Source organism: Ruegeria sp. B11 (genome assembly GCF_056539785.1).
Window position 1 is genome coordinate 1 of record NZ_JBQFVO010000007.1, and the last position, 57671, is coordinate 57671.

The 57671-nt window shown below is 57.1% G+C and carries 43 protein-coding genes (1 of these 43 running past the window's edge); 20 read left to right on the forward strand and 23 right to left on the reverse strand.

The genetic code is table 11. The features are described 5' to 3' along the window. Nucleotides 1-99: 99 nt before the first annotated feature. Genes ACR0I1_RS18365 through ACR0I1_RS18375 form a run of 3 tightly spaced genes read right to left on the reverse strand, consistent with a single transcriptional unit; the run spans nt 100 to nt 3354 of the window. Entirely contained in the window at nt 100-849 is a 750-nt protein-coding gene (locus ACR0I1_RS18365) for an N-formylglutamate amidohydrolase (protein WP_480707492.1), read from the reverse strand. Then, nucleotides 846-2546, reverse strand: a complete 1701-nt coding sequence (locus ACR0I1_RS18370; RefSeq protein ID WP_170664247.1) for a Na/Pi cotransporter family protein — start codon at nt 2544-2546, stop codon at nt 846-848. Before ACR0I1_RS18370 ends, ACR0I1_RS18365 begins: the two co-directional genes overlap by 4 nt. A 4-nt stretch (nt 2547-2550) precedes the next feature. Next, nucleotides 2551-3354 carry an inositol monophosphatase family protein gene (locus ACR0I1_RS18375; RefSeq protein ID WP_170408817.1) on the reverse strand — a complete coding sequence of 268 codons (804 nt, stop codon included), beginning with the start codon at nt 3352-3354 and terminating at the stop codon, nt 2551-2553. A 375-nt stretch (nt 3355-3729) separates the two neighbouring features. Between ACR0I1_RS18375 and ACR0I1_RS18380 the strand changes: the two genes are divergently transcribed. Next, entirely contained in the window at nt 3730-5259 is a 1530-nt protein-coding gene (locus ACR0I1_RS18380) for a sulfatase-like hydrolase/transferase (protein ID WP_480562828.1), read from the forward strand. Nucleotides 5260-5282: 23 nt separating this feature from the next. Here ACR0I1_RS18380 and ACR0I1_RS18385 read toward each other — a convergent pair whose 3' ends face one another. The 6 genes from ACR0I1_RS18385 to ACR0I1_RS18410 form a co-directional block, all read right to left on the reverse strand. Further along, nucleotides 5283-8642, reverse strand: a complete 3360-nt coding sequence (locus ACR0I1_RS18385; RefSeq protein ID WP_480707493.1) for a Tc toxin subunit A-related protein — start codon at nt 8640-8642, stop codon at nt 5283-5285. 19 nt (nt 8643-8661) lie between these two features. Next, nucleotides 8662-15609 carry a neuraminidase-like domain-containing protein gene (locus ACR0I1_RS18390; RefSeq protein ID WP_480707494.1) on the reverse strand — a complete coding sequence of 2316 codons (6948 nt, stop codon included), beginning with the start codon at nt 15607-15609 and terminating at the stop codon, nt 8662-8664. 28 nt (nt 15610-15637) lie between these two features. After that, complete coding sequence (locus tag ACR0I1_RS18395; protein WP_480707495.1) at nt 15638-23605, reverse strand: SpvB/TcaC N-terminal domain-containing protein; 7968 nt, start codon at nt 23603-23605, stop codon at nt 15638-15640. A 299-nt stretch (nt 23606-23904) separates the two neighbouring features. Beyond that, nucleotides 23905-24492, reverse strand: a complete 588-nt coding sequence (locus ACR0I1_RS18400) for a Smr/MutS family protein (RefSeq protein ID WP_170399466.1) — start codon at nt 24490-24492, stop codon at nt 23905-23907. Further along, nucleotides 24492-25532 carry a murein transglycosylase A gene (gene mltA / locus ACR0I1_RS18405; RefSeq protein WP_170408811.1) on the reverse strand — a complete coding sequence of 347 codons (1041 nt, stop codon included), beginning with the start codon at nt 25530-25532 and terminating at the stop codon, nt 24492-24494. The genes ACR0I1_RS18400 and mltA overlap by 1 nt, the downstream gene beginning before the upstream one ends. Next, complete coding sequence (locus ACR0I1_RS18410; protein WP_170399461.1) at nt 25529-26188, reverse strand: Tim44/TimA family putative adaptor protein; 660 nt, start codon at nt 26186-26188, stop codon at nt 25529-25531. The genes mltA and ACR0I1_RS18410 overlap by 4 nt, the downstream gene beginning before the upstream one ends. Before the next feature lie 108 nt (nt 26189-26296). On the opposite strand from ACR0I1_RS18410, the gene ACR0I1_RS18415 reads away from it, so the two are divergent. Next, the gene (locus ACR0I1_RS18415; protein WP_170399458.1) at nt 26297-26797 is read left to right on the forward strand and encodes an FxsA family protein; all 501 of its coding nucleotides are present in this window, start codon (nt 26297-26299) and stop codon (nt 26795-26797) included. A gap of 54 nt (nt 26798-26851) precedes the next feature. Continuing rightward, nucleotides 26852-27355: a protein-export chaperone SecB gene (gene secB / locus ACR0I1_RS18420; protein WP_170399455.1), complete on the forward strand. Its 504-nt coding sequence runs from the start codon at nt 26852-26854 to the stop codon at nt 27353-27355. A 25-nt stretch (nt 27356-27380) separates the two neighbouring features. Here secB and dnaQ read toward each other — a convergent pair whose 3' ends face one another. From dnaQ to ACR0I1_RS18440, 4 genes are read right to left on the reverse strand one after another with little or no spacing between them, the layout of a single operon-like run. Then, entirely contained in the window at nt 27381-28103 is a 723-nt protein-coding gene (gene dnaQ, locus ACR0I1_RS18425; RefSeq protein ID WP_170515530.1) for a DNA polymerase III subunit epsilon, read from the reverse strand. Beyond that, the gene (coaE, locus tag ACR0I1_RS18430) at nt 28096-28689 is read right to left on the reverse strand and encodes a dephospho-CoA kinase (protein WP_480707496.1); all 594 of its coding nucleotides are present in this window, start codon (nt 28687-28689) and stop codon (nt 28096-28098) included. The genes dnaQ and coaE overlap by 8 nt, the downstream gene beginning before the upstream one ends. Then, nucleotides 28686-29519: a shikimate dehydrogenase gene (locus ACR0I1_RS18435; RefSeq protein WP_170515525.1), complete on the reverse strand. Its 834-nt coding sequence runs from the start codon at nt 29517-29519 to the stop codon at nt 28686-28688. The genes coaE and ACR0I1_RS18435 overlap by 4 nt, the downstream gene beginning before the upstream one ends. Beyond that, entirely contained in the window at nt 29516-30115 is a 600-nt protein-coding gene (locus tag ACR0I1_RS18440; protein WP_480707497.1) for a Maf family protein, read from the reverse strand. Before ACR0I1_RS18440 ends, ACR0I1_RS18435 begins: the two co-directional genes overlap by 4 nt. A gap of 403 nt (nt 30116-30518) precedes the next feature. Here ACR0I1_RS18440 and hemJ point away from each other — a divergent pair, with 403 nt between their 5' ends. The 7 genes from hemJ (at nt 30519) to ACR0I1_RS18475 (ending at nt 37895) form a co-directional block, all read left to right on the forward strand. Continuing rightward, nucleotides 30519-30968, forward strand: a complete 450-nt coding sequence (gene hemJ / locus ACR0I1_RS18445) for a protoporphyrinogen oxidase HemJ (RefSeq protein WP_480707498.1) — start codon at nt 30519-30521, stop codon at nt 30966-30968. Nucleotides 30969-31094: 126 nt separating this feature from the next. Continuing rightward, nucleotides 31095-32366, forward strand: a complete 1272-nt coding sequence (gene rho, locus ACR0I1_RS18450) for a transcription termination factor Rho (protein ID WP_170399438.1) — start codon at nt 31095-31097, stop codon at nt 32364-32366. Between the two features lie 31 nt (nt 32367-32397). After that, the gene (mnmE, locus tag ACR0I1_RS18455) at nt 32398-33684 is read left to right on the forward strand and encodes a tRNA uridine-5-carboxymethylaminomethyl(34) synthesis GTPase MnmE (RefSeq protein ID WP_480707499.1); all 1287 of its coding nucleotides are present in this window, start codon (nt 32398-32400) and stop codon (nt 33682-33684) included. Nucleotides 33685-33696: 12 nt separating this feature from the next. Further along, complete coding sequence (gene mnmG / locus ACR0I1_RS18460) at nt 33697-35565, forward strand: tRNA uridine-5-carboxymethylaminomethyl(34) synthesis enzyme MnmG (protein WP_480707501.1); 1869 nt, start codon at nt 33697-33699, stop codon at nt 35563-35565. Next, a complete protein-coding gene (gene rsmG, locus ACR0I1_RS18465) occupies nt 35562-36185 on the forward strand; it encodes a 16S rRNA (guanine(527)-N(7))-methyltransferase RsmG (protein ID WP_480707502.1) in 624 nt (207 codons plus the stop codon). The genes mnmG and rsmG overlap by 4 nt, the downstream gene beginning before the upstream one ends. Then, the gene (locus tag ACR0I1_RS18470; RefSeq protein WP_170466742.1) at nt 36178-36981 is read left to right on the forward strand and encodes an AAA family ATPase; all 804 of its coding nucleotides are present in this window, start codon (nt 36178-36180) and stop codon (nt 36979-36981) included. The genes rsmG and ACR0I1_RS18470 overlap by 8 nt, the downstream gene beginning before the upstream one ends. Nucleotides 36982-37001: 20 nt before the next feature. After that, nucleotides 37002-37895, forward strand: a complete 894-nt coding sequence (locus ACR0I1_RS18475; protein WP_170399423.1) for a ParB/RepB/Spo0J family partition protein — start codon at nt 37002-37004, stop codon at nt 37893-37895. Here ACR0I1_RS18475 and ACR0I1_RS18480 read toward each other — a convergent pair. Genes ACR0I1_RS18480 through rph form a run of 4 tightly spaced genes read right to left on the reverse strand, consistent with a single transcriptional unit; the run spans nt 37885 to nt 40710 of the window. Then, nucleotides 37885-38238, reverse strand: a complete 354-nt coding sequence (locus ACR0I1_RS18480) for a YbaN family protein (RefSeq protein WP_480707503.1) — start codon at nt 38236-38238, stop codon at nt 37885-37887. The genes ACR0I1_RS18475 and ACR0I1_RS18480 overlap by 11 nt on opposite strands. 3 nt (nt 38239-38241) lie before the next feature. Next, entirely contained in the window at nt 38242-39396 is a 1155-nt protein-coding gene (hemW, locus tag ACR0I1_RS18485; RefSeq protein WP_480571637.1) for a radical SAM family heme chaperone HemW, read from the reverse strand. Next, nucleotides 39386-40000: an RdgB/HAM1 family non-canonical purine NTP pyrophosphatase gene (gene rdgB, locus ACR0I1_RS18490; RefSeq protein WP_480707504.1), complete on the reverse strand. Its 615-nt coding sequence runs from the start codon at nt 39998-40000 to the stop codon at nt 39386-39388. Before rdgB ends, hemW begins: the two co-directional genes overlap by 11 nt. Continuing rightward, a complete protein-coding gene (rph, locus tag ACR0I1_RS18495; protein WP_170399411.1) occupies nt 39997-40710 on the reverse strand; it encodes a ribonuclease PH in 714 nt (237 codons plus the stop codon). Before rph ends, rdgB begins: the two co-directional genes overlap by 4 nt. Nucleotides 40711-40822: 112 nt before the next feature. On the opposite strand from rph, the gene hrcA reads away from it, so the two are divergent. Further along, a complete protein-coding gene (hrcA, locus tag ACR0I1_RS18500) occupies nt 40823-41887 on the forward strand; it encodes a heat-inducible transcriptional repressor HrcA (protein WP_170399408.1) in 1065 nt (354 codons plus the stop codon). A gap of 10 nt (nt 41888-41897) precedes the next feature. Continuing rightward, nucleotides 41898-42461: a nucleotide exchange factor GrpE gene (locus ACR0I1_RS18505; protein ID WP_170399405.1), complete on the forward strand. Its 564-nt coding sequence runs from the start codon at nt 41898-41900 to the stop codon at nt 42459-42461. 31 nt (nt 42462-42492) lie between these two features. Here ACR0I1_RS18505 and mutS read toward each other — a convergent pair whose 3' ends face one another. Continuing rightward, nucleotides 42493-45105: a DNA mismatch repair protein MutS gene (gene mutS / locus ACR0I1_RS18510; RefSeq protein WP_480707538.1), complete on the reverse strand. Its 2613-nt coding sequence runs from the start codon at nt 45103-45105 to the stop codon at nt 42493-42495. A gap of 161 nt (nt 45106-45266) precedes the next feature. Here mutS and ACR0I1_RS18515 point away from each other — a divergent pair, with 161 nt between their 5' ends. Then, nucleotides 45267-47522, forward strand: a complete 2256-nt coding sequence (locus tag ACR0I1_RS18515; protein WP_170664236.1) for an NADP-dependent malic enzyme — start codon at nt 45267-45269, stop codon at nt 47520-47522. Nucleotides 47523-47525: 3 nt separating this feature from the next. After that, nucleotides 47526-48398 carry a ribokinase gene (locus ACR0I1_RS18520; RefSeq protein ID WP_480707506.1) on the forward strand — a complete coding sequence of 291 codons (873 nt, stop codon included), beginning with the start codon at nt 47526-47528 and terminating at the stop codon, nt 48396-48398. Here the strand turns inward: ACR0I1_RS18520 and msrA are convergent. The 3 genes from msrA to ACR0I1_RS18535 form a co-directional block, all read right to left on the reverse strand. Continuing rightward, nucleotides 48395-49066 (reverse strand): peptide-methionine (S)-S-oxide reductase MsrA, encoded by a 672-nt coding sequence (gene msrA, locus ACR0I1_RS18525; RefSeq protein WP_480707507.1) that lies wholly within the window; start codon nt 49064-49066, stop codon nt 48395-48397. The genes ACR0I1_RS18520 and msrA overlap by 4 nt on opposite strands. 91 nt (nt 49067-49157) lie before the next feature. Continuing rightward, nucleotides 49158-49439, reverse strand: coding sequence for an SCP2 sterol-binding domain-containing protein (locus ACR0I1_RS18530; protein ID WP_170408793.1), 282 nt, complete (start codon nt 49437-49439; stop codon nt 49158-49160). Between the two features lie 135 nt (nt 49440-49574). Then, nucleotides 49575-50801 (reverse strand): argininosuccinate synthase, encoded by a 1227-nt coding sequence (locus ACR0I1_RS18535; RefSeq protein WP_170802774.1) that lies wholly within the window; start codon nt 50799-50801, stop codon nt 49575-49577. Between the two features lie 138 nt (nt 50802-50939). Here ACR0I1_RS18535 and ACR0I1_RS18540 point away from each other — a divergent pair, with 138 nt between their 5' ends. Together ACR0I1_RS18540 and ilvA are read left to right on the forward strand one after the other, a co-directional pair. Then, nucleotides 50940-51707 carry a hypothetical protein gene (locus tag ACR0I1_RS18540; protein ID WP_170613548.1) on the forward strand — a complete coding sequence of 256 codons (768 nt, stop codon included), beginning with the start codon at nt 50940-50942 and terminating at the stop codon, nt 51705-51707. A gap of 57 nt (nt 51708-51764) precedes the next feature. Beyond that, nucleotides 51765-52991, forward strand: a complete 1227-nt coding sequence (ilvA, locus tag ACR0I1_RS18545) for a threonine ammonia-lyase IlvA (RefSeq protein ID WP_170399362.1) — start codon at nt 51765-51767, stop codon at nt 52989-52991. Here ilvA and ACR0I1_RS18550 read toward each other — a convergent pair. After that, nucleotides 52988-53317, reverse strand: coding sequence for an Hpt domain-containing protein (locus tag ACR0I1_RS18550; RefSeq protein ID WP_480707508.1), 330 nt, complete (start codon nt 53315-53317; stop codon nt 52988-52990). The two genes, ilvA and ACR0I1_RS18550, sit on opposite strands and share 4 nt — an antisense overlap. 142 nt (nt 53318-53459) lie before the next feature. Here ACR0I1_RS18550 and ACR0I1_RS18555 point away from each other — a divergent pair, with 142 nt between their 5' ends. Further along, nucleotides 53460-54734, forward strand: coding sequence for a SpoIIE family protein phosphatase (locus tag ACR0I1_RS18555; RefSeq protein WP_170399510.1), 1275 nt, complete (start codon nt 53460-53462; stop codon nt 54732-54734). Here ACR0I1_RS18555 and ACR0I1_RS18560 read toward each other — a convergent pair. Next, nucleotides 54731-55174: an NUDIX hydrolase gene (locus tag ACR0I1_RS18560; RefSeq protein ID WP_480707510.1), complete on the reverse strand. Its 444-nt coding sequence runs from the start codon at nt 55172-55174 to the stop codon at nt 54731-54733. The two genes, ACR0I1_RS18555 and ACR0I1_RS18560, sit on opposite strands and share 4 nt — an antisense overlap. Nucleotides 55175-55250: 76 nt before the next feature. Here ACR0I1_RS18560 and hslO point away from each other — a divergent pair, with 76 nt between their 5' ends. The 3 genes in view from hslO to ACR0I1_RS18575 are tightly spaced (each overlapping or abutting the next) and all read left to right on the forward strand, a layout consistent with a single transcriptional unit that may run on beyond the window. Continuing rightward, a complete protein-coding gene (hslO, locus tag ACR0I1_RS18565) occupies nt 55251-56237 on the forward strand; it encodes an Hsp33 family molecular chaperone HslO (RefSeq protein WP_170399357.1) in 987 nt (328 codons plus the stop codon). Beyond that, on the forward strand, nt 56227-56826 hold the full coding sequence (locus ACR0I1_RS18570) for a CoA pyrophosphatase (protein ID WP_170399354.1): 600 nt from the start codon (nt 56227-56229) through the stop codon (nt 56824-56826). The genes hslO and ACR0I1_RS18570 overlap by 11 nt, the downstream gene beginning before the upstream one ends. Continuing rightward, a protein-coding gene (locus ACR0I1_RS18575) for a CCA tRNA nucleotidyltransferase (RefSeq protein ID WP_170408787.1) crosses the window boundary here: on the forward strand, nt 56823-57671 show its 5' portion. 306 nt of this gene lie beyond the right edge of the window; the window shows 849 of its 1155 coding nt (coding positions 1-849); it begins with the start codon at nt 56823-56825; the stop codon falls past the right edge of the window. The genes ACR0I1_RS18570 and ACR0I1_RS18575 overlap by 4 nt, the downstream gene beginning before the upstream one ends.

The window sequence follows — 57671 nt, forward strand, 5'->3', positions numbered from 1 at the left end:
CCATCAAACGGCCCTGCATGTCAACCAGACAAACCAATACCGTATCAATCTCGCCAGACGAAACCTCAGCCTTCAAATGCTCAAATGTCAGTGTCGCGCTCACGATGCGCCCTCCCTGATCGTGATATCGTTCAGCGCCGGTTCAAGCAGCGCCAGTATGTCCCGGGACATGTTGGCAACCTGTATTTCATTGCCCAAAAGATCATTGCGTACCTCGATCATCACATTGGCCAGCCCCCGGCTCAGCGCATGGAGACGGAGCGAATGCGTTACACCGTCAGCGGGGCCATAGGGCTGATTGCGTTCCGTGCGGCGATGCGGGATCTGATCCATGTGATCCAGCATTGCATCGACCAGACGGCTGTCCTCGTCATGGAGAAGTCCAAGTTCAACCGCGCGCGGCTGCCCAAAATAGACTGGCGTGAAGGAGTGAATAGTCACAACGACTGTATCCGGACCGCGCGCATCCAGAACCTGTGCAACTGCCTGACAGTACGGGGCATACACTGCCTGGATGCGTGCATCGCGTTGCGATTGATCGAGGCCCACATTGCCCGGCACTTCGATCAGTTCTGATTTCTCGGGCATTGCGCTTGCCGCCTCGGGCGGACGGTTGCAATCATAGACCAATCGCGAGACGGTCGAGGCCACGACCGGAGCATCAAGCGCTGTCGACAGCGCCCGTGTCAGCGCCATTGCGCCCGGATCCCAAGCAGCATGGCTGACGCGCGCGGATGCGGACAATCCCAAGTCATCAAACTCTGACGGAATGCGGTTGCTTGCATGTTCACACAGCAGAACGACGCGCCCAACGCCCGCCTGGTTCAGGATTTCGACCGATCCGGTCATCCTTTGACCTCGGTATCCGCATCCTGTTCCATCTGCGGCATTTCTTCGATCAGACGCGTTTCAAGCAACTGCCCATTGCGATACAAGATCGGATAGGCAACCGCCGCGATATGGCTGTTGAATTCGCGAAAGGCGCGCAGGGTTTCGAGGTGGATGTCACTGGTTTCAAAGCTTTCTGCGCTGCCATGTTGCAAGCGTTTAAGGTGGCGTTTGCGACTGTCACGCTCGGCCCGCTTGATTTCGGTTTTTTCCAGGCTCAGCAGACGCGCGCTTTCCAGATCGTCCGAGATCAGCACGTTCGAGGCCAGTTTCAGGTTGGCCACAATCCCCTCGTGCATTTCGACCAGCTCTGACCAACCTTCTTTCGAGAACGCGGCCCCCTTTTTGCGCATGTCATCCGCCAATGCCGTCAGGCGTTTGGCCACCACGTCGCCCGCGGTTTCCAGGCGAATGGCATATTCCATTAGGTCCCGCGCAATCTTGGCATTTTCCTTGCCGAACGCATCAGCGGGGATAGCCGCCACATATTGCCGGATACCAGAAAGGCAATCGTTCACATCAGTATCCATGTCCCGAATGGCCCGGATCTGCTCCTTGTCACCACTGCGATAGAGCTCCAGCGCAGGCCGGAACATCGAGCCAACCATATCGCTCATCCGCAGAAGCTCGCGTTTGAGGTTAGACAGGGCCTGATTGGGTCTGCTGAGGGAGTCGAGATCAAGTGCGCTGATCGGTTGCCCGGGCTGCGCGCTGCTTTCAGGACTTTTCGGATCGGGCAGCAGTTTTTCGAATGGCGCGCACAGCATGCCGCAGAACGGCAGTGCCAGAACCAGAAGCGAGGCGTTGAAAATCAGATGTGCATTCACCAGCATCTGCCCGCCTTGCAGATCGCCCAATACTCCGGTTCGCAGCGCCAGGTTGGCAGCAAACAGCGAGACAATTGACCAACTGCCCCGCAGCGCCAGATTAGCGAAGGGAATGCGCCTTGCAGACAGGGCCATGCCGCGTGTCAGCCAAACCGGGATGAAGGCGGACCCGAAATTAGCACCCAACACCAGCGAGAGCCCGGCGGCAAACGGGATCGCCCCGATTTGCACCAGGGTCACACACATCAAGATCGCAGCGACCGAAGAATGCATGACAAAGGCCAGCGCTCCACCGACCAGGAACGCTGTGATGTAATCACGCGCAAGATACTCGGCGATGGCGGGTAGAAAGGCGCTGTCACGGATCGGGTCCATCGCCTCGCGTAGAAAACGCAGTGAGATCAGGATGAATGCGACACCCATCAGAATACGGCCCAACTGGCGCGGTTTCTTGGCCTCTGTCTTGACGAACAGATAGCCGCCGACCGCAAGCAGTAGCGGCACCAACCAATCCAGTTTGAAGGACAGAACCTGAATGATCAGCGCCGAGCCGAGATCGCCACCCAGAACCATCGCGAGCCCGGTCGGAAAGGCCAACATCCCGCCCGCCGCAAATCCGGAGGTCAGCAATGCAACCGCGGCCGAGCTTTGCAAGACGACGGCCATTGTAAGCCCTACCATCGAGGCCTGCACATAGCTGCGCTGCCCCGTCATCACCCGCTGAAACGATGCACCATAGCTACGCTCGATGCCCGTGCGCACCATGCGCACAGCGTAGAGCAGCAGCATCGTTGCACCAGCCAGACTTATGAGGAAACTGACAATCGCCATTCCGTTATCCGTTCACCAGATCAAGCAGCTCGGAATGCAGTTGCGGCGTGGCCGCCGATATGACTCGGCCGTCGGAGTTCAGACCTAGCGGCTTACCCTCCCAATCGCTCATGATCCCGCCCGCAGCTTCAACTACGGCGGAAACCGGCAGATAGTCATAAGGCTGCAGATCATAATCGATGACCGCATCAACATGGCCCATCGCAAGCAGTGCATGCGGGTAGCAGTCATAGGCAAAGCGTCGGGTCTGTCCCGAATTCATCAACCGATCAAACAGGGCCGGATGATCCCGGTAAATCTTGTCGCCTTCGTTGACGAAAAAAACTGCGTCGCTCAATTGGCGTGTAACGCTGACCGAGACAGGCTTGCCATTCAGTGTGGCCCCTTGACCTTTCATGCCGATCAGAAATTCGTTCAGGGCAGGCATGCCGATGACCCCCAATCGGGGAACACCATTCGTGAGATATCCCAACAGGAACCCAAACAACGGATGCCCCGACAGGAATGACCGGGTGCCGTCAATGGGATCTACAATCCAGACATTCTGCCGATCCTGACCTTCGAACCCCTGCTCTTCGCCAAAGATACCGTCATCTGGAAAGTTCTCAGCCAAATATTGTCGCACAACGGCCTCGACACCCTTGTCCGCCTGTGTGACCGGGCTTTCGTCCGCCTTGAACTCAACCCCCAAACGTCCCCGAAAGTACCCGCGCGCAGCCTGCGCGGCGATATTGGCGATTTCGGCGGCGTGAATCGCGATATCTGACGTACCTTCGGGCGTTGCAACGGTATTTGGTGGGGTTAGCATCTGTTTTTGTCCCTCATTGCAATGCCTTAAGCAGTATTCAGAGACGCCGTCATGGTACAGGTAAACTGGATGACTAACGGATCGCCATTGCACATGGGTGTTCCGGTTGTATCGTCACTCTGCGATGCTGCATTACGCAACATCTTTTAAGCATCAACGTCACAAAACCCCACACAGCACAGCAACATTAACCCACAAAAAACAACTTATTCAACCAAATTATTCCGTTTTTGGTTGATTAGCGGTTTCGTTTGTGGATTTTTGAGCGGTGGGTATCGCCATTCCGAGGCAAAGCAGGCAATACCGCCGCGTAGTTTTGGCAGGAATACACGCGCAGGGCCAAAGATTCGGTTCAGCGATCAGGAGCACCGGGATATGACAGACAAACACAACGTCCTGTTTATCATTACCGACCAGATGCGGGCGGATTGTTTGTTTGGGGCATTGGAGGCCCATGTTGACCTGCCTCACATGCGCGCATTGATGGAGGACAGTGTTTCTTTCACGCGGCACTTTTCCGTTACCAACCCCTGCGGGCCATCGCGCGCCTCATTGCTGACCGGGCAATACGCGATGAACCACCGGTCGGTACGAAACGGCACGCCCCTGCGCCACGATGCACCGACCATCGCCAGCGAGATGCGCAAGGCAGGGTATCTGCCGATGCTGTTTGGATATACCGACACATCACAGGACCCGCGCGTGTTTGATGCAAAAGACCCGGCGCTCAGGTCATATGAATTCCACATGGCCGGTTTTCAGGAAATGCTGGAAATGCGTTTGGAGATGTCATTCCCATGGCGTTCTCATCTGAAAAACCGTGGATATGAGTTCGAAAACTATATTGACGTGTTCAAACCGGTCGCACCCAATGGCGGCCAGCCTGCACTGAATGACCCGGCCTTCTACGCAGCCGAGGATAGCGATACCGCCTTTCTAACCGATCGGTTTCTGGAAACCATGCCGGCGTATGCGGATGATGACAGGGGATGGTTTGCACATCTGACCTACATTCGCCCGCATCCACCGCTGGTAGCCCCGGCACCATATAACCGAATGTATGACCCTGCCTCGCTACCATTGCCATCGCGACTGCTAACCGCCGAGGCCGAAGAGGCGTTGCATCCGTTTTTCGCTCCGGCACGGGCCAACAGCACGGTTGCCGGGTTTGTTGAAGGTTTCCCGGACCTTGAACCGACGGACGAGGTAGTGCAGACGCTGCGTTCGATCTATCTGGGTCTTGCCACGGAGGTAGATCATCATATCGGCCGCGTGGTTTCGTTTTTGAAAGAGACAGGGCAGTACGACAACACTATGCTGGTGGTCACCGCAGATCATGGCGAGATGCTGGGGGATCGGCACAGTTGGGGTAAGATGTCGGTTTATGATGCGGCCTATCATACACCCTTGATCGTGCGCATGCCCGATGGAGCCCGTGGTAAACGGGTCGAGGCACCCACGGAATCGATTGATATCGTTCCGACGATTCTCGAATGGATCGGGCAGACAATACCGGATTCCATGAATGGGCATTCGCTGTTGCCCTTCCTTCAGAGTGAATCCTCAACCCCGGCTGACTGGCGCCGCTATTCATTCTCGGAGCTGGACTTCGCTGATCCGCTGAACCCAACCCGCTGGCAACGCGATCTGGAAACGGGGTTAGAGGACAGCTGCCTGAGCATCCTGCGCGACGACCGGTTTACATTGGTTGAGTTTGCGGCTGATCTTCCGCCCATGCTGTTTGACGGTGAAGGGCAGGGTGAGATGGAGAACGTGGCAGAACATCCTGAACACGCCGCCACATTGGCGCGCATGACACGCGACATGTTGCGTCACCGGATGCGGAAAATGGACAAGACCCTGTCAAACTGGATGATCACCCCGGATGGTCCGCGCCAACCGTGACGTTCCTATATGGCTGAGGATCGTCAACCACCCCAGGTTACAGTCATCAGCATATCCTCGAACTCTGCGGTGTCGAAAAACAGCACGATCTCACCCGTTGGGCCTGCGGGCAACGGAACCGTCGCCAACTGACCAACCGCCAGATCGCCCAGTTCCGGACGGCGGGTCAATGTGTCCTGAACCACACCTCCGTCGCTGGTATCAGAACGATCAGACACCGTGATTGTTGCCGGAGCAGCATCCAGACTGCTTTCAGCAAAAAGATCGCACCGTTTGAGCGTCGTGAGGCGACCAGCCGACCAATAGGGATAGTGCTCGGGTCGGAGTGTCAGCCGCAGCTCGTGACGCCCACCCGCAGCGGGTGTTTCGCGGCGGAAGCGCGCCCATTCCGTCGGGAACTCGTGCCGCAGTGAGAATAGCCGCACATTGCCCACAGTCCCGTCTGCCGCGATATCGGCTTTCAGATGATCAACCGCCGCATTACGCACGGGTCCACCGCCATCCCGCGCAGTGTAGCGCAGGTGCAAGACGACGTCCGAGATCGTGTCATAGTCGAACTGCTGCGGATCGCCCTGCGTTGGGTCCGCCGGCAGCTCTAGCCGCCACTCGCTGACTGCGCCCACATTTTCGAATGGTAAATAGCGATCATCAGGCATGCCCTCGAACTGACCGGTTTCCATTTGCGCCGCACTGAACACATTGCTTTCGGCGCTGTGAATATCGGCGAAACGGTCGTCTTCGGGGCCCGTGCGAACATAGCCATCCCCGATATCCGGTCGTTGCCGGATGCTGCTCTTGAGATGCACAAGTTTCGCATGGGTTCCTATATAGGGCCCGGAAACACAGGGCAGGCTGAGCGCAACACTCTTGATCCGGCGGAAGTAATGGCCCGGCCCATCCAGATCGAACTGGGCCTCGGGGATTTTAAAGGTACACCGACCTGTTCTTCGCAGATTGACCAGGGCCAGCGGATCGATTTGTAGCAGGCTGACATGTTTGGTCAGCTCGTATTCGTTGCGATTGTGCTCGTGATACGCAAGCTCCATCCGCTTGACGTCCAGCAGCAGCGCCTCGCCTGAAAGAAGCCCCTTGCGACCGCCATCCCAATAGTTGAACTGCACCAGAGTTTTCTGATCCAGCTCGGGCCGCATCAGTTCGGCTTTCATGGTCTGCTCGGCGCGTCGCGCGGTATCGAAGGCAAAGCGGTAGTACTCGTAATACAGCTTTGACAACTCGCCTTGCAGCCAGCCATAGAGCTCTTCGTTGGTGTACTTGTCCTGCAAGAAATCGCGGGTTTGCTCTGATAGACGGATTGCCTTCTTCAAGTTCAGGTATTCGCGATGCTGCGCCTGTTCCGCGATCAACGATGTCAGAATCTGACGCCCGATCTGCATCACATCATGGGCCGCCAGATTGTGCTGCAATATCCATTCATCGGCGCGACGTTCATAGGCGGCAGTGCGGGCCGCCATCCCGGCCTGATCACGGTTCCAGTCCGCGATCATCCCGGAAACATCCCCCGCGATCCGCATGACCGAGGACAGCACGGTTCCCACCTTAAAATCGATGGTGCCGCCGAGACCCCAATAGTGCAGATCAAGTTTCGGGTCGGGGATCGGGGTAAGGGTTGCTGAAATCGAGTGGAATACCGATTTGGCCAGCGTTGTGTCACGGGCTATTGGCAGCAGGATGTTAAGTTCTTCATTCTCTTTTTTCGACAGGTGAAGGTCTCCGTCCCCGGTTTGGCCTGACGTCTGCGCGCCATCGCCATCGCCCGGACGCTCAAGATCGGGAAACTCCAGCCGCTGAACCGGCACGTCATATTGCGCAACAAGTGCTTCGTAGGCTTCGTCGAAATTGGCCTTTGTCAGGGTCTGACGGGTCAACTCAAGGGTCTCGGGCGCATTTGGATCAGCTTCCTGACCCAGCAGGCGCTTGTAATAGTTCAATCGCTCAAGCGCCGCGCCACGACTGCCTATCAGCGCTTGCGTCGCTGCCTCGGTGTTTTTCCATTGAAGGTAACGAAGATCGACCTGCAGTTTCTGCAAGCTGACTTCGTGACCTTGCCGCAACAGGGCCAGTGCCTCGGCGTCGCGTTTTTCCAAGGCGGTCAGCAAGGCCGACCCGATATTGCGGACCTCTCCGGCCAATTCCGCCGCCTTCTCGATCAACACGCGCGAGCGGACGGGGCTGACCGGTTGATTCAAACCCGAAACAACAGATCCGATATCCAGCCCAGCCGCCGCCGCCTTGACCAGCATTCCGGGATCGATCGGCGGGTCGAACAGGGCAAGCGGACGAACCTGCCCTTCGATATCCATACAGTTGCGGATTTTGAACAGCCGGTCGGCAACCGTATCCCAATAACCCAGCAGCTTTTCATTATGCGGGATGCAGAAATACAACGTGCGGGCCATACCGAATAACGGCGCAGCGCTGTCGCTGGTGCCCGCACCTGTTGGCGTTGTGAAATTGAAGGGGAACGCGCCTTCAAGCTCGACCAATGCATTGCCCATCGGATCAAGCCCTTGCGCCCGAAGCTGCGCAAAGGTGCGTGGCGTGGTTGTTCCACCCGCAGGTGACCGCTGCGGCTTGTCGCCCAACAAGTTCGAGGCGAGCACATAGATCTGCAGCGCTTCCATGATGGCTTCGCGCGTGAATTGCTGGAACAGGTTGTCACCCCAGGCAATCAGATTGTCGAGGTACTTCATCACCACGTGCATCATGAATGAAATCGTCCGTGTGCGCGCGACTGCAAAGGGCTGAAATGGGGTGTTTCGCACCGCTTCATACCCATTTAGGATCGCTTCTTTCTCGGCCAGCTCCGCGTCGGTGCATTCGTCGTTTGGTTTGCTGAGCAGGGTCAACAACGTATCGATGGATTGGGCTTCGCCCTCGCGAAAGGCAAGGAAACGCCAATAGCGTGTGGGCACCGGTACATCGGGGTCATTCTCGGTCGGATCGAAAATCAGATGGAACCAGCGTTGCGCTTCGGCGAAACGTTGGGTCTTGGACAAGTGCACCGCAATGGTCAGCGGCACATGGAACATCAGTTCCCAATTGTAGTTGGCATAAGGCCCACCCATCCGCGTGTCGATTTCCTTCGGGAACGAATGGATGTCGATCTTGTCGGTTTCCTGCGGGGAATAGAGGGAATTGAAGAATGACTTGCGCAAGCTTTTGTGAAACTCCGGGGACAACATCCCGGGCACACCCTGTATGTTCAGACGCTCGATCAACTCCGATACAAAGGGGTGGAAGAAGTTTTCAAACGTGTAGTCCCAGTGTTTTTCATAGCTGATAAGCTTGATCTTCTGGGGGCCGAAAATGTCCTGATCAAGCAGGTGATGATAGCCGTAAGTGCTGATCTTGCTGGTATCCATGATCAAAGTCCTTTCCGGATCAAGTGCGACGCATGCGGACGGTGCTGCCCATCGGGCCGATGTCGCGGTCGCCAAAGCGGACCGTGCCACCGGTGCCCAGCGCTGTATGGACAAAGGCGTCTTCGGTCACGAATGCACGAAGAGTGCTCAGGTCGGCGCTGCCAAAGCCGGGGATTGCAGTCACCCGTTCAATCCGGTCGGGCTGCTCGGCAAGCGGCTCGAATGCCAGCACCATGGTATCGATTGTCGGGTCAACCTCGGCCACGCGGCCAAAATCAAGCCAAGTCACAACTTCAACGATCCGCTGTTTCGTGGACACGTAGAACACATGTCGCGGGTCGGCATAGAAGAACGGCGACTCCCAGGCTTCTCCATTGGTCGGGTGATGCGGCTGTGTGGCCTGATCGGGCGCCTTATTGGACAGCAACCGATGCGTGATCCCGTCATTGGAATAGATCGCTGTAAGGCGGTTTGACCCGGTCGACGTAATACGTTTCGGCAAGAAATGCGGCGCCTTCTTGGGTGAGCGCGTATCGGGTGTGCTAAACGTGTTGTACATAAAGAACGAAACGCCCAGCCAATCCTTGTACGAGATCGATATCCGCATCCCGTTGGTCCATGGGAATGAAGACAGGCGGATGCCCTTACGGAAATTGCGCATCTCTCGGGCTGGCACGTTTTCGCGCAGCAACAGGGGCTCATCAGGATCCGAACTGCGCGGCGGTTGCCACACGCCATCCACCCGTTCGGTCCAGTTCAGCATGACCTTGACGTCAAAGGTGGGTTCATCAACATCCATCAACGATGACGCCTCAACCTCGGCCAGCGGGCCTGATCCCGCGTTGGGTGTTCCTTGTGCCGTGTTTTCCGGCATCATCTTGATCCAGAACAGGAACAGACGATTGTTCCAGACCAGCGGCATGACCGGATTATCCTCGATATCCAGCGGGATTTTCTCCCACGCGCTCCACGAGCCGTAGGCACGGGTTCGGTGGTAATAACTGCGCTTGGCCCCGGCGGTCCGCCCGATGACGTGCAGCACATCGTCTGCTGCACCCGGATCGCCCTCGATCTGGTAGAGGCCGCATACTTCCAGCTTGGCGACCTCTTCCAGTTTCTGCAGATACCCGATCAGCGAGGTGGCTGCGCGTTCCTCGGTGATGTCACCCTGCAACAATTCACTCATCGCCTCACGGAAGAAGGGTGACTGGTCGTCGCGCAATTCCGGCTCCATCCAGTTTTCAGGGTACAGGAAGATTTTCCTGTTTGCCTCCCACACGCGATAGCGTTTCATCCATTCCCAGTGTTTCGACCTGAGGCTGGATGCAGCCACACGGGGTTCAAGGTTCATCAGGCAGCGCTCGGTAAAGATCTGTACCGAGGACAATGCGTGGCGAACCCGCGAAGTGAGCATGCACGGCTCCATCTGCACGTCCATCAGGAAGTATTCGAACAACTTTTCGGGCGTGTTGATATGCGCCGCATCCGGACGCCCGCGCAGATCGTGCAGGATATGCGCCACCAATGCATCACGCTGGCGCTTGCGCAGGCGGTCATTGATCGGTTGCAGGATTTTGAGCCAGTCATCCGGGCTGTAACGCGCACGAAGGGCGGCGCGGAAATTCCGCACAATGGGTCCGGTTGGGGCGGGTGTTGCGGCAGCGATAAGCGCTGTCGCCGGAATCCCAAGTGCCGTCAGCCATTCGGCGATGTCATGAAGCCGCTCCAGAACGGCCAGATCGCCAATATCGGCTGGGGTGAGTCCGAAATGTACCAACAGGGCGGCGATATCCACGGGATCCCAGCGCGTGACTTGGAACAACTCAGCCTCGGCGTCGGCTATGGCGAATGCTGGATTCTCGGCTATCGAGACCAGCCGGGCATTTTCAGGGGCATAAGCCGCCTTTAATCGCGCCATGCGCAGGTGTGCCGTTAGCACCCCCATCAGCGCGGCAGAGGTCGGATCATCAGGTGTGCCGGTGACGGGCAGGCTGTTTGGCCAGGCCGCACCCGCAATCTGCAAATCGCCATGTGTCGTCAGGTGCAAGACCTCAGCGACGTCAAGTTTCAGCGTTTCGGACAACCTGGCAATGCGGCGCGTGCGCAGGAAGGCCGCGCCCAGATGCGATACCGGATCAGCCGGGTAGAGATGCGAAGCGCCGATGACCTCAGTTCCTCGGCCCGGTGCACTCCAACGCAACGCCAGTCGGTCGGTCACATTGGCCACGCCCAGCGCGATTTCGACCAAAGTGCCTGCGCGAAGCTCGATCGCGTTGGTGTTTGACCATATGCCGCCCGCCTCGGTCAGAGGAACAGGTTCGCCTGCGATGCTGAGTGTCACGGTCGCGCCCGCATCAGCTTCGACAGCAATGTTGAAGAATCCGTTTTCAGGCGCTTCCAGATATCCCCGTAACCGGATCGAAATCGAAGAACCTGGTGTGGTTTGATTGTCTGGCAGCACTGTTCCAGTGGAGGCAAAATCAATCGCGCCAGATATGGTTTCGACCCGCGCAGGCGGTGCAGTGTGGGCCGGACCATCGCTGATTTCAGCACTCAGACCCCCGGATTCGAGCATCAGGGCATCCTCAAGCGCGGAGCTGGCTGGATCAGTCGCCGCATGCAGAACCTCGGTCTTTTCGAACAGGACGGCTGCCAGATCAGCCTCAACTTCGATCGCGGTACCCAGAAGCTGCAGCGCCACCTGGCGTTTCCGTCTTGAGATCAGCTGCGGCAGGATTCCTTCAAGCAGGGCACGATAGGCCTCGGCCTTTGACGTGGTTGAGCTGCGGTATGCGTCGTGAAGCGGGAGCAGCTCGGGGAAGCGGGTTAAGAATGGCTGTGATTGTGCCTCGCTGGCGCTGAACAAAGCGTCAATTGCTGGCGTGAAGGCAGCAGGTGTCCCGGCGACGGCCTGCAGGGCATCTCTGACCGTGGTCGACATGATCCCGTTGAAAACCAGTACCTTGCGGAAATCGTCATAAGCGATTTGATCGGGCGCCTCGGCCAGGATCGCCGGCTCTAGCGCAGGGGCAAAATGGTCATAGGTAACCTCGGCCGAGGATGTGGCCTCCAGATATCCGAAGAACTGCTCGGTCGCTTCGGCCCCATAGACCAGAGCCATGTGGGACCGGGCAATACCGCCATCGGGATCGTCCACCAGAACAAAGTCATTGGTGATCGCCGCAAACCCTGCACGCAGATCGCGTGCCAGGGTCGTGATGTTTTCTGCGGGCGGTGTCGTCTGGCCACTTGGGTCATGGTTCAACAGCAGCGCCAGCGCTGTTTCCAGCGACAGGCCTAGCTCGGACAGGCGATGCACCAGATCGATAACCGTCAGCAGAGCGGGTGCAGTGGCGTCTTGCGGGCCATAGGGGTCAAGACCGGTGGCTTGCAGCAAACGCTCCAATCCCGGCACGCTTTGCTCAAGCGCGCGCGCCAACCAGCCGCGACGGTAGATTGCGCTGACCGTCTCGATGGTCAGGGGTGTCGTGTCATCGAACCCCAAAACAGCAACGATCCGGTTAAATTCCGGACCCGTCAATGAAAAGGCCGCGCGCAATGTTTCAACCTCGGGCAGCAACAGGGCCGCAGGGTCTGTAAGCACGCCGCCAAAACCATCTTCGGCAAAGGCGGGGTTTTCGCGAGCAGGCCGCTGGAACATTTCACGGAATAGCGCGGCGGTTCCATTGGTGCTGATTGGTCCAAAGAGGGCCAGGATCGGGCGCAGCGCGTCCTCGGGCCTTAGCTCCAGCGCATCAAGGGCCGACATGGCGATGCCCAACTGTGGCAGGAGCTCGGCAAAGCCGGCGTCCATGCGAGCCAGGTCTACCTGCGCGTCGGCGCCGTCCGGCATCTGGTTCGTCGGATAAAGCGCCGAGATGATAGCATCCGTGTCGGCAATGCTAAGTTCCAGAACACGCCACAGACGGATGAACCGGTTAATCCGGATAAAGTCATTCCATTCAAGGCGGTTGGACAACGGATCAGGGTCTGGGTGACGCAGTTCAAGCGCGCTTAGGTCGCACATATCCGACGGGTCTTGCGGATTTGTAAGCACGATCAGACCCATGATCCGGTCGAAAGTAGTGTCATCAAGCAACCATGCCTCGACATCACCGCCAAAGCGTTCAGGCTCGACCCCTGCCGCCATCCGGCTTTGTAGTTCTGCGGAGTTGATCGCGCCGTCCCGGAAGGCCCGGATATCGTCGAAGCCCAGGCCAAGATGCTCAAGCTTCGGGATCAGCGCGGCTCCGGGGTTCACGAACTCAGTCTTTAGGATGTTCACGAGATCAACCGGCGTGATCTCGGTACGGCGGCATAGGTCGCGCACGCTTTCCAAACCATCACGCACTTCGGCTGCGCTGGCACCCGCATCAAAACCATAAAGCGAACGCACTGTCAGATCGGGTCGCGCTGACCCGGCAACCGCCACGCTTTCGGTCAGGACGGCGTTGAGACCGCGCGAGATGTTCAAGCGCTGCAGCCAGATGTCGCGCCATCCGTACGGTGCATCGTCCAGCGCGTCTGACGAACGCAAGTCGGCCATAACCCGATGTAAAGGCGCGTCGAAACGATTGAACAGGGCCTTCAGTGCCTCCAACGAACGGTCAAACGGCAGGGGGGCAGGGAATTGGGCGGTGGCCAGCGTGGCATAGGCGGCATCGCGCACAAATTGTGGACTGGCCAGCAACTCTTCAGGCGGTGTTTGACCATCGGTCGAATGACCCTGATATCCACCCAAAGACATGCCATTGACAACGAAATGCTCAAGCACCTCGCTCACCAAGTCGATGTATGGCACAGGCGTCAGAGTGTTTTCGCAAGTCAGAGGCAGGTGTTGAATATCAGGCCGCCGATCAAGCAACACATCAAGTGGATTGGTGAAGCCGTTCGGAATCTCGGTCGCGGGGCGATCGAGAAACAGCAGAAGATCGACAAGATAGGCTGCGGGGCTGAGGACTGACCGGCAATGCTCGCATCCGCAATAATCCATCGAACCGAAAAGCTCTTCTAATGTGGAGTATGCGAGCACATCACCAAAATTGTCCGACCCGCCCGGGGTAGGGTTCAAAAATCCGTCAGCAGCGCCCACGCTGGGGCCGATCGCTGGCATCATCCGATGAGTCATATAGGCGGTGGCCAGATTCAGAACCGCTCCGTGGACCTGTTCAGCCTTGCGGTAGATCTGCATCGCGACGGCCTCGTTGAGAACGGCCTTGTGGGCGCGCAGGAAATCATCTTGTGGCAGCGCCACGACCGTATAGGCCGAATCCAACCCTGCAGCCAGCATGGCATTCATACTGCTGTCGTCGGGCGAGATCTGATAGACCCGCTGAATGCGTGAGATTTCGCGCACCACTTCTGGCGGTTCGTCCAGCGCATTTTTTGCAATAAAGCGCGCAACGGGCTGCTGACCTATCTGGAAGGTATCGGCATGTTTTGCGAGGAATTCATGAACGTTGTTCGACAACCCGGTATCGACCAATGGCGTCTCCTGCGCCCGGACCATTTCCGCAACAACCGCAGTCGGGAAAGACAGCCGCACCTGAGCGGCCATGAATTCTGCATAGTTGGCGCGTCTTTCGGCGGCATCCCGGCCCTGAACTGCCTCTGGCACGGGGTCGGTATCATCCATGATCGCGGCCCAGGCGTCGGCTTTATGAAAACCCGCCTTCACTAGGCCTCCCAACGTACCGTCCGCATCGCCATCGGTGTCACGGTGCAAGCGTTCGACCAGCTTGGAGTTGTTGAGCGTCAGATAGGCAAGCTTGCCATCGGTCTGCAAACGGGCGGCTTTGTCCTGACCCAACTTACCCTCTACCTCGGTCCAGAATGTATCGAGATCATCACCATGCGCCGCATGGAGCGCGGCAAAAGTTTCACGCTCGTCATCCCGCGTCAGCGAAAGTGCAAGCAAAGGCTGCATTCCGGCCAAAGCCCCGGGAGGGGGCGTATCCAGCCGCACGCGCGCGGAGACTTCGGTAAATCGGGCAAGGGAGGCATTTATCTGATCCGCCAGTTTGGCGTCGATCAATCCTTCATCCAGCGCGGATTTCCAGATTTGCGCCACTTTAGCAGGGGGCGTGCGGAAAACCGCGGTGTCATCGGCGGGAACACCTGCACGTAAAAGCGCATAGAACAGGCCAGAGTCGATGCGTTGACCACGCCGTCCAGCGGTCTTGTCAGACAACTGCTGGGATAGCGACGCCAGTGCCACGGCGCGCGCGTCCCAACCTGTTTTATTGGCCAGATATGTGATGTCCTGACGGGTGTCGCTTTCTTCAAGTTTCGACAAGGCACCGTTGAACTGACCAGAGAGCGCCTTGGTCAGTGTGGCGTGTTCTGACGACATTTTTGCGGCACTTTCAGCAGGCAGAACCACGGAAAGCTCGGACTCCGGTCCGGCGTCATATTCCACCGCCGAAGCGGCAACCACATCGTCATTCAAACGCACCTGCACCTGAAGGTCTGGCGCATCCTTGCCGCGCTTGGTGATCTGATCTCCGGTAAACACAATCTCGAAGGCACCGCGTTTACCGGTTGTAGCCTTCCCCAGTTCAACTTCGCCGCCGACACCTTTGTCGACAACAACAACAGCAAGGCCATCAACAGCCGCACTTTGCGCACTTATAACGCGACCGCTGACACGGTAGGTGCCAAAATCCGTCGGCGTGTCCAGTCGAGCGACCAGATCGTTAATCACAGCTGCCGTTCTTTTATCGACACTGCCGGTCGGGGACAGATCGGCCTCTTTCTGAACCAGGCGAACGGCTTCAGTGGTGCCCTTTCCGTAGGTCGGTGTGCGGCCATCCTTTTCGCGCGACACGATATCGGCCAGCGCTCGGCGCGCGCTGATATCATTGGCCAGCAGCAAGCCTTCACGCAGCAGTGCCAGCAAAGCGGATTGCAGATCGCCCACCGTAGCGCGGCGCATTCTGGGCTTTAGCGGATGCGTAACTTTGGTCATGAGGAGGTACCCTTTCTGACAACTGCGTTCACCATTTCAAATGGCCTTTGATGCCCTGGCCTTGCAGGATCGACATCGTGCCTGCCGCGCCCAGGCCAAGGTATCCAGCGGACCGTCGGAAGAAGCCGCCAACGCCGCCCTGACGATGGCCTGCGTCGATTTCGTCCACCCAAAAATCGGCCGCTTCGCGCGCGGCGGTTTTTTCGCCTTTGATTGCGGAGCGAGCTTCGGTTCCGGCCAGTGCAATTGAGCCGAAAGCTGCGAGCCCGGCGGCAAGGACCGATCCGGCACCACCACCCGTGACGAGCTTGCCCGACACCGAGACCACGTTGAGCGTGCCCGAGGCCGTGCCCTCGACCACATTTGCAGTGCCAACGCCGGTCTCGCCTTCGGCGATTTGAGTGATCCCTGTGCCAACCTGAATGCCGCTGGCCGCCATACCGATCACCATGAGCCCACGGCCCATGACCCCCAGGATGGCGCGGCCCCCGGACAGGGTGTGCGACACGGCCTTGCTGCCTTTCAGCGCCTTGGCCAATTTCGAGATCGAGGTGATCTTACCCGGTTTGTTCACCCCGCGTATGGTATCGAGCTGTTGTACCATAACCGCATTCTTCGGTGCAGCGCCGGGGCGATAGACCTGCACGGTGCCGTCAATCATACCAGTATTGGTGTTGAATGAGGTAAGCATACCGTTGCCCTGTTTCGGAATCTCGATCAGTGTCCAATTGCCATTGCCATGCGCCACGAGATGAGATCGAACCCCGGCAACTTTTACACCTTGGGCATGGGTGGTATTGACGTCGGCAAAGGAAACCATGGCACCGGGCGGATGCGTATGCGCGATGGCCGTTGTACCTTTGGGGATCGAGACTTCGGGTCTTGAGGCCGTACCTTTCAGTATCTTGAACGTGTTGTTTTCCTTGATCAGTGCAAATTCCTGAACGCTGCCTTCGGTGTTTCTGACATGCGTTGCCAGTTCATCAAGCGTCTCAAGACCCTTTTGCAACGAAGCAACTTCAAGTCCTCCGGCGGGTACTGAGGGCGGCGCCGTGCCCTCGGGATCGTTAAGCGTAACCGGGTTGTTATAAGCATAGGCATACAGGTTCAGCCCACCTTCGATACCGATGGGATCGGCACTGATCCATCGGCCAAGCCAGGGGGCAGCATAGCGCGCACCGTGGTGGGTGAGCCCGGTTTCGGCATCCCGCTCCATCGCTGTGTATCGGAACCGCTTCGGCCCCAGACCTGCAGTGGCAACGCCTTGGTAAGTGGTGCTGCCGAAGGGGCTGTATTCCTCGTAAGACAGAACTTCGCCGTTCTGATCCAGTTCAATCCCTACGCTGCCAACATGGTTGCTGTGCTGGAACCGAATGACACGGCTGACGGTGCTACCCGCGATCGTGGTCTCAACCAATGCGATGCGACCGGCTTCGTCACCCACATGCAGTGTCTCACGCGTACGCGGGTTTGCCCCCGTTTCGCGGACTATGTCGAACCCGCCCAGCGAGATTGTCTCGCGCCGGATAGCCCCTGCGACGGTTTCCGTCACCTTGCGGATGCGGGCTCCATCGGCGGCATAAACAAAGAAAGTGCGGTCCCCTTGGTGGGCCAGACCATCCGCATCATCGGGTCCAATCGCCTGACGGCGGCACATGCGCAGTTGGTTATCATGGTCCCATTCAATCTGATCCAGATGGGAAAGGCGCAGCATGTTGCCCATCGCATCATAGCCATCACCGCCCTGACTGATGATATCATTCACAGCACCGACCGATGTCTGAGTTAAGCGGTTCGAAGGTACCCCCGCAGACAGGGCACTGTCCTCACCATAGGTGTAAGTCCGCGTCCAACCGGGTGCCACGGGATCAGAGCCCCGGTGGCGCATCTCAATCAAGTTGCCCGCAATGTCATAGTGAAAACGCTCAAGATACCGGCCAAGGGCGAAACCATCACTGCGGTGTGGCAGCCGAGTTCGCGCGGCATCGTTATAGCTGTGGGCGCCGGGTGCGCCGCCTTGCTGGCCCAGATGTTCGCGGCCCGTCGCCTCGATCAATCGATGCAAGGCATCAAATGTATAGTCGTTAGAGGCATCAACACGGCGATTACGGAAAAAGATCTGCTGTTGCGCGCTGTCGCGGATGTGGGTCACGTGGCCAGACACATCGTAGATAATATGCTGCGCCTGCAAGTGGCATCCTGGCCAGCCTGCAACTGGCGGTGTCGGACAGTCCGAGCCAAAACCCGTTGCTTCGCGCCGGGTGATGATGCGTTCGGTGAGACGGGTCAACGGATCATGCAGGATTTCTGTTTCAACCGCGTTGCCATAGGTTATGCGTTCGCGGTCGCCCCAAGGGTTATATGCAATGCTTGAGACCACGGCATGATCCGCAGTGGCGGGATCCAACAAAGTGTCAGGTGCCGCGGGTCGTGCGTGCCAGGTGTCCACCCGATCAAGCCGCGAGGACGGGTTATAGCGGTACTGCACAACCTGGATGCGCGCGCCCGGCCCTTGCGGTTGCAGCGGCACCAGTTGAACCGGACGGTCCAGCGCGTCAAAGCGGGTTTGCCCTGCGAAAATCTCGGGCTCAGTCGCCACGGGTGCGGCCCAATCGAGCGTGGTGCGAAACTCCTGCGCCAGTTGCCGCTGGCTGCGGATTGGGTTGCCTTTGAAATCATGGGCCAGAATTTCCATCGTGCCGGATTGGTCGCGGCTGATCGCAATGCGTTTGCGGCGGTTCAGGGCTTCGGGTGTCGGCAGCGATTCTCCGTAGACCGTTTCATCGATCCGCAGCTCAGGAACCGCATTGATGCTTAGATGAGTGGCGATGGGTCGGCGCAATACATCGAATTCGTGGCGCAGCCGGTGGTCGCGCGCATCCCACGTAAACGCCGTTTCGCCATTTACATCCGATAGCCGCCAACGGGTACCGCCCTCCATACTGTCGGTCCGAATGGCGGTGCTGAGCATGTCGAAAGCGGTACGCTGAACCTCGCGCCCAAGCTCATCCCAGGTTCGGCGCGTATTGCCTTCGATATCGATTTCGGTCGCAACGCGGTGGAGTGTCTCGGTCGGTAGGGTGCCCGGGGCCGTGTTGCTGTAGAGAGTGCGGTTCGTGGTGAGGCGCGCGATCAGCGCACCACGGGTATCCGCCAATGCCCGCATCGGTGTGTCATCATAAAGCGCCGATTTCGATGCAGCCTCAGTGGCGCGCTGCCGGTCTTCGGGATCGGGGAAACGGGTCGCCAACGCCTGCGCTTGCGCCGGATCGGTGCGCAGCGCGTGCCAAGTGGGTAAATAGGCAGCCTGCGGCAACCTGCGGAAATGGTCGCCAAGATCGGGGTCTTGGGCGGGATCCGAAATCAGTACAGTATCGCCCGGGTCCCATGTCGTCTGGTCCCAAACAGAAAACCGGTGTTTGCTCCATGCATGATCGGGATTCAAAATCCCGATCTCTCTGCCCAATGCGTCGTAGAAGAAAATTGGGCTTACACCGATGCGGAGGTCGGACTCATAGGTCGGGCGATCTGTGAAGAACGGTTCGAACTGTCGAACAATATTGCCCTTGTTGTTACGCACTTGCCAGCCGGTACCAACCCAGCGTGGCGACGGCGATGCGGACATAACCGGCCGACCATCAGGTCCCAGCAGGATGTTCCCCGAGCTATCACGCGTTGGGACCGGACCGTCTTCGGCCTGAATCTTGCGTTGAATTTCCTGCCCCATCCCATCTGTAAAGGTAAGTTCGGCCAGGAACGGGGTGGTTTGACCCGGCAAAAGATCACTGTCGTGAACCTCTCGATGCAGGGAAAGACCGATGACGGGTGATGGGACAGGATCCCCACGAGAGTGATAATAGGCCCAGGGATCATAAACATAACGCATTGTCGCGCGCCCAAGTGCTGCCAGAGCTTCAGGTCCACGCGGATTAGTCAGCACTTGGGTGCGTGCTGCAGGCACCAGTGTCGGATCAAAGCCATCCAGCCTGTCACCTTCGTCGGGCCCATCGACCTTGCCCATTCGGGCCATGCCGGTCACGCGGCCATAGGCGTCAAAGACCACCTCGCTGCGATTACCGTTCTCATCGGTCAATACCGAGGCTTGCAAAACGCGATAATCCTGTCGGCGTTCGGTGATTGCGCCAGCTGGACCGGTCGAGCGTACCCCTGCCGACATGCGATTGCCCAATGCGTCCTGCGTTTCCTCGATCAGCAGGTCGAAAGCGTCATAGCGGGCTGTTGTTTCCGTAGGTGTCGTAGGCTGATGGAACGGGTCCCGCAGGCGATGTGGTCGAAAGAAATGCTGACGTGCAAATGCCAGCTCTTGCGCGGGCGTATCACCGCTTGAGGGCGACAAAAGCTGACGGTCCGATGGCCGCCACCACTGGCCGTCACCGTCAATCTCGGTGTATCCTGCCTGCGCCATCTCGGCTGCACCAACGCGGCCTCCATAAACCTGCGTGACAAGACCCGGCGTGAAGGCCAGTTGGAAGCTTTGATGGAAAAGCCCCAAACTGCCCATCTGGCCAAGCGGCAGTGGGCCGGTCAGCGTATCATCCCTGAAATACTGACGGCGGTGTTCGATCAGACGACGCTGCACCTGACCCGCGGTTGGGGTCGCTTCATAAGCAAGATCGGCTGCAGCGTTCGCCTCTGTCTCGATCTCATCAAAGGACAAACGCGTACCCGGCGCTGGGCTTAAGCCGGTAAGCTCAAAGCTTTGCTCTTCACATGACACCGAGGCGCGGTAGGTTTGATCTGTCGCGATCAGGTCCGTGACGCGCCGCGTGTGTAATACCGCATGTAACTGCGCCTGACGCGCCTGATCTTCAGGCGTCAGCGTCGGATCAGGTGTTTGCCGGCCATACCTGACATCGACGCGGCGCAGTTCAGTCCCAAACGGGTCAACCTCCAGTATGACCTGATGCTGAAGGCGCGGGTCATCGGGGATCCGCTCATAATGCGCGGTTAGACTTTCCCGGGCATGGGTCAGAAACACGGCATGACGGTTGAGTCCACGGGACTGCAGCAAATGCACAGTCTGCGTTTGCTCAACCACCTGATAGGGGTGACCATTGGGATAGCCGGGCTCCGCCCTGCCATCGAGCGCATAGGTTTCACGCCGCAGCACCGTGCCGCGAAGCGCGCGCGCAGCCTCGCGTGTTTCTTCGGTTGTCAATCCGGGTGGCAACACCGTGTCGGGCAAAAGCCGTCGCCGCGCTTCAACATCGTCGTCACGCCAAGCGGGTGCGCGCCAGTATTCCCCACGATCCTGCCCATCAAGCAGACCAGCCAAGACATCGGGCAGACTACCTTGGTCGAGATACACGCCGGTATGAAACCATGTTCTGGTCAGGACGGGCGGAACATGAGATGCCGGGTCTTCGTTTGATGCCAGTGGCCCCAGCGCATCTGACGAGAGCGCTGCGAATTCCTCGGTGTCCCATTGTTCGACCATGCCGAACCCGCGAAACTCGCGCTCGACCCCGTCGAAATGACCATGGTGAAAGGCAAAGCGAGATACGAACCGGGTTTGCGCCACACGATCATATGTGACGATGCGATCAACCACCTGCACCGGGAACGGCAGGCGCGTGGCCCAAGGACGTCCTTCATAAAGGTCTTGCAGGTAAAACCGCGACGACGAGGCATAGCGCAATTCGGTCTCGCCACCGAAATTGTTGACATATCGGGTCATGAGGTGCGGTTTTTGTCCGCCCATCAGATCGATGTAACGCAGAGGCTGACCTGCGTCGCGGGACAAAGTAGAGGACCACACAAGACAGGCGGTGCCCGTTCCAAATAGATCGAGCAGATCAACCGAAGTTTCGGTATCAAGCGGCGGCACATTCCCTAGGCGTCGACGCGGTGCAAGCCGGTTGCCAGACATGTTGAAATAGAGGTCGATACCTTCTGCACCCAGATAGACAATGTCGGTGGTGCCCGAGCCGTCGATATCCGTCAGGCGCAGGCGGCTGCGGTCGAACATTTCGGGGCGATCAAATTGTGGCGCGTCGTCCATCGCCACTTTGGTGCCGAAACGCCCATATCCGCAATTGGGCCAATAGGCGACTTCACCACAGCGGATACGAACCAGATCAGACAATCCGTCGCCGGACATATCCGCCAGAAAAATTGCAGCCTCCGGATCGGAAAACACAAGTCGGGGTCCGTCAGTGTCGTTCCATGGCTGCGCTTGCCTGCGCGCGGGGCCAAACCCGGCCTCGCCTTCAGAGGGGTGCCAGACAAAAGCGGTGTCCTCGGTCAGAAGAATGTCAGCAAGGCCATCGCCAGTCAGGTCAACCATCTTCATGCTGTCATTGGACGCATCTACATGTGGCCAATATTCAAACGCGCGGAAGTCGGACCAACCTGATTGCGCGTCGCGCTCATGGAACCCCGGGGTTGTCCGGTCCATTACCACCAGATCCGGGCGACCATCCCCGGCAAGGTCCATCCATTGACCTGACTCGGCAAATGCAGGCCGTTCGGCAACCAGCACGGGGGCAGCAAAGCGCGCCGTGCCATTCATTGGTCCAAGGTTGCGAGTGTAATGCCAGGCACCTGGGGTCGAAGTCAAAATTCCACCAACACCGTCACCGTCCAAATCAACCCAGTTTGCCGGATCGGTAAGTCCGGCCGGAGCACCTTCGGTCTGCTCGCGGTCAAGGCCGTGCACAATATCGTTCACTTCAGCTCGGCTATAGGTGAATTCCACCGGTGGAATTGCCTGTCGTCTGTAGGCGAGGAACGTGGCTCCGTTCACATCGAGCGGTGCAACCGTATCGTCCGGAGCGAAGCCCGACTGCGCGACCGCCATGAGGAATGAGCCATAACGCGTACTGCCGGGGTGCTGACGCTCGTCATCAGTGTCAGCACCGGGAGGGGTGAAATCGTCATAGGAAAACTCGGTTGTCTTCACGAGACCGCGATAGCCCGGTTCGCCCGTCGGCAGGTCGGGGATATCATGAAAGGTCAGAATTCGATGGCAGCGGCGATAGCGCCGAACCTCAAAGCCCGCGCGGTAGCTTGATGTGGGGTCCGGGCGCACTTGCCAATTTCGGCCGGGATTAGCGGATGCATGTACAAGCTCATGCTGAGCATCCGCCGCCACGTTGGGATCAGGTGCGATTGGCAACAGGTGGTCTTCGCCATAATCGAATACGACCGTGAACAGCCATCCACCTGCATTCACATCCGGATCAACCAAACGAGAGACTCGATTGCCGTAGCGGATGCGTTTCAGATACCGCTCGGCTGTGCGGGACCGATTGGCTTCGTGCGCCTGCGCCTGATCGATTCCAACTGCGTCTTCGGCGACATGCTCGTATCGGATGGCGTTGCCTTTGTCGTCAAAGGTCTCGGACAACAACCAGCGAAATACACGGGCGGGGTCGTCCGGGTCTGCCACCCTTGATAGGCCTGACGCGCCATAGATCGAAGTGACGTTTTCGCGCGACGTGACACGCCAATGCGCGATACCCGACGCCTCGTCTGTCCACCGCTCAATGCGGGCAAAAGTGCTTTCGATCCGTGGGCGGAACCTGTGGATGGTCACACCTGGAAACCGCGCGCGATCTTCCCATTGTGCCCCCTGAGAATCGAGCAGCGGCACCAGATCTTCAGACCCAGAAATCAGGAAGACATCCGATCTGGCGGCATCGTCGTATTGGGGCAGGCCCTTTTCCGTTTTGCGCGTGATCTCGGGCAGCGAAAGTGACCATCCAAAGCCGAAAATGCCGCTGCTGGTGCCAGCCTCATAGCTCAGTTGCAACTCTGGTGTGAAACCACCACGCCCGGGGCTCACAGGAACCGGAATCGTCAAGGACGCAGACCCGGTCACCGGATTCGAGGTGATCTTTTCACCAATACCAGAAATCGCGCCACCGCCTTTCGGCAGATTAAGCGACAGCACATCTTTGTTGGCGCCATTGTCACCTGAAATGGCGGATGCTTCCGACCTTTGAGGTCGGGAAATGGCAGTGGAGCCTAACATTCGGCCACCATAAATTCGTCATAAAAATATCAGCGCCACAGGGGCGCTTTACGTAAGGTAAGCAATCGGAAACCGCTGGGTCAATGCAATCAGATGGGATCGGCGATTGTCTGCCATACCGTTCTGGTTGTGTTGTTAAGCACAACCTCGCAAGCCTTGGACAAGGCTACGAAGTTTCATTGCGCCTGCAGCTTATCACAGGGGTTGCGGGACCTGCAGAAACAATAAACCAGTAGGGGTAAGGGCAGGGTTCGCGTGCGAATCCGGTTCATGCGGACAAGCTAGAATCAGCGATCCGACTAACGGACGCGCCTGAGGTAAACGTAATAGGCGCCATCACCGCCATGGCTTATATGTGCGGGTGTTACCTGCAGCACCGCTTGTGCAAGTGGCGGAATAGACAGCCAGTGGGGCACCTGATTGCGCAAGACCCCACGCGGTGTTGGAATGGGTCCCGGTTCGTCCCGGTCCTTGCCCTTGCCGGTTATGACCAACACCAGCCGTTTGCGCTGTGCCTGTGCGGTCAGGATGAACCGAACCAATGCGGGATGGGCTGCGCTCATGTGCATCCCGTGCAGGTCCAGCTTGCCTTCGGGCTTGAGCTTGCCGCGTTTCATGCGACCAAAAGACTTGGTGTCCATCTGCACCGGATTTGTCCGTAAACCTTCGGTGATCGATGGCTTCAGGTTATTCCGTGACGGTTTGGTTGGCGCAGTCTGACCCAGTTCAAAGGCTTCGATCCGCGCCTTGGGCGTTTTGGTCGGTTTGGGCTTGGGCAAGGTAGTGGGGTGCACAGTCTGAGGCAGTTCGGGGTGCAAACGCTCAGCCTGTTTGGCGACCTTGCGCCACAAATCGATCTCATCCGCAGTCAGTTTGCGCCGGGTCATCAGAACTCATCCGGTAACAGGGCGTAGGCCCTCTGGATCGGCAACAGCACAACCATACGACCGGGATCCTTCAAGCGACCGGCGGCCTGCCCGGCATCATCCCCTGTGCCAAAGAAAATGTCGGCACGTTGCGCACCCTTGATCGCCGATCCGGTGTCTTGTGCGATCATCAATCGGCGCAGCGGGTTTTTGCCATCCTTTTCTACCCAAACTGGCGCGCCCAAAGGTGTATAAGCCGGATCTGCCGCGATACTGCGCATCGTGGTCACTGAGCGGTTCATGGCGCCTAACGGCCCGAACTCGGGCGCGACACGCGTCACTTCACGGAAGAAAACATACGAAGGGTTGTGTAGTAACAGCTCAGCCCCGGCTTCAGGGTTTTTGCGTACCCAGGTCCGGATCATCTGCGCGCTGACCTGGTGCGCGCCCAGCGCACCCCGTCGGACCAGTTCCGCGCCGATCGAGCGATAGGGATGCCCATTCGCACCGCCATATCCAACCCGCAATGCACCGCCATCGGGCAGACGTATCCGGCCCGAGCCTTGAATTTGCAGAAAGAACAACTCAACAGGGTCATCGACCCACGCTATCTCAAGGCCCCGACCTGTCAGGGCGTCACCGGTCAGCAGGTCACGGCGACTGAGCCACTTGCCCGCCTCTCGCGCCTCGGGCGGCATCCGGTAGAGTGGATAGCGGTATTTATCAGTTGGGGTTTTCGACCCATCCAGTTCAGGTTCAAAATATCCGGTGAACAGGGCGTCATCGCCGTCTTCGACCAGAACAGGACGAAAGAACAGCTCGAAAAAAGCCCGCGCCGCGCCAGGTTCATAACTCTGAGCCACGCCACACAGCGCCTGCCAATCAGGATCGTCCAGATCACCGCAGGTGTTCAAAAAAACCGAAAGGGCCGCCCCGTGATCGTCGGCGGCCCAGCCATCGAGGTCATCGAATGACAGGATGGATCGCGTCGCCTCGGCTCCGGCGGCGCTGGCAGTGGTCATGACGACCCCCAGAAATAGCGACCGGAGCGCTGCAATCATGCGTCCGTGGCAACAAGCAGCCAGTTCGGATCGTCCGCGCCCATGACACGGGCAAAGGTCCAGCTGTCCTTTTGGCGTTTGACGGTGTTCGGGTTGCCTTCGACAATATCCCCGCCGCGATCGCGCACGACTGACGTCAGCTCACCGATAAAGCGCATGGTGATCTCAGCCTGATTGGTATCCTTATCGAAGGTCGCATCGACCAGAGTGGTTTCACGCACCCCGATGAATTCGGCTTCGATGGTCAGACCTTTGTCTTCGCGATCCGCAACAACTGATACAAAACTGTCGAATACTTCTTCTGACAGGAATGGCTGAATTTCGTCCAGATTGCCCTTTTCAAAACCCATAACGATCATCTCATAGGCGCCGCGCGCGCCCTGAACAAATTCGCTGACAGAAAAACTGGGTTCGACCCGCTTCATTGCGGCCAATGTTTGCGCCTGTTCACTGTCTTCGGCCACATGGTCGGTGATGTCGTGATCTGGCCCGCCTTCAATCACTTCGAAATCACGGCGCGCGCCATTGGTATCAGGCTGTTGCTGAAGGGGCGGTTTCTCAAAACCTTCGCGTGTACCCAACACGCTTTTCAAGCGCAGGATCAGGAAAATGGCAATTCCGGCCAGCACCAGAAGCTGGATCAGGGGTGAGTTCATTTCGTCCTCTTTTCAGAACCCGGGCTTTGTATACGCTGCCCTCTGCCACTATGTAGGTGACAGTCGGGGCCAAGTCCACAGCCCGGACCATGCTAAAGGATACCGCAAATGTACTTGTTCCTGGCTTTTTTATTGGTTCCGATCATCGAGATCGCCCTGTTCATACAGGTTGGTGGTCTGATTGGGCTATGGCCGACGCTTGCAATTGTTGTTTTGACCGCCGTTCTGGGCACGGTTCTGGTGCGGACACAAGGTCGCATGGCGCTGGCGAATTTGCAGCGATCCTTTGCCGAATTGGACGACCCAACCGAACCGCTGGCCCATGGGGCGATGATCTTGCTGTCCGGTGTTTTGCTGCTGACACCAGGGTTTTTCACCGATGCCATTGGTTTTGCGTTGCTTGTTCCCGGCATCCGGGTCGCAGTGTTCCGCTATCTCAAGTCCAAGGCGACCATCACGCATTTTCAAATGGGCACCGGCGCACAATTCAGGTCGGGGCCAAACCCGTTTGATCAGGACGATGTGATAGATGGCGAATTCACCGAGGTTCGCCCTCGCCAGAACTCCGGAAAGCCGTCGAAGTGGGTGGAAGGCCCGCACCAGCATTGAGCTATCCGGCCCAAATTGCTAAGCAGTGCCGAATTTCAATTCCGGAGAAGTTTCATGGCTGACGAAAGCCCTGCAGAAAACACCGCCGCACAGGCAGCCCCTCAGATCCAGATGCGCGTTCTGGGACAGTTCATTCGCGACATGTCCTTTGAAAACGTCATGGCGCAAAAAGGCGTCTCAGGCGACGTACAGCCCGAGATTTCAGTTCAGGTCAATCTGGACGCAAAGAAACGCACGACCGAGCACCAGTATGAAGTCTCGATCAAGCTAAAACTGACATCCAAGGCCAAGGGCCTGGAAGACGTCCTGTTCCTGTGCGAAATCGACTATTGCGGCCTGTTCCACGTGGAAGGTGTGCCCGAGGATCAAATGCATCCGTTCCTGATGATCGAATGCCCGCGCATGCTGTTCCCGTTCCTGCGCCGCATCGTCAGCGACATCACCCGCGACGGTGGCTACCCGCCGGTCAACCTGGATAACATTGATTTCGTGGCACTTTATCGCAACGAACTGGCGCGCCGTCAGGCCGCCGCTCAAGAGCAGAAAACTGACGCCTAAGGTTTTGGTCCGCGTCTGGTTCGAGTCAGGCGCGGGCCCACAGGGCGTTCTCGCCCAGCTTCTCGACAAATTTCTGATGCGCTGCGCGCTCATCCTCGGTGATCCGGGATGGCAGGGCATCGGGTCGCGCTGTCGGGCGCCATTCCTCACCAACGCCAGACGCTGCACTTGCCGACGTTGACAATCCAAAGTCGGGCTGACGGCCTCCGATCAGCTCCAGATACACTTCGGCCAGAATTTCCGAGTCAAGCAGCGCGCCGTGCAGCACCCTGTTTGAGTTATCGATGCCAAACCGGCGGCACAACGCATCCAACGAAGCGGGTGATCCCGGAAACCGCTTACGCGCAATGGCCAGCGTGTCGATTGCCTGATCCATCGGGATCAGCGACACCCCCATCCAGCCCAGTTCGGCGTTCAGAAACTTCATGTCGAACGAAGCGTTGTGGATCACCAGCTTGGCGTCACCCACGAATTCGCGAAACCCTTGCCCAACCTTGGCAAAGACAGGTTTGTCCTTCAGCGTGACTTCGCCTTTTTCCGGCGGGCGTGGGTTTTCCAGCAGGTCGGGGCCGATGCCATGCACACCAAATGCCTCTTCCGGCATAGAACGCTCGGGGTTGATGTAGACGTGATAAGTTTCTCCTGTGGCTACGTGGTTCCACAGCTCAACCGCGCCGATCTCGACGATCCGGTCGCCGCTTTCGGGATCAAACCCTGTGGTCTCGGTATCGAGTACAATCTCACGCATCTGCCAACCCTGCCCGTATCTGCCTGACGATATCCTGCACCTGCGCGCGAGCATGGTCCAGAGTATCCGTGACAATCACGAAATCCGATCGCGCGCATTTCTCTTCGTTTGGCATTTGCTTGGAGCGAATCTGCTCAAACTGCGCCTCATTCATCGTGCCGCGCGCCATGACCCGTCTTTTTTGTTCTTCAGCAGAGATTGAAACACAAGCAACAGCATCCATCGCCGCATCACCACCGGTTTCAAACAACAGCGGAATGTCGAATACCAAGATATCGGCGGACGACGAAGAACGAAATGAGGCGCGATCCGCCGCTACCAGAGGGTGTACGATTTTTTCTATTGTTTTTAGCGCGTCAGGATTATCCGCAATGATTTGCTTCAATGCATCCCGGCTGACCGCATCCTCGGCAATGGCGGTAGGAAACGTAATCCGCATGGGCTCAACCGCCGCACCGCCTTTTGTATAGAGCCGATGCACCGCAGCATCCGCATCCCAAAGCGCACAGCCTTCATCTGCAAGCATCTGAGCGGTCGTACTCTTGCCCATACCGATTGATCCGGTGAGCCCCAGCGCAAAACTCATGCCAAGGCCGCCGCGCGGGTTTCAGCGTCCACTTCGGGGCGAACACCGAACCAGCGTTCAAACCCGGGAACAGCTTGATGCAGCAACATTCCCAGCCCGTCGACCGTTGTACATCCAACCTCTTCCGCCTGTTTTAACAGATGCGTTTGAAGCGGCGCGTATACCAGATCGGTGACAACAGCGCCGGGTTGCAATCCATCCAGTGGAACGCGTAACTCTGGCTGCCCTTGCATACCCAAAGACGTGGTGTTCACGACCAGTTCTGCGTCTTCGATCACATTTCCCGCCTGCACCCAGTCAACGACCGTAATCCGTTGGCCGAACTCTTCCTTCAAATGATCCGCACGGGTGCGGGTGCGGTTGGTCAACAGGATTTCAGGCACTCCGGCTTCTGCCAGCGCTTGAAGCACCGCCCGCGCAGCACCGCCCGCACCAAATACAACCGCAGGCCCATCCTGCGGGTTCCAATCGGGCGCACCGCTGCGAAGATTGGCCATGAACCCGTAGCCATCCGTATTATCCGCGTGAATTGAACCATCCTCGCGGAATACAAGCGTATTTGCCGCCCCGATGACTGAGGCACGATCCGAGACATGATCCGCCAACCGCAAAGCAGCCTCTTTATGCGGTACGGTCACGTTGGCCCCAACAAACCCAGCCTTGGGTAGTGTCCTCAGAACGGTTTCCAGGTCGGCCGGGGCGACATCCATTGGGATGTAGTGCCCCACCAATCCATAGGTTTTCAGCCAATGCCCGTGCAGTTTTGGCGAGCGGGAATGTGCGATGGGTTGCCCAATCACGCCGGCCAGAGGAACGCGATGCTCAGTCATTGATCGATCACTCCCTTCAAGGCCAGAAAATTGAGCAGCTCTAACAGGGGCATACCCAAGACGTTAAAGTAGTCGCCGTCAATGGTGGCAAACAGGCGCACGCCTTCTTCTTCCAGTTTATAAGCCCCCACTGCGTGCCGAATACTGTCCCAGTTCCGCGCCACGTAATCACGTAAATAAGCATCCGAGCTGGCCCGCATCCGCAAACGCACCTGACCGACTTGCCGCCAGATGGGCTCACCATCCTGATAGATCACCGCCGCCGACAGCAACATATGTCGCTTGCCGCGCATTGCTTTAAGCTGCGCCAGTGCTTTTTCGGGTGTTTCCGGCTTCGACAGCATCTGACCTTCGAAATCCAGAACCTGATCGCAACCCAGAACCATAGCGCCGCGCACTTTGTCACTGATCTTACGTGCTTTCATTTCGGCAAGCGCATCGGCAACATCACGGGGCGAAGCTCCCTCAGCCATCAGGGCGCGTTTGGCTGTGTCTTCATCCACCCGCGCGATCTGAACCGAAAACGGGACGCCTGCGTTTCTGAGCAACTGCGCGCGGATCACGGACCCTGAGGCAAGGACTATGGGGACAGTCATGTGGAAAACCCCGTGTGCAAATCAATGAGTAGTCTCGAATGGTTTGTATGGCTTTCCGGTTGACACGCAACCCCGGGAATTTGGCGCAAGACTTCCCCGAGTCGCCCGGATCCTGTCCAGACGGGACAAGGATAAGTTGGAATACTCGGATAAGCATCCCGTCCCGGATTGTTCCAATGGTTATCCACAATTCAGCCTGAACTTTTATCTCATAATTTATTGTTATTAATCAATTTTTTACTTGATCAACAGATTCTGCGCCGATGTGCTTCACTTTTTCCACCTGGGGAAAAAGGCAGGACAAAAAAGTAATCCACCGAATTTGACCTCCCTACAAAACCATCATCCTTTTTCTTTCTTATTTTTTTTATTAGGAGGGGTTCAGGTAAGCCCGGAATACCCAATGACCGATATTCTTTTCGCAATATACCCTTGGGTGAAATCGCTGCACATCATGGCCGTGATTTCATGGATGGCTGGTTTATTCTATCTGCCCAGATTGTTCGTGTATCACGTTGAAAAGGCGCAAGCCGTAGAGGGTGCGCAACAGATTTTCTTTGAAATGGAAGAAAAGCTGCTGCGTGTGATCATGCGCCCCGCAATGGTCGTGGCCTGGATTTGCGGGCTGATCATGGTTTTCACGCCTGGTATTGTCGGATGGGATTGGAGCTGGCCGTGGGTCAAAGGCGCAGCAGTGATCGGCATGACATGGTTTCACCATTGGCTTATGGCTCGGCGCAAGGACTTTGCTGAGGGGCGAAATAAGCTGACTGGGCAGCAGTACCGCATGATGAATGAGGTTCCGACCGTTTTAATGGTTGTTATCGTTCTAGCGGTCGTTGTGAAGTTCTGAGGGCCTGTTTGACTCTTCTTAGGTAAGCGCTTATCTAACGCGTAACGCGCCCGTCCGGGCGAGGTATCTTCCGTTCTGAAATTCCACTCTGGTGCCGCGATCCAAGCGGCCGAGGTTCGTATCATCATGACAACTGAATCCCTGAATCTGGCCGATCTGAAGGCCAAAAGCCCCAAAGACCTTCTGGCCATGGCCGAGGAGCTTGAGGTCGAAAACGCCTCAACCATGCGCAAGGGCGAGATGATGTTTCAGATTCTGCGCGAACGTGCGGATGAGGGCTGGACCATCGGCGGCGACGGCGTGCTGGAGGTTCTACAAGACGGGTTCGGGTTTCTGCGCTCGCCCGAGGCGAACTATCTACCCGGACCGGATGACATCTATGTTTCGCCTGATATGATCCGCAAGCATTCGCTGCGCACCGGAGATACGGTTGAAGGTGAGATCAAAGCGCCCGATGAAAACGAGCGTTACTTTGCGCTGACCAACGTCACCAAGATCAACTTTGAAAATCCGGACAAGGCCAAACACAAGATTCTGTTCGACAACCTGACGCCTCTGTATCCGGATGAGCGTCTAAAGATGGAAATCGAAGATCCGACCATCAAGGACAAGTCTGCTCGCGTGATCGATTTGGTTTCGCCGATTGGTAAAGGTCAGCGATCGCTGATCGTGGCACCGCCGCGGACTGGTAAGACGGTGATCCTGCAGAACATCGCGCATTCCATCGAACAGAACCACCCGGAGTGTTATCTGATTGTCCTGCTGATCGACGAACGCCCGGAAGAGGTGACTGACATGCAACGCTCGGTGAAGGGTGAAGTTGTGTCTTCGACCTTTGATGAACCCGCGACTCGCCACGTGGCCGTGTCGGAAATGGTCATCGAAAAGGCTAAGCGCCTGGTCGAACATAAACGAGATGTTGTTATTCTACTCGATTCGATAACAAGACTTGGTAGGGCATTCAACACTGTGGTGCCATCTTCGGGTAAAGTTCTGACCGGTGGTGTGGATGCAAATGCCCTGCAACGGCCCAAGCGCTTCTTTGGTGCTGCGCGGAACATCGAAGAAGGTGGTTCGCTGACCATCATCGCCACCGCCCTGATCGATACCGGCAGCCGCATGGACGAAGTGATCTTCGAAGAATTCAAGGGCACTGGTAACTCGGAAATCGTTCTGGATCGTAAGATTGCAGACAAACGCGTGTTCCCGGCAATCGACATCCTCAAATCCGGCACCCGGAAAGAGGATCTGCTGGTCGACAAGGGCGATTTGGCCAAGACATTCGTTCTGCGCCGCATCCTCAATCCGATGGGCACAACAGATGCAATCGAGTTCCTGTTGTCGAAGTTGAAACAAACTAAGACGAACGGCGAGTTCTTCGATTCAATGAACACCTGACAAGGTGCTGGCACTGACGCGGGGGCTATCAATGGATACGATATTCGCCCTGGCCAGCGCCCAGGGCAAAGCAGGCGTGGCTGTGATCAGGCTTTCTGGTCCGCAGGCATATGCCTCCGCCAATGAGTTGTCTGGCGGGGGCCTGCCAAGGCGTGGAATGACAGTACGAACACTCTGCGCGTCGGATGGATCGCGGTTGGATGAGGGCTTGGTTCTGACGTTTCAGGCCCCGTCCAGCTTTACCGGCGAAGACGTGGCCGAGCTTCAGATTCACGGAAGTATGGCGTCAGTCAACGCTGTGCTGACCTCTCTTTCGGATATGGACGATCTTCGGCTGGCCGAACCTGGTGAGTTCACGCGTCGTGCACTGGAAAACGGCAAGATGGATCTGGCGCAGGTCGAAGGCCTTGCTGATCTGATTGATGCAGAAACCGAAGCACAACGGAAACAAGCACAGACGATTTTGGCTGGTGCTTTGGGCACATTGGCAGAAAGTTGGCGGCGTGATCTGATCCGCGCGGCCTCCTTGTTGGAAGCCGTGATTGATTTTGCTGATGAAGAGGTGCCGACAGATGTATCACCTGAGGTTCGGACGTTGATCTCTGGTGTGATGGCCGAATTGACCCAAGAAGCCAAAGGTGTTCGGATCGCCGAGCGCATTCGCACCGGCTTTGAGGTCGCCATAGTTGGTCTTCCGAACGCAGGAAAATCGACCTTGCTGAATGCGTTGGCAGGGCGGGAAGCCGCAATCACCTCAGAATATGCCGGGACAACCCGCGATGTAATCGAAGTTCGCATGGATTTGGACGGACTGCCTGTCACGCTGTTGGATACGGCTGGTTTGAGACAGACCGAAGATCACGTTGAAAACCTTGGAATTGAACTGGCGCGCAAGCGGGCAGAGGCCGCTGATTTGCGGGTGTTTCTGACGGATGACCCTGATCACTTAGGTGTGCCGAGGCAGACGGAAGACATTCATGTTCTGCCAAAATCTGACCTACGTGGGCCTTCTGCCGGCGGCATATCAGGGAAAACCGGGCAGGGGATTGACCAGCTGATAGACAACATATCGCGTGTATTGATAGCCCAAACTGCTAGTCATGGTATTGCAACGCGGGAACGCCATCGCGTTGCGATGACAAAAGCAGCTGACTCTCTTGCCGCTGCGCAAGCTGTTCTGGAATCAGGCCCAGATATGTATGATATAGCTGCTGAAGAACTAAGGACGGCCATTCGGTCGCTTGAGTCTCTGGTTGGCAGGATTGATGTCGAGACCCTTTTGGATGAAATCTTCGCAAGTTTCTGTCTGGGAAAATAGGGAGTGTTTCACGTGAAACATTCGAAATTTGATGTTGTCGTCATCGGTGCCGGACATGCAGGTGCAGAAGCCGCACATGCTGCAGCACGGATGGGTGCGAACACAGCACTAGTCACTCTTTCCGAACGGGACATCGGTGTCATGTCTTGCAATCCAGCAATAGGTGGGTTGGGCAAAGGGCATCTAGTCCGCGAGATCGATGCACTAGATGGCGTAATGGGGCGCGTGGCGGACCGTGCCGGTATTCAGTTTCGTCTATTGAATCGGCGTAAAGGACCGGCCGTTCAAGGGCCGAGGGCGCAGGCGGATCGAGCCCTTTATCGGGCAGCAATGGCGGGGGAAACGCAAAAACAAGACAATCTGTCGGTGATTACCGGGGAAGTGGTTGATTTCCTAATGGATGGCGACCGCGTCACCGGTGTTAAACTGGCAGATGAATCCGAGGTCCCCGCGCAGACAGTTATCCTGACGTCGGGTACATTTCTGCGCGGCGTGATCCACATAGGGGACGTTTCAAAACCAGGTGGCCGCTTGGGGGATCGCCCATCGATCAGGCTGGCTGAACGCCTTGATGCCTTTGATTTGCCTACGGCACGACTAAAAACAGGTACGCCACCGAGGTTGGACGGACGAACCATAAATTGGGATATACTTGAACGACAGGATGGCGATGCAGAGCCAACACTGTTTTCATTCATGTCCCAAGCGGTGACGGCGCCGCAAATCGCCTGTGGAATAACTCATACCAATGCTCAGACGCACGGAATAATCGAGAAAAATCTATCGCGATCAGCAATGTATGGAGGTCATATTGATGGTGTTGGTCCCAGATATTGCCCTTCAATCGAAGACAAAATCGTCCGATTTGCGGAAAAGGAGTCACACCAGATATTTCTGGAACCAGAAGGCGTGCGGGATCATACGGTGTACCCAAACGGGATTTCAACGTCTTTGCCCGAAGATGTACAAGTCGAATATGTCCAATCCATCGTAGGATTGGAAAGCGCGGTAATCCTACAACCCGGATACGCGATTGAATACGACTACGTTGACCCGCGCGTTCTATCTGCGTCTTTGTCTGTGCCCGATGTTCCTGGTCTATATCTTGCAGGACAGATCAATGGGACCACAGGATATGAGGAAGCGGCCGCGCAAGGCCTCGTTGCAGGTTTGAATGCAGCTCTGGAAACACAGGGACGTGCGCCAATACATTTTACACGCTCAGACAGCTATATTGGCGTGATGATTGACGATTTGACAACTCGGGGCGTTGCCGAGCCTTATCGGATGTTCACATCCCGTGCAGAGTTTCGCCTATCACTTCGTGCTGACAACGCAGATCAAAGACTGACTCCGATTGGTGAGCAGTTGGGCTGTGTGGGTGAACTCCGCCGCAAGGTTTTTGCTGCGAAATCAGAAAAACTTGTAAAGGCAAAGAACAAACTGACAGAGACCACATATACGCCAAAGCAAATTCGCGAAGCTGGTATCAGCATAAATCAGGACGGAAACCGGCGCGATGGAATGGCGGTTCTTGCTTTTCCAGAAGTATCGTTTGAAGACATGGTTTTACTCGAACCCGATCTACAGAATACAGACGATGAAATTCGCCGTCAGGTCGAGCGCGATGCGTTGTATGCAAACTATATTGCGCGCCAACAACGGGATGTCGAAGCAATGAAGCGCGATGAGGCGCATGAAATTCCTCGGGATTTCAATTATTTTGCGCTTGATGGTCTGTCGAATGAAATGAAGCAAAAGCTATCGCAGGCGAAGCCTGCGAATATTGCGCAGGCGAGTCGGGTTGAAGGTGTCACACCTGCGGCTTTAACCCTCGTCCTGGCGAAGCTCAGGCGCGATGTGAAAGCCAGAAAAGCATGAGTTATCAGAACGCCGTTTCTGCGGAGGCTCTGGATGTTTCACGTGAAACATTCGAACGCCTGGTGATCTATGTATCTCTGCTTGAAAAATGGAACCCAAAAATCAATCTGGTTTCAAGAAATAGTCTTGAAGAGATTTGGATTCGCCATATCAAAGATTCCATTCAAGTTTTTCAGAACGCAGATCGCGTAGATCATTGGGTGGATTTAGGCAGCGGAGGCGGCTTTCCTGGCATGGTCTGCGCCATCATGGCAATTGAATTTGCACCTGAAACGCGTTTCACATTAGTCGAAAGCGACCAACGTAAATCCGCATTTCTTCGAAGTGTGACCAGAGAGAGTGGCGCCAATTGTTCCGTGATCTCTCGTCGAATTGAAGCCATTGATCCCTTGCATGCGGACGTGCTTTCAGCTCGGGCTCTGGCTGATCTGACCACTCTAATGTCATTTTGTGACAGGCATTTAAGTAAAAACGGTACAGCGTTGTTGCCAAAAGGCGCAACCTGGAAAAAAGAGCTGGAAGATGCGCGCAAAGAATGGAAATTCGAGGCTGAACCCATTAAGAGTTCAACAGAACCCCAATCCGTTATCCTGAAAATCAAAGGAGTTGCACGTGGTTGATCTGTCTCGTCCTGCTGGGCCTCGGATTATCGCGGTTGCCAATCAAAAGGGCGGGGTCGGGAAAACCACTACAGCGATCAATCTCGCAGCCGGATTGGCCGAGGCCGGATGCAAGGTTCTTGTGGTCGATCTCGATCCTCAGGGAAATGCCTCTACGGGTCTAGGGGTCGAAGATCGCGACTGGACGACATATGATCTTCTTCTCGACGATGCACCATTGGAAGCTGTGGTGCAGGAGACCGAGATCGGTAATCTTTTTGTGGTTCCGGCGACCGTAGATCTCAGCTCGGCAGATATTGAGCTGATCTCGAATGAAAAGCGCAGTTATTTGCTGCATGACGCGCTTCGACAGACTGCAATTGATGCCTTCAATCTGGACTTTGTGCTGATTGATTGTCCGCCGTCCTTGAACCTGCTCACCGTAAACGCAATGGTAGCAGCGCATTCCGTCCTTGTTCCATTGCAAAGTGAGTTCTTTGCGCTGGAAGGGCTGTCACAATTGATGTTGACCATTCGCGAGGTTCGTCAGACCGCTAATCCTGACCTCAGAATCGAAGGTGTTGTGTTAACGATGTATGACAACCGCAACAACTTGTCCCGTCAGGTCGAAAAGGATGCGCGTGACAATCTGGGTGAGATGGTATTTAAAACCAAGATACCCAGAAATGTGCGGGTCAGCGAGGCACCATCTTACGCGCTTCCTGTGCTGCAATATGATTCGGGTTCGCTTGGGGCGATGGCGTACCGGCATTTGGCCCGAGAGGTTATGCACAAGAACAACAAGATAGCCATTTAAGTGGCCGTGAGGAGGGCAACATGAATGCCAGGAAAGGAAAACCCCGAGGATTAGGTCGCGGGCTATCTGCGTTGATGGCTGATGTCGCACCAGAAGCTGACGGTCGGATTGTATCTGAACCCCGCCGTCCGGATCTCACGGTACCGATCGAAAAACTGCAGGCGAACCCAGATCAGCCGCGCCGCCGTTTCGCGCAAGAGCAATTGGATGAGCTTGCGGCCTCGGTCAAGGAAAAGGGTATTATCCAGCCGCTGATTGTCCGCAGCATCGATGGCGGCCAATACGAAATCGTTGCGGGTGAACGGCGCTGGCGTGCTGCGCAGATGGCGCAACTGCATGATATTCCAGTTATTGTTCGCGAATTTGATGACACCGAAGTGCTTGAGGTCGCGATTATCGAGAACATTCAGCGCGCAGATCTGAACGCGGTGGAAGAGGCGGCAGGCTTTAAGCAATTGATGGATCGATTTGGTCACACGCAAGAAAAGCTGGCCGAAGCGCTTGGTAAAAGCAGAAGCCATATCGCTAATCTGCTGCGTCTTTTGTCACTCCCATTGGACGTGCAATCCCTTGTAATAGAAGGAAAATTATCCGCCGGTCATGCAAGGGCGTTAATCACGGCAGAAAACCCATCGGAGCTGGCGAAACAGGTGGTTCGTGAGGGCCTTTCGGTGCGTGCGACCGAGGCATTAGTGAAAAAGCAGCAAGGTGGGACGGATAAGCCGGCTCCGAAATCCAGAAATCTGAATGCTGGGAAGGACGCAGACACCCGAGCACTTGAAAAGGATTTGTCTGCGATTCTGGCGATGAAGGTGACGATCAACCATAAGGCCGGATCTGAATCCGGGCAGGTTGTGTTGGCTTATGAGAACCTGGATCAGTTGGATGATCTGTGCGCAAAGCTCAGCCGTTAGGTCGGGTCCAGATAAAGAGCATCACAGCGCTGAGCACAATGGCCTGAATGATCAGGACGTGAGAAGGAACCGACAGTAGAACCGATAAGCCAAATACGGCGGCAACCGAAAGGGTGGCCGCCTTTTTTGCGCCGGGTCTGATTGCGCCAGAGCTTTGCCAATCGACGATCATGGGGCCAAAGGTTCGATGGCTCAGCAACCAGTTATGCAGCCGTGACGATGAGCGAGCAAAAAAGAACGCGGCCAACAGAAGAAATGGCACCGTCGGCAGCAGCGGCATAGCGACTCCGATCATGGCAAGCGCAACGCATAATAACCCCAATCCGGCCCAGAGAAATTGCATCTGTTACTCCAACAGCTCTCGGATTACCGCGTTGAGCACGGCGCGCCCGTTTGAAGTGGCGCGCAATTGATTGCGATCAAGGGTTAGCATGCCCAGATCGATCAGCGAATCAAGTTTGTCATGCGAAAGCTCTTCACCTGCAAGCAGAGTGTATCTGTCTATATTTAGGCCCTCGACCAAACGTAGACACATCATAAGGTATTCTGAGGCTTGTTCACGTTGGCTAAGCTCGAACCGATTGCTTTCGCCGTGCCCATTGGAGGCAGCCGTCAGCCATTTGTTTGGTGAAAGATGAGTTTCCGTCGCGAATTTCCGGCGATCCAGGGTGATCCGACCGTGTGCGCCGGGTCCAATACCGATGTAGTCACCATAGCGCCAATAGATGAGGTTATGCCGTGATTCCGCTCCGGGCCGGGCGTGGTTTGAGATCTCATAGGCAGGCAGCCCATGCGCTTCGCAGATTTCCTGCGTCGCCAGATACATATCCGCAGCGTTGTCATCCTCGGGCAAACCGCGCAGCTTGCCCAGGGCATAGCGATCACCAAACGCCGTGCCTTCCTCGATGGTCAGTTGGTATAGCGACAGGTGATCAACTGCCATCGATAGGGCTTCGGTCAGCTCAGCACGCCAGGCGTCCAGAGTTTGATGCTGGCGGGCATAGATCAGATCAAAGCTCACACGGTCAAAGCAAGAGCGCGCGATATCGAAGGCAGCGCGAGCCTCGGCAACCGTGTGAATGCGCCCCAGACGACGCAGGTCATCGTCGTTCAAGGCCTGAACACCCATCGAGATGCGGTTCACGCCCGCATCATGATAGGCCGCGAACCGCCCGGCCTCGACCGAGCCTGGATTGGCCTCAAGCGTGATTTCCATATCGTTGGCCGATCGCCAAAGGGCGCGGGCCTTGTCGATGATGGTGGCGACGGTCTCGGGGGCCATCAGTGATGGAGTTCCGCCGCCAAAGAAGATTGTGTTCAAAACCCGGTCAGGAGTTTCGATGGCCGAGCGGCTCAGTTCACTAAGATAACACTCAAGCCATTGTTTTTGATTAATATTCTTGGAAACGTGGCTGTTGAAATCGCAATAGGGGCACTTGGCCTCGCAAAAGGGCCAATGCACATAAAGGCCAAAGCCCCCGTTTCGCCAATCATCCGCCAAAGCAGCCTTTCACGAACATCTCCACCGCGCGCCCGCGATGGCTGATCTTGTTCTTTTCCCATCGATCCATTTCGGCAAAGGTAATGTCGTGCCCCTCAGGGACAAACATCGGGTCATAGCCGAACCCGTCCTTGCCACGGATCGGCCAAGTCAGGTGACCGGGCGCGACGCCCTCGAACACTTCGTCATGCCCGTCGGGCCAGGCCAGAACCAGAGTGCAGCGAAACTGGGCCATACGCGGGAGGGGGGCGTCTTTCGCCTCTAGCTCATTATGGGCGCGAGTCATCGCCATCAGGAAATCGCGGCCACTGCTGGTTTCGGCCCAATCGGCGGTGTAAACACCGGGTGCGCCATCCAATGCATCGATGGTGATCCCGGAATCGTCCGACAAGGCAGGTAGGCCGGTCGCCTTTGCAGCTGCGTGGGCCTTGATCCGGGCGTTACCGACGAAAGTGTCCTCGGTCTCTTCCGGTTCGGGCAGGTTCATTTCGCCCGCGCCGACAACCGTTACGCCAAAGGGCTCAAGCAGATGCGCCATCTCCTCGAGCTTGCCTTTGTTGTGGGTGGCGACCAGCAGTCGATCACCTTCGAACCTGCGAGTCATGCGGTTGCAGCTTTCTGGGCAGCAGCAAGTTCACCCACGCCTTTCTCGGCCAGGTCCATCAGTTGATCCATTTGCGCGCGGCTGAAAACGGATCCTTCGGCGCTCATCTGCACTTCGATCAGCTTGCCCGAGCCAGTCATAATGAAGTTACCGTCCACGCCCGCTTCGCTGTCTTCGGGATAGTCCAGATCCAGCACGGGTTGGCCGGCATAAATTCCGCAGGAAACGGCCGCGACAGGGTCTAACAAAGGGTCGGATATCACATCGCCCGTTTTCATCAGCTTGTTTACGGCAAGGCGCAGTGCCACCCAACCGCCGGTGATTGAAGCACAGCGGGTACCGCCATCGGCTTGAATGACATCGCAGTCAACAGTGATCTGCCGTTCTCCCAAGGCAACCCGGTCTACACCGGCGCGCAAGGCGCGGCCGATAAGGCGCTGGATTTCCACGGTGCGTCCGCCTTGCTTGCCGCTGGCAGCCTCGCGCCGCATCCGCGTATTGGTCGCACGGGGCAGCATGCCATATTCAGCGGTGACCCAGCCCAGGCCCGAGCCTTTGATGAACGGTGGCACGCGATCCTCGATTGTGGCGGTGCACAGCACATGGGTGTCGCCCATCTTGATCAGGCAAGAGCCTTCGGCATGTTTGGTGAACCCCGTTTCAATTGAAACGGCGCGCATTTCGTTTAGATCACGTCCTGAGGGTCGCATGAGAAATCCTTTATCTGCTGGGTTGGGGATACCGTCCTGCGGCGTTACGATGCAAGCCCGATTGACCTTTCATTTGCCTGCGATTTAATGACGATCCAGCAGAGGGCCGCCGATGAGCGAAGCAAGCAAAATTCTGGACGAGATGAATGACCGGTCGCGTGAGGTGTTCCGGTTGATTGTCGAAAGCTATCTGGAAAGCGGTGAACCCGTGGGCAGCCGGACTCTGACGCGCACATTGTCCGAGAAAGTCAGTGCTGCGACCGTACGCAATGTGATGCAGGATCTTGAATTTCTGGGTTTGCTCGACAGTCCGCATGTCAGCGCTGGTCGAATTCCAACACAGCAGGGGCTGCGCATGTTCGTGGACGGTTTGCTGGAAATGGGCGATCTGGGTGCGGATGATCGGCAGAAGCTGGACGAAACACTAGGCTCTAACGCAGGCGATGTGGGTGGTATGCTCGATCGCGTCGGCGCGGCGCTATCACACGTGACACAAGGGGCTTCGCTGGTTCTGACGCCAAAGCATGAGGCCGAGATCAAGCATATCGAGTTCGTCTCGCTTGGGCATGACCGGGCCTTGGTGGTTTTGGTGTTTTCGGACGGGCAGGTGGAAAACCGGCTGTTTACACCTCCGCCTGGCCAAACACCCAGTTCGATGCGCGAGGCAGCCAATTTTCTGAATGCACTGATCGAAGGTCGAACGCTTGGCGAAGTGCGGCGGCAGATGCTGTCGCAGATCGACGCGCGGAAACAGGAAATCGATGTTCTGGCGCGTGAGATGGTCGAGAGCGGCATTGCCGCTTGGGACGGGGACGGCGGCGACTCGGCCCGGCTGATCGTGCGCGGGCGGGCGAATCTGTTAAATGAGCCGGGTCAGGCAGAAGAACTTGATCGAATCCGCACCCTGTTTGACGACCTTGAACGCAAACGCGATATCGCCGAATTCCTTGAATTGACCGAAGAAGGCGAAGGTGTGCGCATTTTTATTGGCTCTGAGAACAAACTTTTCTCACTTTCGGGTTCCTCTTTGGTGGTGTCTCCATATATGAACGCTGATCGTAAGATAATCGGTGCGGTTGGGGTCATTGGACCCACACGTCTGAATTACGGGCGAATCGTACCAATCGTGGATTATACGGCGCAACTGGTCGGCAAGCTGATTTCCGACCGGAGCTAGAGGGTAAGAGATGGCAGAGCCCAAGAACGAAGATTTTCTGGACGACATCATGTCCGCCGAGGCGGAAGAGTTTGCCGAAGATTTTGCTGAGATCAGCGATGAGGCGCTTGAGGTCGATCAACTGCGTGCTGAGCGCGATGATTACAAAGACAAGTTCATGCGTGCGCTGGCCGATGCCGAAAATGCGCGCAAGCGTGGCGACAAGGCGCGTCGGGATGCGGAACAGTATGGCGGGTCAAAACTGGCCCGCGACATGCTTCCGGTTTACGACAATATGAAACGCGCGCTTGAGGCCGCAACGGATGAGCAGAAAGAGGTTGCCGCCGGCTTGCTCGAAGGTGTCGAGTTGACCATGCGCGCGCTGAAGGATGTGTTCCAGAAGCATGGGATTGAGGTGATTACGCCTCAGGTCGGGGACAGGTTCGACCCGAATGTGCATGAGGCGATGTTCGAGGCCCCTGTGCCCGGAACCAAGGCCGGCGACATCATTCAGGTGTCGGCAGAAGGCTTCATGCTGCACGACAGGTTGTTGAGACCGGCGCAGGTTGGGGTGTCGTCAACGCCCGCAAGCTGAACAGTTCCTGGGTCAACCGGGTTCGAGGCGGTCAGGATCTGGCCGCCTCTTTCAGTTTGTAGATCAAGTCCAAGGCTTCGCGGGGGCTGAGTTCATCTGGAAGGATGGTTTCCAGCATATCAGCAACGGGCGAGGTTTTTGGCGCCGGGGGAGGCGGCGGCGCAGCTGAAAACAGGGGCAGATCGTCGATCAGTGCTTTCTGCTTACCGCCTTCACGTTCGGTTTTTTCTAATTGATCCAACACGATACGGGCGCGGTCCACGACCGAGGTGGGCAAGCCAGCCAATTGTGCAACCTGGACGCCGTAAGACCGATCGGCAGCGCCTTTATGTACCTCATGCAGAAAGATGACTTCACCCTCCCATTCTTTGACTGCAACGGTCGCGTTTTCTACACCGTTCAGACTTCCAGCGAGTGCAGTTAATTCGTGGTAGTGGGTGGCGAACAATGCGCGGCATTGGTTTGCCGCGTGTAGGTGTTCCAGTGTGGCCCAGGCAATGGAAAGGCCGTCGTAGGTCGCGGTGCCTCGGCCGATCTCATCAAGGATTACGAGCGCGCGGTCGTCGGCCTGATTCAGGATGGCTGCGGTTTCGACCATTTCGACCATAAAGGTCGAGCGGCCCCGCGCCAGATCGTCTGACGCTCCGACGCGGCTGAACAATTGACTGACTAATCCGATTTGCGCCCGTTCTGCCGGAACATAACTGCCCATCTGCGCCAGTAGGGCGATCAGCGCATTCTGGCGCAGGAAGGTTGATTTACCGGCCATGTTGGGACCGGTGAGCAACCAAATTGCAGCGCCTGCATCGGCGCTCAGATCGCAGTCGTTGGCGATGAAAGCATCGCCGCTTTGCTGCCTCAGGGCATGCTCGACCACCGGGTGACGGCCTCCTTTGATGTCGAATGCGCGTGACCCGTCGACCTTTGGACGGCACCAGCTTTCGCCGCGAGCCAGATCGGCGAGTGCAGTGGTTAAATCCAGCTCAGCCAGCCCGCGCGCAGCCTGATTTAGCCGTGCGGCAATATCCAGAATAGCCCCAGAAAGCCTTTGATAGAGCCGTTTTTCGATCTCTAACGCAAGATTTCCGGCATTCAGAATCCTTGTTTCGATCTCGGACAGCTCCACCGTGGTGAAGCGCACCTGATTGGCGGTGGTTTGGCGGTGGATATAAGTCTCGCTAAATGGCGGGTTCAACATTTTCTCGGCATGGGTTGCCGTGGTCTCGATGAAGTAGCCAAGCACATTGTTGTGTTTGATCTTCAGTGACGTGATGCTGGTATGCTCGGCGTATTTCTGTTGGAAACCTGCGATGACCGAACGGCCTTCGTCACGCAAGGTGCGCGCTTCGTCCAATTCGGTATCAAACCCGGGGGCGATAAAGCCGCCATCGCGGGCCAGCAAGGGTGGATCGGCAACCAATGCTTCGTCCAGCAAAGCCAACAGATCGTCAAATCCGACAAGGTTCTGGACGGCAGTGGCCAGCAGAACAGGCAGATCCTGTGAGGCACAGGTTTCGGCGATTGTTGCGGCTTGTTCCAATCCATTGCGGATAGCGGCCAGATCACGCGGGCCGCCTCGATCCAGCGAAAGACGAGACAGAGCGCGATCCAGATCGGGTGTTTTGCGTAAAGCTTCGCGCAGATCTGAGGCGATCAGGTTATCTTCGACCGCTAAAGATACTGCGTCCAGTCGGGCGTGGATCACATCCAGATTACGCGAGGGGCTGGACAGTCGCTGTTCCAGAAGTCTTGCGCCACCTGGCGTTACTGTTCGGTCGACCACGGACAGCAGCGACCCGGTGCGCCCACCAGACAGCGACCGGGTCAGTTCCAGATTGCGTCGCGTTGCGGCGTCGATCTGAACCACGCGATCCTCGGATTCCTTCAGGGGAGTTTGCAGCAGGGGCAGTTTGCCCTTTTGCGTGATCTCCAGATATTCGATCAGCGCGCCCATGGCCGAAACCTCGGCGCGCCCGAAGTTCCCGAATGCATCCAGAGCGCCCACGTGAAACAACCCGCAGATGCGTTTCTCGGCTGCAGCGCTGTCAAAACTGGCGCGCCCGACAGGCGTAAGCGATATGCCAAGGTCCATGACGGTTTCATGCAGCTTTTCCTCGGACCCATCGGCTACGATCAGCTCAGATGGGGCCAGCCGAGCGAGTTCAGGGCTCAACCGGATTGACGTCAGCGGCATCACGTGAAACGCACCGGTTGAGATATCGGCCCAGGCCAGCGCAGCTTCGTCCCGAACCTCGGCATAGGCGGCCAGAAAGTTGTGCCGCCGCGCCTCTAGTAGGGCATCTTCGGTCAGTGTGCCGGGCGTCACCAGACGCACAACACCGCGCTTTACCACCGATTTAGAGCCTCTTTTCTTGGCTTCCGCCGGGCTTTCCATCTGCTCGCAGACCGCGACGCGGAATCCTTTGCGGATCAAGGTCAGCAAGTAGCCCTCGGCAGAATGCACCGGCACGCCGCACATCGGGATATCGTCGCCATTGTGTTTGCCGCGCTTGGTCAGCGCGATATCCAACGCCTCAGCCGCGTTCACCGCATCCTCGAAGAACATCTCGTAGAAGTCACCCATGCGATAAAACAGCAGGGCATCTGCATGAGCCTCTTTGATCTCAAGGTACTGCGCCATCATCGGCGTGACTGTGGACAAATTCGGCCCCCTTCTGGCGTGTTCCGGGCGCGACCTTACAAATCCCGCATCTTCAGTAAAAGGTGAAAACTCATTCTCGTTGAGGCGCGGCCCCGCCTGCGTTATGAGGCAAAAGCCCCAAAGTCATGGAAACGACCTGTAAGATGCCCAAAGCGAAGATCACCAAAGAAGAGGCGCTGGCCTTTCACCTCGACCCGACCCCCGGCAAGTGGGAGGTGCAGGCCACCGTACCCATGACCACGCAGCGCGATCTTTCGCTAGCTTACAGCCCTGGCGTTGCGGTTCCCTGTGAAGCCATCGCTGAAGCACCAGAGACGGCGTATGACTATACAAACAAAGGCAATCTTGTTGCCGTGATCTCGAACGGTACCGCCGTTCTGGGCCTTGGAAATCTGGGTGCGCTGGGCTCAAAACCGGTGATGGAAGGCAAATCGGTCCTGTTCAAGCGGTTCGCTGATGTGAACTCGATCGATATCGAGCTGGATACCGAAGACCCGGACGAGTTCTGTCGCGCTGTGCGCCTGATGGGCCCGACCTTTGGCGGAATTAACCTTGAGGACATCAAAGCGCCCGAGTGTTTCATCATCGAACAACGCCTGAAGGAAGAGATGGATATCCCGGTCTTCCACGATGACCAGCATGGCACAGCAGTGATTTGTGCGGCGGGCCTGCTTAACGCATTGCACATCTCGGGCAAAAAGATCGAAGATGTAAAAATCGTCCTGAACGGGGCAGGCGCTGCAGGAATTGCCTGTATCGAACTGCTCAAGGCCATGGGTGCACGGCACGAGAATTGCATCGTCTGCGACACCAAAGGCGTGATTTATCAGGGCCGGACCGAGGGCATGAACCAGTGGAAGTCGGCCCATGCCATCACGACTGATCTTCGCACTTTGGAAGAGGCCATGAAGGATGCGGATGTATTTCTGGGCGTGTCGGTCAAAGGGGCGGTGACACAAGACATGGTCGCCAGCATGGCTGACAATCCGGTGATTTTCGCCATGGCGAACCCTGACCCGGAAATCACCCCGGAAGAGGCGCACGAGGTGCGCGTTGATGCGATCGTCGCGACGGGCCGTAGCGATTATCCGAATCAGGTGAATAACGTTCTGGGTTTTCCTTACCTGTTCCGCGGTGCGCTGGATATTCATGCCCGTGCGATCAATGACGAGATGAAAATCGCCTGCGCCCATGCTCTGGCGCGATTGGCACGTGAAGATGTTCCGGATGAGGTTGCCATGGCCTATGGCAAGTCGCTGACTTTTGGGCGCGACTACATCATTCCAACGCCTTTTGATCCGCGCCTGATCCACCGTATCCCGCCTGCGGTTGCCAAGGCTGGTATGGATACCGGCGCGGCGCGACGTCCGATCATCGATATGGACGCTTATGAGCTGAGCCTGAAATCCCGCATGGACCCGACGGCCAGCATCCTGCGCGGCTTGAACGCGCGGGCGCGTCAGGCGCAAAGCCGGATGATCTTTGCCGAGGGAGACGATCCGCGCGTATTGCGCGCGGCCGTAATGTACCAACGCTCGGGCTTTGGTAAGGCTCTGGTTGTGGGCCGGCCAGACGACGTAAAGGTAAAGCTCGAATCCGCTGGTCTTGGGGACGCGGTGCGTGAAATTGATGTGGTGAATGCCGCCAATACCGCGCATCTCGAGGCCTATAAGGATTTTCTGTATCAGCGCCTGCAGCGTAAGGGCTTTGATCACAAAGATATTCACCGCCTCGCTGCACGGGATCGGCATGTGTTTTCGTCTCTGATGCTGGCGCATGGTCATGCGGATGGTCTGGTGACCGGGGCCACACGCAAGTCGGCGCACGTGCTGGACCGTATCAACCATGTGTTTGACGCCGATGCCGCCCATGGCGCGGCTGGGGTTACCGCGTTGCTGCACAAAGGACGGATTGTCTTGATTGGTGATACGCTGGTGCATGAATGGCCGGACGAGAACGATCTGGCCAATATCGCTGAACGCGCCGCAGCCGTGGCGCGCCACATGGGGCTAGAGCCCCGGGCGGCCTTTGTCAGTTTCTCGACCTTCGGTTACCCGGTGTCTGAGCGTGCTGAGAAGATGCACCGCGCCCCGGCGGTGCTGGATGAGCGCGGCGTCGATTTCGAGTACGAAGGCGAGATGACGGTTGATGTCGCCCTGAATGTTGATCAGCAGGAAGCCTATCCGTTCCAACGACTGACCGGACCAGCCAATATCCTGATTGTTCCTGCACGACACTCGGCCTCGATTTCGACCAAACTGATGCAGGAAATGGGCGGCGCCACCGTGATCGGCCCGATCCTGTCCGGCGTCGACAAGCCGATCCAGATCTGTTCGACGGTCTCGACCGCAAATGACATTCTGAACATGGCCATCCTGGCCTCCTGCGATATCGGGTAAATCATGACAATCTGGAACCTTGGCTCAATCAACGCGGATATGGTCTATGCCCTGCCGCATTTGCCCGAAGCGGGTGAGACACTGGCGGCCAGTGGGCTACAGAGGTTTCTGGGTGGCAAGGGCGCCAACATGTCTGTGGCGTCTGCACGAGCCGGATCGCGGGTATCCCATATCGGCGCGGTGGGCTCGGATGGCCTTTGGGCACGGGACCGGCTGACCGAATATGGCGTGGACACGCGGCATATTGCCGAGGTGGATGTGCCGACCGGTCACGCCATCATCGCAGTAGATGCGCAGGGTGAAAACCTGATCGTTCTGTATCAAGGCGCCAACCATGCCATCTCGAACGACCAACTTGGGCAGGCATTGTCCTCGGCTGTTTCTGGTGATCTGCTGGTGATGCAGAACGAAACCAATGCACAGATTGAGGCCGCTAAACTAGGTTGCGAAATGGGGCTGACTGTCTGCTACGCCGCCGCCCCATTTCAGGCAGACGCAGTTCAAGCGGTTCTACCGTATCTGGATTTTCTGATCCTCAACGAAGTCGAGGCCGAGCAATTGCAGGATGCAACGGGTCTCGCCCCTTCAGACCTGCCGATCGAACATGTGATCGTCACCTTTGGCTCAAAAGGTGCGCGCTATTATCAGCAAGATCATCAACCCCAAGCGTTTCAGGCCCATAAGGTCAACGCTGTGGATACCACCGGGGCAGGTGACACATTCACCGGCTATGTGTTGGCTGGAATGGACCGGGGTATGCCGATGGCGCAGGCGATTACCCAAGCAAACCGTGCCGCGGCCCTGATGGTCACGCGGCACGGCACTGCAGATGTCATTCCTGATCTGAAAGAGGTGCGCGAAGCGCAGTTTGACTAGGACCCCGCAAAGGGCGCTTCGTTGCCCCACAATTGTTTGACCCGCGCATCGCGACCGCAGGCTTCGCGGTAGGCCTTATAGGCGTTCTTTTGGCGCTTGGGGCCAAAGCGGGTCAATACCAGCTTGCTACCCTTGTAATAATCCTGGTGATACGCCTCGGCTGGAAAAAACGTTCCGGCTTGCAGGATCGGCGTGACCACAGTCTGCCCCAGCGCGTTTTGTGCGCTGGTCTTGGCTTGCTGTGCCTGCGCCTTTTCCCCTTTGTTAGAGACGAAAATTGCTGTGCGATAGCTGTCGCCGCGATCGCAGAACTGGCCGCCCGCATCCGTGGGATCGACTGAGCGGAAGAACATGTTCAGCAAGGTTGCACGGGAAACGCGGGCGGGATCGAAGGTGATCTGGACCGCCTCGTAATGCCCCGTTCCGCCTTTTGAGACCTGATCATAGGTGGGGCTATCCGTCTTGCCACCGGTATAGCCCGAGACCGCGCCGATCACGCCGGGCACGGATTCGAAATCGGATTCCACACACCAGAAACAGCCACCGGCGACTGTTAGCGTTTCAGTGCCAGCGGCCGGAGCAGGTAAGGCGCGCAGCATTGCTGCCAACAAGATCAGCACAAACAGAAGTGAAGGTTTCAGGCAATCAAGGTAAGTGATCCGGGTCATGGCAGGTCTCCTTCCGAAACCAAGCTGCCCGCAGATTTTTGCGCTTGCAATGCGCTGACATGATTTGTCACGCGCTGGTGAGACGAGTTTATCAGCCCAGCAGTTGCCCCAGCTTCATCGCAACACCCATGTTGCCCGAGATTTTCAGCTTGCCCAGCGCAACCCCGGTCATTGGGTTCAGCTTACCGGTCAGCAACTTAGAGAGGTTCTCGCGCGAGATGCGGATGGTGCAGTCTGTGTCCCGATCCTGGGTTGAGGCAGTATTCTCCGCCAGAACGATCACACCCTCATCACCACAATCGAACTTAAGCGATCCGTCAAAGCTTTTGCCGTTCAAACCCTTTTGAATTCCGTCGGCGATGTCTTGCAGCATTATCCGTCCTTCCCTGGTTGACGTTTGCGTAAAGACAATTTCCTGATCCGAGCAAGCCCGACCCGACGGAAACCGGGCAAAGAAAAACCCCGGTGCCTGATCAGACACCGGGGCCAGATCTAAAATTCTGAACGCTTACTTGCTCAGCCGTTTGTCACGCGCGGCCAGAAGCTTCAGGCGCAGTGCGTTCAACTGGATGAAGCCTGCCGCATCTTTCTGGTCATATGCACCGGCGTCTTCCTCAAAGGTCACGTGCGCCTCGGAGTACAGCGAATGATCCGACCAGCGGCCCACGGTTGAGGCAAGACCTTTGTACAGTTTCACGCGAACGGTGCCGGTGACATGCTCTTGCGACTTGTCGATGGCCGCCTGCAGCATCTCACGCTCGGGGCTGTACCAGAAGCCGTTATAGATCAGCTCGGCATATTGCGGCATCAATTGGTCTTTCAGGTGCATCGCGCCCCGGTCCATGGTGATGGATTCGATGCCACGATGTGCTTCCAGCAGGATGGTGCCGCCGGGAGTTTCGTAGATGCCGCGCGATTTCATGCCCACGAAGCGGCCTTCGACCAGATCGAGACGGCCAATGCCGTGCTTGCCGCCATATTCGTTCAGCTTGGTTAGGATGGTCGCGGGGCTCATCGCCTCGCCATTGATACTGACCGCATCGCCTTTTTCAAAACCGATCTCGATAAATTCCGGCTCGTTCGGCGCCTCCTCGGGGTGGACGGTGCGCTGATAGACATAGTCTGGTGCCATATCGGCGGGGTCTTCCAGCACTTTGCCCTCGGACGAGGTGTGCAGCAGGTTGGCATCGACCGAGAACGGGGCCTCACCACGCTTGTCCTTGGCGATCGGGATCTGGTTCGCCTCGGCAAATTCCAACAGCTTGGTACGGCTGGTCAGGTCCCACTCACGCCACGGCGCGATCACCTTGATTTCGGGATTCAGTGCGTAAGCAGCCAGTTCAAAACGAACCTGATCGTTGCCCTTGCCAGTCGCGCCGTGGGCCACAGCGTCAGCACCGGTCGCTTCGGCGATCTCGACCAGACGCTTCGAGATCAGAGGGCGCGCAATCGACGTACCCAGCAAATACAGCCCTTCGTACTGTGCATTGGCGCGGAACATCGGGAAGACGAAATCGCGGACGAATTCCTCGCGGATGTCTTCGATATAGATGTTCTCGGGTTTGATCCCCAGCAGCTCGGCTTTCTTGCGGGCGGGTTCCAGCTCCTCGCCCTGACCCAGATCGGCGGTGAAGGTCACGACCTCACAGCCATACTCGGTCTGCAGCCATTTCAGAATGATCGAGGTATCAAGGCCACCGGAATAGGCCAGAACAACTTTCTTGGGCGCGGACATCTGATTTCCCTTTGTACGTAGAACGACTGGCCCCTAGCGGGTTTTGGACGTGGGGGCAAGCGGCGTGCATTGACGCAGGGCGGGAATTGCGGTGAAACGGGCGGATAGAGAACAAGGATTGGTTGAGAGGGCGGTTTCATGCTGGGGCTGGAGATTTTCGTACATTCGGTGAAGATGGTTTTGAGGAACCTGACGCAGGCGCTACAGATTTCAGTCGTACCGGCGCTCATTGGCGGCTTTTTAGCCATCGGCCTGTTCTTCCTGTTTGGCATCCCTTTCGAAGAATTCAACAGTGAAACCAATGGCTTCCCTGAAGGCGTAACGGCCGCGTCCTTCACCGGATTTCTGCTCTGCCTTATGGCCGTTGTCTTTGGGGTCATGCTGTGGATTGTCGTGTCGTGGCACCGTTTCGTTCTACTTGAGGAATATCCAAGCGGTTTGGTTCCGCCTTTCAGGTTCGACCGTGTGCTCGCCTATTTCGGACGCCTTCTGATGCTCGGCCTAATCGCTCTTATCATCATGATACCGGGAGCGCTGATCATGGGCATGATGGCGCAATCCTCTGTGGCGCTGGGAGTTCTGGTTTGGCTGGGTTTGATCATCTTTCTCACGATCGGATTCTATCGGGCCTCCCCGATTTTACCCGGCGCAGCGATCGGAAAACCAATAAAGCTGTCTGAAGCGTGGCAAGCAACCTCGGGCGCAAGCGGAGCCATCGCACTTCTGGTTGTCTTGTCCATTCTCTTCCAAATATTGCTTCAGCTACTGGCGTCTTTGCTGCTTTTCGTCCCGATCATAGGTGTCTTGATTGTCTTGTTTGCGAGCATGCTGATCGTCCCCTTGATCAATGTCAGTATCCTGACGACGATCTATGGTGTGTTCATCGAAAAGCGCGAGCTGGCCTAAGCCCGTACACATATGTATTCCTTGCCCTTTCGACGATGATGGGGCAGGGAATCCAACATGACTGATTTCACGACCCGCGCCCGCGCTGCCGAAAAGGCAATGCGCTCAGTGTTTCCGGCAACTCCGTTGCAGCGGAACGCCCATCTGTCCGACCGTTACGGCGCGGATATCTGGCTCAAGCGCGAAGACCTCAGCCCGGTGCGGTCGTATAAAATCCGCGGTGCGTTCAATGCGATGCGCAAGCAGCAGGGGCAGGACCTATTCGTTTGCGCCAGCGCTGGCAACCATGCGCAGGGCGTGGCCTATATGTGTAAGCATCTGGGTGTGCGGGGTGTGATCTTCATGCCGGTGACCACGCCGCAGCAGAAGATCCAGAAGACGCGCATTTTCGGCGGCGACAATATCGAGGTTCACCTGATCGGTGACTATTTCGATGACACGCTGGCTGCGGCGCAAAGCTGGTGCGCAGAACAGGGCGGATATTTCCTGTCTCCGTTCGATGATGCGGATGTGATTGAGGGGCAGGCCTCATTGGCGGTTGAGATCGAAGAGCAATTGGGCCGAGTGCCCGATCATGTAATTCTGCCGGTCGGCGGCGGCGGTATGTCTTCGGGGGTGGCGACCTGGTTCGGGGACCGGGCGCATTGCCTGTTCGTGGAACCGGCCGGCGGGGCGTGTTTGCGCGCGGCGCTGGCAGCGGGGCACCCGGTGGCGCTGGATCATGTGGATACATTTGTCGATGGCGCAGCAGTAGGCCGGATTGGTGAGAAACCGTTTGAATTGCTGAAATCGCGGCATCTGTCGGATGTGCTGACTTTGTCCGAAGACCGCATCTGTACCACCATGATCGAGATGCTGAATGTCGAGGGCATCGTTCTGGAACCTGCCGGTGCGTTGGCGGTTGAGGCTGTGGGTGACGTGCAAAGCTTTGTGCGTGGCAAGACGGTGGTCTGTGTCACCTCGGGCGGGAACTTCGATTTCGAGCGTTTACCAGAGGTCAAAGAACGTGCGCAGCGCTATTCCGGGGTGAAGAAATATTTCATCCTGCGCCTACCGCAGCGCCCCGGTGCCCTGAAAGAATTTCTGGGTATTCTGGGGCCCGAAGACGATATCGCACGGTTCGAATACATGAAGAAATCGGCGCGCAACTTTGGCTCGGTCCTGATCGGAATCGAAACGCGAAAGCCTGAGAACTTCATGCGCCTGTTTGCGCATCTGGATGAAGCCGGGTTCACTTATACGGATATCACCGAAGACGAGACGCTGGCACAGTTTGTGATCTAGCGCAGGTTTTCGGCCAGACCGGCCTGAAACAGTTTTTTCGACTCGTCGTAGGTCGCGATAATCGCCAGCAAATCAACGGCGGCGCTTTCACCTGCGGCTGCGCGTCGCTCACCGTCTTGGCACAGTTTCGAGAAACTATCAAAGCCAAGACTCAGCGCGCTGCCCTTCAGGAAATGTAGGTTCTGTTCGATCTCGGAGCGGGCAGTGTCATCGCGTAGCTTAGTGATAACTTCCTGAACCTCGTCCAAAAAGATTTCGACAACCTCGGTGAACTCGTCTGCGCCGACTTCATCACGTAACTGTCTGACTCTGGACCACTGAATCATGCCACCCTCTTGCGGTTGCATATTGTTAGACCGTCGCGGGTAAAGATGGGGTTAAATCGCGGCCATTTGGTTTTTCATAGGATGTTAAGCTGAGAGGCATAGCGTTGCGACAACTGGAGAGTTGAGCAAGTACAGGGACTTCATGGTGCCGGATGCCAGTCAAGTAGAGGCCCGGGTCGAGCTGGATTTTGGCGCGATCCGCAAGGTTCTTGTTGTGGACGACAGCCGTCTGCAGCGGCGCATTCTGGTGGCCTCGCTAAAAAAGTGGGGATTCGAGGTTCTTGAAGCCGACAGTGGTGAAGCCGCGATAGAGCTTTGCACCTCGGACCCACCTGATCTTGTTCTAAGCGACTGGGTCATGCCAGGTATGGGCGGGCTTGAGTTTTGTCGCGCCTTCCGAGAGCTGGACAGTGAGCAATATAGCTATTTCATTCTTCTGACCTCAAAAAGCGAAAAGCAGGAGGTCGCGCGCGGTCTGGATGCTGGGGCAGACGATTTTCTGATCAAGCCGCTTGAGGCTGATGAGCTGCGTGCTCGCATATCGGCCGGGGCGCGTATTCTTGACATGCAACGCGAATTGTCCCGAAAAAACCAGTTGATCGAAACAGCGCTGAACGAACTGAAGCTTGCCCATGATGCGATCGATAAAGACCTGATGCAGGCGCGCAAAATTCAGGATTCGCTGGTGCCTGAATTGAAGGGGACCTTTGGCAACTCACAGGTCAGCCTGCTTCTGAAACCCTGTGGTCATATCGGTGGTGACCTGGTGGGGATGTTCTCGCCCGGTGTCAATCGGCTGGGGTTCTACAGCATCGATGTCTCCGGCCACGGGATCACCTCTGCGATGATGACGGCACGGCTGGGCGGGTATCTGTCCAGCACGCATTTCGATCAGAACATCGCGATGGAGCGTCGTTTCAATAAATTCTACGCCCTTCTGCCACCCGAAGAGGTCGCGTCGTTGCTCAACTCGCGTCTGATCGCCGATGCCGGGATCGAAGAATATTTCACCATGGTCTATGCCATCATCGATCTGCGCAACGGACATCTGAAAATGGTGCAGGCCGGACACCCGCATCCGCTGTTGCTGCGCCGTGATGGTAAAACCGAGTTTCTGGGCGAAGGCGGGTTGCCCATTGGCCTGCTGCCTGAGGCGCAGTTTCAGCAGACGGAAACCTATATGCAACCGGGCGACAAGCTGCTCTTGCATTCGGACGGGTTCACCGAATGCCAGCTCGCCGACGGCAGTCTGCTGGATGATGACGGGTTGAAGGCGATGGCTGTTGAATGCGCCGCCGATCACGGTGGACCGGAATTCCTGGATGACATGTTCTGGCGTCTTACACAGGTGATGTCACCGGACAGCGGAATTGCGGATGATGTCTCTGCAGTGTTTTTTGAATATAACGGACCTTAAAGCCCATGCAGGTGGCGCTGGGCGAAATGGGCGTCGCCCTCATTGCCCAACAGATGAACGGCATCTGCGGTCTCCATCCAAATGGCCTCGTGAAAGTCTTCGGTCGGAGGGCCTAGGCGTCTGACCGGGTGGGCGCGGTAAATCAGGCAGACCTTCTCGGCCCACAGATCGTATTCCGGCATGTAGGTATATCGACGAAACGCACCCACTCTCCGGGGCGCGGCGATCAGCCAGCCGGTTTCTTCGTAAACCTCACGGTGAAGCGCTGTAATGGGTGATTCCCCCGGATCGATGCCGCCGCCCGGCAGCTGCAGATCGGGTCCGGGTTCCAGCTGACAGGTCAGCAGCAATCGGTTGCCTTGTGGCAATAGGGCATAAACGCCGGCCCGCCGGGTGTATTTTCGCTCTGCCTCGGGGCTTTCACCGAACCGTCTGATCATGTAAGGCCCCTTTCAACCCAAACTGTTCAACCTATATGGTGGCGGTATGCCAACCTGTGGCGCTTAAGGAAACCCCATGTCTATTGGAACCAAAATCGCGTGGGACGATACCGTCCTGCCCTTTCAACTCGATATACCCGACATGCGAGGCCGCGTGGCCCGGCTGGACGGCGTGTTGGGCGGCATCTTGAAACAGCACGACTACCCCGAGGTGGTCGAGGCGCTGGTGGCCGAGATGGCCCTGCTGACTGCATTGATAGGGCAAACGGTATCGCTGCGCTGGAAGCTGTCTCTGCAGGTGCAATCCAAGGGCGCGGTGCGGATGATCGCAACCGATTATTATGCGCCACAGGTCGAGGGCGAACCCGCGCAGATCCGCGCCTATGCGAGCTTTGACCGCGACCGGCTGACCGATGCAGCCCCTTTCGATCAGGTGGGTGACGGGTACTTCGCCATCATGATCGACCAAGGTGAAGGTACACAGCCTTATCAGGGCATCACCCCACTGGCTGGGGGATCACTGAGCGCGTGTGCGGAAGCCTATTTCGCGCAGTCCGAACAGCTGCCGACCCGATTTTCGTTGAGCTTCGGCAAATCGACCGAACCCGGTGTCGGTGAACACTGGCGCGCTGGCGGGATCATGCTGCAGCACATGCCCAAAGCCTCGCCCTTTGCGGCTTCCGGGGAGGGCAGCGGAGAGATCCTGTCTGCCTCGGATCTGGTGGATGGTGAAGAGGGCGAGAACTGGGATCGCGTCAACATCCTGCTCGACACCGTGGATGATCTGGAGATGATCGGGCCATCCGTTGCGCCAACCGACCTTCTGGTGCGTCTGTTTCACGAGGAACAGCCTCGCGTCTATGATGCACAGCAGGTAAAATTCGGTTGCACTTGTTCCGAAGATCGCGTGCGCCAAAGCCTGTCGATCTATTCGGCGCAGGATATTGCGACAATGACCACGGACGAAGGCACCGTCACAGCAGACTGCCAATTCTGCGGTGCGCACTATGTGCTGGACCCTGCGACCGTCGGGTTCGAGGCCGAAGGCCCGGATGGCGCGTGATCTGATCACAGACCTGACCGAGGCGCTGAGCCGTGATGGGTCCGGGTCCAGTGACTTTGATCTGAACCCGGAAACGGTGCTGCCGGCGGGGCGCAAACTGCGCCCTGCGGGCGTGTTAGTGCCTGTTTCTGTGACCGGAGACGCACCGCGATTGATCCTGACCAAACGCTCTTCGGCGTTGAAACACCATCCGGGCCAGATCGCCTTTCCGGGTGGAAAACAGGATGAGGGCGACATCGACGTTACTGCGACAGCTTTGCGCGAAGCACAGGAAGAAATTGGTCTTCCGCCAGAATTACCCAGTATTCTGGGTCATCTGCCGACTCATGAAACCGTGACGTCCTTTTCGGTCACGCCGGTTGTTGCGATCCTTGAAGCCAGTTTTGAACCAGTCGCCGAACCGGGCGAGGTGGATGAGATCTTCTTCGTTCCGCTTGCGCATGTCCTGAACCCAGAGAATTATGTCGTCGAGTCGCGCCGTTGGCGTGGCCAAAGACGGTATTACTATGCTGTGCCCTATGGCCCCTATTATATCTGGGGTGCGACGGCACGGATGCTGCGGGGATTGGCTGCGCGGATGAGTGAATGAAGCGGATCACAGAAGATTGGTTAACCGACCAAGCCACGCAGGATGTATGCACCGCCCTGACCAATGGCGGGGCGCAGGCGCTATTCGTCGGAGGTTGTGTGCGCAATGCTCTGCTGCAGGCGCCGGTTTCTGACATTGATATCGCCACAGACGCTGGGCCGGAACACGTCGTGGAACTGGCGCAGAAAGCTGGGCTGAAGCCGATACCAACAGGGATAGACCATGGCACCGTGACGATTGTCAGCAAAGGTATCCCGCACGAGGTCACGACGTTTCGCCGTGACGTCGAAACGGATGGTCGGCGTGCTGTCGTCGCCTTTTCCGACAAGGTCGAAGAAGACGCCGCGCGTCGTGATTTCACCATGAACGCGCTTTATGCCAAACCTGACGGCACAATCCTTGATCCGCTGAACGGTTTGCCGGATCTACAGGCGCGTCGCGTACGGTTCATCGGGGAGGCCAGTGATCGCATCCAAGAAGACTACCTGAGATCGCTCAGATATTTCAGGTTTCATGCTTGGTACGGGGATGCGGACGGTGGCTTTGACCCCGCTGCACTGGATGCAATAGCTGCAAATTTGGACGGGTTAGAGACACTTTCGCGCGAACGGGTCGGGGCCGAGATGCTTAAACTGCTCGCTGCGCCTGACCCCGCGCCGTCGGTGGCCGCCATGCGCATCACTGGCGTTTTGGCGCAGCTTTTGCCCGGGGCTGATGACCGGGCGCTGGCGATCCTGATTCAGCTGGAACAAGACGCCCATGCAGCGCCCGAAGCGATTCGTCGTTTGGCCGCGATTGCATCGCCCGAAGTGGCCAAAACCCTGCGTCTTAGCCGCGCGCAACTG

What these genes read in the sequence shown, in the direction of transcription:
- ACR0I1_RS18365 (WP_480707492.1), bottom strand. Translation starts at nt 849, where the DNA reads ATGACCGGATCGGTCGAAATCCTGAACCAGGCGGGCGTTGGGCGCGTC.
- ACR0I1_RS18370 (WP_170664247.1), bottom strand. Translation starts at nt 2,546, where the DNA reads ATGGCGATTGTCAGTTTCCTCATAAGTCTGGCTGGTGCAACGATGCTG.
- ACR0I1_RS18375 (WP_170408817.1), bottom strand. Translation starts at nt 3,354, where the DNA reads ATGCTAACCCCACCAAATACCGTTGCAACGCCCGAAGGTACGTCAGAT.
- ACR0I1_RS18380 (WP_480562828.1), top strand. Translation starts at nt 3,730, where the DNA reads ATGACAGACAAACACAACGTCCTGTTTATCATTACCGACCAGATGCGG.
- ACR0I1_RS18385 (WP_480707493.1), bottom strand. Translation starts at nt 8,642, where the DNA reads ATGGATACCAGCAAGATCAGCACTTACGGCTATCATCACCTGCTTGAT.
- ACR0I1_RS18390 (WP_480707494.1), bottom strand. Translation starts at nt 15,609, where the DNA reads ATGACCAAAGTTACGCATCCGCTAAAGCCCAGAATGCGCCGCGCTACG.
- ACR0I1_RS18395 (WP_480707495.1), bottom strand. Translation starts at nt 23,605, where the DNA reads ATGTTAGGCTCCACTGCCATTTCCCGACCTCAAAGGTCGGAAGCATCC.
- ACR0I1_RS18400 (WP_170399466.1), bottom strand. Translation starts at nt 24,492, where the DNA reads ATGACCCGGCGCAAACTGACTGCGGATGAGATCGATTTGTGGCGCAAG.
- mltA (WP_170408811.1), bottom strand. Translation starts at nt 25,532, where the DNA reads ATGATTGCAGCGCTCCGGTCGCTATTTCTGGGGGTCGTCATGACCACT.
- ACR0I1_RS18410 (WP_170399461.1), bottom strand. Translation starts at nt 26,188, where the DNA reads ATGAACTCACCCCTGATCCAGCTTCTGGTGCTGGCCGGAATTGCCATT.
- ACR0I1_RS18415 (WP_170399458.1), top strand. Translation starts at nt 26,297, where the DNA reads ATGTACTTGTTCCTGGCTTTTTTATTGGTTCCGATCATCGAGATCGCC.
- secB (WP_170399455.1), top strand. Translation starts at nt 26,852, where the DNA reads ATGGCTGACGAAAGCCCTGCAGAAAACACCGCCGCACAGGCAGCCCCT.
- dnaQ (WP_170515530.1), bottom strand. Translation starts at nt 28,103, where the DNA reads ATGCGTGAGATTGTACTCGATACCGAGACCACAGGGTTTGATCCCGAA.
- coaE (WP_480707496.1), bottom strand. Translation starts at nt 28,689, where the DNA reads ATGAGTTTTGCGCTGGGGCTCACCGGATCAATCGGTATGGGCAAGAGT.
- ACR0I1_RS18435 (WP_170515525.1), bottom strand. Translation starts at nt 29,519, where the DNA reads ATGACTGAGCATCGCGTTCCTCTGGCCGGCGTGATTGGGCAACCCATC.
- ACR0I1_RS18440 (WP_480707497.1), bottom strand. Translation starts at nt 30,115, where the DNA reads ATGACTGTCCCCATAGTCCTTGCCTCAGGGTCCGTGATCCGCGCGCAG.
- hemJ (WP_480707498.1), top strand. Translation starts at nt 30,519, where the DNA reads ATGACCGATATTCTTTTCGCAATATACCCTTGGGTGAAATCGCTGCAC.
- rho (WP_170399438.1), top strand. Translation starts at nt 31,095, where the DNA reads ATGACAACTGAATCCCTGAATCTGGCCGATCTGAAGGCCAAAAGCCCC.
- mnmE (WP_480707499.1), top strand. Translation starts at nt 32,398, where the DNA reads ATGGATACGATATTCGCCCTGGCCAGCGCCCAGGGCAAAGCAGGCGTG.
- rsmG (WP_480707502.1), top strand. Translation starts at nt 35,562, where the DNA reads ATGAGTTATCAGAACGCCGTTTCTGCGGAGGCTCTGGATGTTTCACGT.
- ACR0I1_RS18475 (WP_170399423.1), top strand. Translation starts at nt 37,002, where the DNA reads ATGAATGCCAGGAAAGGAAAACCCCGAGGATTAGGTCGCGGGCTATCT.
- ACR0I1_RS18480 (WP_480707503.1), bottom strand. Translation starts at nt 38,238, where the DNA reads ATGCAATTTCTCTGGGCCGGATTGGGGTTATTATGCGTTGCGCTTGCC.
- rdgB (WP_480707504.1), bottom strand. Translation starts at nt 40,000, where the DNA reads ATGACTCGCAGGTTCGAAGGTGATCGACTGCTGGTCGCCACCCACAAC.
- rph (WP_170399411.1), bottom strand. Translation starts at nt 40,710, where the DNA reads ATGCGACCCTCAGGACGTGATCTAAACGAAATGCGCGCCGTTTCAATT.
- hrcA (WP_170399408.1), top strand. Translation starts at nt 40,823, where the DNA reads ATGAGCGAAGCAAGCAAAATTCTGGACGAGATGAATGACCGGTCGCGT.
- ACR0I1_RS18505 (WP_170399405.1), top strand. Translation starts at nt 41,898, where the DNA reads ATGGCAGAGCCCAAGAACGAAGATTTTCTGGACGACATCATGTCCGCC.
- mutS (WP_480707538.1), bottom strand. Translation starts at nt 45,105, where the DNA reads ATGATGGCGCAGTACCTTGAGATCAAAGAGGCTCATGCAGATGCCCTG.
- ACR0I1_RS18515 (WP_170664236.1), top strand. Translation starts at nt 45,267, where the DNA reads ATGCCCAAAGCGAAGATCACCAAAGAAGAGGCGCTGGCCTTTCACCTC.
- ACR0I1_RS18520 (WP_480707506.1), top strand. Translation starts at nt 47,526, where the DNA reads ATGACAATCTGGAACCTTGGCTCAATCAACGCGGATATGGTCTATGCC.
- msrA (WP_480707507.1), bottom strand. Translation starts at nt 49,066, where the DNA reads ATGACCCGGATCACTTACCTTGATTGCCTGAAACCTTCACTTCTGTTT.
- ACR0I1_RS18530 (WP_170408793.1), bottom strand. Translation starts at nt 49,439, where the DNA reads ATGCTGCAAGACATCGCCGACGGAATTCAAAAGGGTTTGAACGGCAAA.
- ACR0I1_RS18535 (WP_170802774.1), bottom strand. Translation starts at nt 50,801, where the DNA reads ATGTCCGCGCCCAAGAAAGTTGTTCTGGCCTATTCCGGTGGCCTTGAT.
- ACR0I1_RS18540 (WP_170613548.1), top strand. Translation starts at nt 50,940, where the DNA reads ATGCTGGGGCTGGAGATTTTCGTACATTCGGTGAAGATGGTTTTGAGG.
- ilvA (WP_170399362.1), top strand. Translation starts at nt 51,765, where the DNA reads ATGACTGATTTCACGACCCGCGCCCGCGCTGCCGAAAAGGCAATGCGC.
- ACR0I1_RS18550 (WP_480707508.1), bottom strand. Translation starts at nt 53,317, where the DNA reads ATGATTCAGTGGTCCAGAGTCAGACAGTTACGTGATGAAGTCGGCGCA.
- ACR0I1_RS18555 (WP_170399510.1), top strand. Translation starts at nt 53,460, where the DNA reads ATGGTGCCGGATGCCAGTCAAGTAGAGGCCCGGGTCGAGCTGGATTTT.
- ACR0I1_RS18560 (WP_480707510.1), bottom strand. Translation starts at nt 55,174, where the DNA reads ATGATCAGACGGTTCGGTGAAAGCCCCGAGGCAGAGCGAAAATACACC.
- hslO (WP_170399357.1), top strand. Translation starts at nt 55,251, where the DNA reads ATGTCTATTGGAACCAAAATCGCGTGGGACGATACCGTCCTGCCCTTT.
- ACR0I1_RS18570 (WP_170399354.1), top strand. Translation starts at nt 56,227, where the DNA reads ATGGCGCGTGATCTGATCACAGACCTGACCGAGGCGCTGAGCCGTGAT.